The following is a 57,671-nucleotide window of genomic DNA, read 5'->3' on the forward strand; positions in this document are numbered from 1 at the left end:
TTAGTTTTCGGGCGCGAAAGTTTTGCGATCATGCGCTGAACGTTGAGGCGTGGCCGGACGCGCTAGCCAGACAGTGGTCTATGCCATGAAGATTCAAGGCGGGGAGCGCGACGGCCTTGCGGCGTGCTTCTGCCGGCGCGCGTGTCTACTCTACTTGATCACGATGTGCCAGGGGCCGTTTGCCTTGCCAGTTATCGCAGCGGCAGCTTCGATCTGCTGTTTGCCGCGATACAAGGGCGTCATCTTCAGCGGCAATCGTTACACGATACTGGACGCATTCGAGACTTCGAACGCGCCAGTGTCGCAAACTTCGAATTCCATCTGCCTGGCGCAACGAACCTGGTGACCAACGGCGGATTCGAACAGGGCGGCCGGATGGACTTTTTCAGGCGTGTTTACGCCCACCACATCGTATCGTGGCAGCGCCTAGCCGCGCGATTGGGGCGTCCAAGCACCCTCCAAAATGTCAGGATATTCAATGAAAACCATATGTATTGGGGCGAAACCGCTCGCGGCGGCGTTGGATGTCAACGGCGAGCAACATATTCCCCACCTGCTTCCCGTACCTAGTTAACGTTCATACCCTGTACCGCCACCGCCCGCCTGAGGTGATTGGTCGGAACCGGTTATCTTGTCCCAGTATCGGAGTACCCCGAGTCTCACGGCGACCCCGGACGGCGCCATCCATGCGGTTTTGCTCATCTGACCAACGGCCAATCTCCAACTTTCATACCTCCGAAAGTTGCCGAATAGCGATTGGTCAAGGCAACTCCATCACCGCACTCCTCCAGCGCCTTTCGAGTCCATGAAGCTGTCGGCCATAGCCACAGGGCAACTCAGACTTGTCATTTCTTGTGATAACTGTCCCGGCAAACTCCTGTTCGTGAAGCAAAATGCGACGGCAGTGGACTCCTCCGCAACGCATGTTATCGTATGATCCTTATACGGGATCACCGGCTTCAACGTCACTTCCACACAAACGGGTGAACCGCTCGCATTCTGGGCTGAATATCAAACAGCAACACCGACGCCGGGATGGATCAGGATGATGCAGTCATCCCTGGGAGCGGATGCAGTTCCTGGTCGCCCCGCGCCCCTATGGAGGCATCACAGACAGTAACGTACTTTGCCAACCTGAGTCTGGCTGCAGGGTCCTACGGGCCGTTGGTGTTGGGAGCGGACTGTATGCATGACCGGTGGATGTCATGTTGGCACTCTGCACCTCGCATGATTGGGGCGCGACCTGGGCGCCCTGGCCGTTACCATCTATCAATCAACTTCGGCTGGCCGTTTCTGTTCGATGATGACACGCGGTTGTTCATGCCTTTGGCGCCATTATCAATCCCAAGTGTACAAAAGTACTGGCCTCGCCCATCGGGTAACGACTGACGGCGGTGACACGTGGTCTGCCCAATTGGATCACAATATCGCGTTCCTGTCAGCGCTGGGTTGGGCGATGATTGGCCAACGCTCTGCTGCTTGCCACGCCAGGCGCTGTGGCTGATATGGCGTTCTCTCGACGCGCAGCCCGGCGAATCGCTGCTGCGCCAAACGATCTCGATTCCCACCGAATGCGCGCCCACCTTATCGTTCCTCTACCGGTATGGGCAAATCAGCACAGGCATTCCTGATCCTGGTGCTGACGGTCGCGGGCGCCACCGTTTGGACAACCAGTGAATCTGGCCGACGATTGGCGGCATGTTTGATTGACGTGACGCCATTCCGCGGGCAAACGGTCAATCTTTACCTTTCGCCGGCGATGCCGATCACGCGGCCACATGGGCAGAACCTGACGAGGTCAGTCTATCCGGCTGGCGCACCCCCATCGCTCGACGTGTCATCTCCTGGAAGAACCCTACACCCTCAAGGCGAGAATTTCGCCGATCGTATGACGGTGCAATCGGCGATGCCGCGCCTGTCGCCGCGACAGCGATTGACCAGGAACACGCAGAGGTGACGCTGCCGCAGACTTGCCTCCTGGATGTCACGACGTCACCACGACATCACCGGATGGACGCAGGCACGGCGCCTGGCCTCTGCGCACCGGGCGCCAGACCTTCGTTCCATCCGTTGTCAAGTAGATCTGTGGGTGAAAATTTGCCCCAGGCGTCACTGATTCGTATAATTCAGGCTACGTTCGCAGTGGAGACCAGGTTTGAGGGCAGGATTGGAGACGCTCCCCAGCGCTTGCCTGATTTCAGACCGGTTTCTTACGTGTTACTCAGATTCTGGAGGTCAATGGCGTGATCGAAGTCAAAGACGTAACGAAATCCTACGGTCCCATCGAAGCCCTGGCTGGCGTCAGTCTGGACATTCACCAGGGTGAGATCGTGGGCCTGCTCGGCCCCAACGGCGCGGGCAAAACGACCCTGATGAAGATTCTCACCGGCTATCTGCAGCCGGACGGCGGCACGGTGACGATTGATGGCCTGGATGGCTGACTGGCCGCGGGCCATCCAGGCTCGCATCGGCTACCTGCCCGAAAATGCACCGCTCTACCCGGAGTTGTCGGTGCAGGCCTATCTCAAGCTCATGGCCGACCTTGCGCGAGATTCCAGAGGCCGAGCAACCCCGGCGCCTGTCCGAGGCCATCGTCGCCACCAGCCTGCAGGACCGGCTGACGCAGCCGATCGGCACCCTGAGCAAAGGCTTTCGTCAGCGCGTCGGCCTGGCGCAGGCCATCCTGCACAAACCCAAGTTCCTGGTGTTCGACGAACCGACCGTGGGCCTCGACCCGACGCAGATCGTGGAAATTCGGCGCCTCATCAAGCGCCTGTCCCAGAAAGCACGATCCTCTTCTCCACGCACATCCTGTCCGAGGTCGAGGCGCTGTGCGATCGCGTGATCATCATCCTCAACGGCCAGATCAAGGCCGATCAGCGCCGGTCCACCCTGGCCGCGACCGCCGATGCGATCCTGGTCTTGCAGGACCGGCAGCGATGTGGAAGCGGCCCTGGCCGGCCTGGCCCATGTGCGCACCGTGGAGCCACTGCAGACGGCCGATGCCTTCCCGGCCTACCGCATCGTGGGCACGGATGCCAGCGACACGATCTGTGCCCGGCCATCTATGACCTGGCCCGCCAGCGCAACTGGCCCCTGCGTGAACTGCGCCGCGACGTGCGCACGTTGAAAGCGTGTTCAATCTGCTGGCAACAGGCGGATAAACAACGATGAAACAAACACTTTCGATGACGCGCAAGGAACTGAACAGCTATCCGGGTCGCCCATGGCGCTGATCTTCCTGGGCGCATTCCTGGCGGCTGCTCTCTTCTCCTTCTTTTGGGTCAACACCTTCTTTGCGCGAGGCATCGCCGATGTGCGCCCCTCTTCCAATGGATGCCGATCTTGCTGATCTTCCTCAGGTGGCCGCGCTGACGATGCGCCAGTGGAGTGAGGAGCAGCAGTCGGGCACCCTGGAGATTCTGCTCACCCCCCGGTGCGCGGCGCAGTTGGTCATCGGCAAATTCCTGGCGGTGATGGCGCTGATCGGCCCTCGCCCTGGCGCTGACCCTCTTCCTCCCCATCACCGTCAGCATGTTGGGCAACCTGGACTGGGGCCCGGTGTTCGGCGGCTACCTGGCGGCCCTGCTGATGGCGGCCGCGTACGTGGCGATTGGCCTTTTCATCTCGTCGCGCACCAACAATCAGATCGTGGCCCTCATCGTCACCGTGCTGCTGTGCGGCATCTTCTACGCGGTCGGCTCGCGCGGCGTCACCGATTTCGTGGGCGGCGCGGCGGCTGACATCCTGCGCGCCATCGGCATCGGCAGCCGCTTCGAGAGCATCGAGCGCGGCATCATTGATCTGCGCGACCTGGTCTACCTACCTCGCTGACCGCCTCTTCCTGCTGCTGAACATCGTCTCGCTCGACAGCCAGCGCTGGAGCCAGGGCGAAAACACCGCGGCCTATCGCCGCAACTGGCTGACGATGACTGGCCTGGTGGCGCTCAACCTGATCGTGCTCAACATCTGGCTCTACCCCCATCAGCAGCCTGCGCCTGGACCTGACCGCGCAGCGAGTACAGCCTGTCCGCGGCCACGTGACCTGCTCAGCAACGTGCAGGAGCCGCTGCTCATCCGCGCCTACGAGCGAAAAGCCACCCGCTGCTGGCGCCGTTGGCGCGCGCGTGCGCGACATGCTGACCGAGTATCAGATCGCCTCCCGTGGCGGGTGACGCCGAGGTGATTGATCCCTTGCAGGACGCGGACAAGGAGACCGAGGCCAATCAGACCTCGGCATCCAGCCCACGCCGCTGCAGGTGTCGGGGCGCTACGAAGCCTCGGTCATCAACGCCTACTTCGACATCCTGGTGCGCTACGGCGATCAGAATGTTACCCTCAACTGCGACCTGATCGAGGTGAACTCGCAGCGACGGCACGGTGGATGTGCGCCTGCGCAACCTGGAGTACGACCTGACCGCGCGGTCAAGAAGGTGGTCTACGGCTTCCAGGCGTGGACAGCGTGCTGCGCGGTCAAGAGCCGGTCAAGCTGACGCTGTTCGTGACGCCGAACACCCTGCCAAGCCACACTGCAGAAGGGCGGGCGCCATCGAAAAGGTGGCGCGAGGCAGACGCGTTCACCGGCAAGCTGACCTTCGAGGTGATTGACCCGATGCCCCCGCGGCCGCATTACCCGCCAGACGCTGATCAATAACTTCAAGCTGCGACCGATTCCGGTTTTCGCTCTTTGCCGCCGACACCTACTACCTCGACATGATCCTGCAGGTCGGCGACAAAGGCGCAGGTGATCTCCCGTCAGGCGACCTGAGCGAGGCCAGTGTGCGCACCGCCATCGAAGCGCGCTCGAGCGCTCGTCCAGCGGCTCTTGAAGTGGTGGCCCAGGACCCGCCGCCCGCACTGCCGGCCGACCCGCAGTTGGGGCAATACCAACTGCCGCAGTCAACCTTCACCCCTGAACCCACAGGCTCAGCCGTGACTACACCGTGCGGTCGGTGGATCCCGGGGATGGTCGGGCGCCGTCCGATGTGGATGTGCTGGTGGTGGTGGCGCCGCAGGCTCCTGGACGACAAACAGCGCTTCGCCATTGACCAGTTCCTGATGCCGGGAAGCGGTGGTCGTGGCGGCCGGCACTACATCATCTCGCCGGATCCCTATGCCGGTAGCCTGGGCATCGCGGCGATCAGCGGCGGCCTGCGGGAGATGCTGCAAAGCTACGGCATCACGGTGCACAGGCGTTGGTGATGGATCGCGGAATGAGCCGTTCCCGGTGGCGGTCAACCGCGACGTGGGCGGTATGCAGGTGCGTGAGATTCAGGCCATCAGCTATCCCTTCTTCGTGGATGTGCGTAACAGCGGCATGGACAAGAACAGCCCGGTGGTGGCGAATCTGCCGGCTGTCACCATGCACTGGGCCTCGCCGCTGACCGTGGATGCGGCCAGAACAGCGCACACCGTCGTGTCGCTGCTCAAGTCCACGGCTGAGGCATGGCTGCGCACCAACACCGACATCCAGCCCAACCTGCAGCTCTATCCAGGCTGGGTTTCCCGGTCGAAGGCGCGCGAGTCGCACATCCTGGCAGTTTCCGTGCAAGGCTCGTTCGACCTTCTTTGTCGGCAAGCCTTCGCCCCTGACCGCCACGCCGACCGATGCCACGCAGCCGGCGCCGCACTGGTCACCGCGGCCACGTCGAGTCTTCGCCCAACACCTCGCGCCTGGTTGTCATCGGCAGCGCCGAGTTCGTGGATGACCTGGTGTTCCAGGTTTCGGCCAACCTGACGCAAGATCGCTATCTGAACTCCTTGCAGTTCATGCAAAGCGCGGTAACTGGTCCGTGGAAGACCTCGACCTGCTGACCATCCGCTCCGCGGCACGCAGTGCGCGTGCTCAAGCCAATGGCCACGGGCGAGCAGTCCACCTGGGAAGTGGCTAACTACGCCCTGGCGCTGCTGGCCCCTGGCCGTTATCGGCGCGGTGTGGACCTGCGCCGGCGCAATGAAAACCGATGACGCTGGTCAGGACCGGCGAATAAAGGGAATCATGGAGCATGATGATGAGTAAACGTAATCAGATTCTGGCCGGAATTCTCCTGGCGCAAGTGCTGCTGGCCGTCTTCGTTCTGTGGCCGCGCTCAGCGCCGCGCAGGCGCGCCTCTCTTTGCCGGCTTCAAGGGCGAGCGACGTGACCAGCCTCAAGATCAGCGATCAGGACAAGAACATGGTCGAGCTCAAGAAACTGGGCAGTGATTGGGTGCTGGCCGACGCAGATAGTTTCCCCGTGGATGCCAGCAAGGTGACACCCATCCTGGACAAGATCGCGGCCATCAAGACCAACCGCCTGGTGACGCGCACCAGCGATAGCCACAAACGCTTGCAGGTGGCCGCTGACGATTTCCTGCGCAAGGTGGAGTTCACCCTGGCCAGCGGCGCCGCGCACACGCTGTTCATCGGCTCCACGCCGGGCACCTGCGCCACGCACGTGCGCGCGGACCAGCAGAGCGAGGTCTTCCTCGCCAGCGACCTGTCGAGCTACGAGGTGGGCGCGCAGGAAACCTCCTGGATCAAGACCACCTACGTCAGCATCACGCAGACCGAGATGATCGGGCTGACCGTCACCAACATCACCGGCACGCTGCAATTCTCGAAGGACGTTTCCGGCGCCTGGATGCTCGATGTCCTGCCCGCGCGCGGCGCTCGACACGGCGCGGTCACCTCGCTGGTCAGCCAGGCCGCCAATGTCACCCCTGCTCAAGCCGCTGGGCAAGCAGGCTAAGCCAGAATATGGCCTGGACAAGCCGCAGGCCATCGTCACCGCGCGTCAAGTCGGGCGATCAGCCGATCACGACCCTGACGCTGACGATCGGCGCCAAAGACGCGACCGACAACAGCTATTACGTCAAGTCGTCGGCCTCGGAGTACATCGTCAAAGGTGTCCGAATACAGCGTGCGTGATTTCGTCACCAAGACCGCGCAAGACTTCGTCCAGCCACCGACGCCCACCCGCGCCGAACACAACCCCGGCGGCTAAGGCCGCTGCAACCGTACCGCCGAATGAATTCAGGGCGAAGGGGCGTTCCGCCGCCAGGTCGGCCTGCGTCGACCGGCCTCGCGTCCACGCAGGTTCCTGGTACACGGATGAACACAGATCAACACGAATGATCGCAGGAGGGATAGATCATGACGAAGAAGGCATTGCTGATCGGACTGAACGAATACAGCGGTGATATTAGCTGGCTGAAAGGCTGCGTCAATGACGTGGTCCAGGTCAAAGGGCTGCTCGAAACGCACTACGGTTTCAGCGGCGACAACATCAGACGCTGACCGACAGCCAGGCGACCAGGGCCGGCATCCTGGCGGGCCTGGATTGGCTGACCACGGGGAGCCAGGCCGGCGACGTCCTGGTGTTCCACTACTCCGGCCACGGCAGCCAGGTGGCCGACAACGGCGATGATGAACAGGATGCCTCCGACGAAATCCTCATCCCCTACGACCATGACTGGAACAACCCCCTGCGCGACGATGATCTCAAGGCCGCCTTCGATCGCATCAGCCCTGGCGCCAGCCTGACGGTGATGATGGACTGTTGCCATTCGGGCACGGGCAATCGGCCCGCGCCCGCCGCCGATGCGGATCTGGCTACGCTGCCCATGTCGCGCTCCGTTGATCCGCCAGACGAGGTGAGAGGCGCCATCGAACTCCTCGAAGCCCTGAGAAACCTGCTCGGCTGGCGGCGCAAGAACCGCTTCAAGGTGGTCAAGACCCAGGAGAACAACGTGCTGCTGGCGGCCTGCCGCGACAATCAAACCTCGGCCGACGCCTACATCGCCAACGATTATCACGGCGCCTTCACCTGGTACCTGGCCGAGGCGCTGCAGGCGACAGGCGGCCATCTCACCTACCGTCAGTTGGCCGAACGTATCGGCAATGGCGGGCAAAGCTATGCGCAGCAGCCTCAGTTGGAATGCCAGCCCGCGTCGTTCGACCGGCAAGTCTTCGCACCGACGGCGTGACCGGTAGTCTCAGACGTAACGTAACTGCTCAGGCGGCCCCCCTGCCCCCAACCCTGGGGGGGAAAAGCATTCGGCTCCCCAGGTTGGGGGCAGAGGGCGCTCCGGGCGCTATCGAGATCATTCTCACTGCCTGGCTGAGCAGTTACCATTCTCGTCGCAACATCACCAGGCTGTCATCCAAGTCGTGTCGCAGCAGTTGCAGTCGAGGTGTGAGGGACGTCAGCCTTTCAGGCGACATGGGCGTCAGTTGGAACGGGAAAAGATTCGGGCCTTCTAGTACGTCTCGGAGTGGAGCGACGCCGTCGGCCCGCGCCCACAGCGATGATTCGACCAACCAGGCAACCAGTCTCGGATCATTCACGGGGTGAGGCGGAGCAGCACGATAGACGCCCATTGCTTCAGTTTCCTGCAGCACTCCCCAATCCAGGTAGGATCGTAGAACGTAGCGGGCGCGACGCGCCACTGTCTCTCGCTCGCCATATTGCTCTCGTATTCGGCGCTGAATCTGGGTTGCCGCAGCAGCGCCCTGGAGCTTGAGTAGACGACCCACCTGCGTGGCTACACTGGACCAAAACGGGTACACCGCCATCAGCATGCCCCAATGAACAGGCGCGTGCTCACGGGACGGAAAGCGCGTCAGCAAATCCAGACCATCAGCGTGCAGGGAGCTGATTTGAGATGGGGGATTTCCCCACACCTTTTGCAGGATGGTAATGGTTTTATTTAGCGAACCCCGAACGTTAGCGGTAGACGATCTGAATGAGCCGGCCAGGTCCTCTTGGAGCGCGGACTTGATGACAAAATGATCATTTCCGGCCAAGACGAGCGATGCAGTTCGTTCCAACCACGCCAGCCTGACCAGGCGATCCAAACCGACTTGCTGAATTCGAGACACTGCGCTGCTCATGCACTATTCCTCGTAATCTCTACTAGCGGCACGATGATTTCCTCGATCGAGGCGCCGCCGTGACACACGGTCCGCTGCTTCTCTTGGACAAACGCCTTGCGAGCCGGCGCCAGTAGGGGAAGATAGTCCTCTGGCAGCCCAATCGGCGCCCACTCCAGCGCATCTGAGAAGTGTTCTCTCATCTTACCTCTGAGGATTTGGTCAGAGTAGATCCGCACCCTTTCGCCGCGCAAGTCTGCCAGAACACCTTCTGACGGTCTTCCACATCCCTCCGCCTCGATATTCCCGTGATCCGATGTCAGAAAGACGCGGAAACCCTGATCCAGAAGCAGATCCAGGAGCGTGTGTAGATAGGCTTGCAGGGACCACTGGCGCACCTGGTTATGCATCCCGGCCGTGCCCAATTCCATGCCGTGCATGATCTTGTCAACCTTGTCAACGACCAATCCGGCGATCCTGACTTTGGGATGCGATAGCATTTCAGACACACGCTCAAGACTTCCTTCGCCGAGGCCTTTGAGGTAGATGACTTCGTTCGGCATGCACCCTTGATCGGCCCAGAACTGCAGCCACAGGGCCGGCTCTTTCTCGGTAGACTGAATGCTGCCAGGGAAGAAGATAGGAGGCTTGCCGGCAAAGATCGCTTGACGAGAAATGGACGTGAGCGATGGGATCCAGGCGAATAGCGCTTGTTCTTTGAAGCGAAACAGCGGCTGCCGCGAAACGAGCGCGCCACGAATGACGAGCCATTGATCCAGGGCAAGCCCATCCATGACAAGCAGCGCAACCCTGGCGGCGCGATCTTCGGCCACCTGACGGGACAAGAACCGGGGCAGATGGTGCAGCATCACCGGAGGAACCGGCGGTAGATTGACGAGTCCGCATAACGTTTTGCCAGCCAGGCCGTCAGTCGCTTGTCTACCTGTGCTTGCAGGTTCTTGATGCGCTGCTCGGTTTCATCAGGAAGGCTCTCTGGCGATTCGTTCGTCAAGGCAATTTGCTCCGCCCATCCGCGCGCGAAATGAAGCCAATTACCATACCGCGTATCTTCCGTGGGTAGAGATGCTGTTAGATTCTCGATGAGTTTGCTAAGCCGGTGCAGCCGATCAGCGGCGGGATCGGTGCGAATGCCGACGCTGGCCCATGTCCTGGTGAGCGTATCTGCATGTCTATGGGGCACAGCGCGCAGCCGCCCCTCCAGAAACAAGCTGTTGATGTAGACCCGAACGTCGTGGTGATCGAATGGCAGGTCCGCAGGCCCGGCCACAACAAGGCCATAAGATCGCGTGTCATCGCGCAAGCCGGCAGCCCCTTTGGCCGCCTCATGGTCGAGGAAGATCGGCCAACGCTCTTGCAGGAAGACGAAGAACGCTTCGCGATCTGAGAGAAGCGTCTCAAGCGGCCAACCGTCGAAGGTGCTGTTTTGACGTTGAAGTTGGATAAAGCGTTCATCGAGGATGCGGGGGATGCGCTGGCCTTGATAGTGACGCCGCAAGAGCACGCGCAACAGATCTGCCGGTTGTTTGGTGAGCTCTGGCGCAATTCCGAAGACGTGCCGCAGCACGAACTCCTTGGTGGCATTGTCGCCCAAAGTCCCGGGCGCGTGTTGTTTCTGAGCTTGAAACAGTGCATCCAGGTCACCGCGATCCAGGGCAGTCACGACCGGATAGCTGAGATTCGGGAATATGTCGCCGAGGCTGAAAGAGAGCTTCCGCCCGGCTTGCAGCAGGTCATAGGGCAGAGAGCCGAGATCGCTGGCCGGGGAGCGCAGTACGACCACGAGGTCTGTGTGCTCGCCCCGGTCCCAGTGGGAGCGGAACTTCGATTCGTAGGCATACCGGAACGCAATATGATCTTCGAACGGGATAAGCTCGAATCCCCGCTCCCGGATGCCTTCGAGAATCCCTTCTTCCAGCAGAAGCCCGTCCGGGTCGGCCACCAGGGTCAGTCGGGCCACCTTCGGGGTGAACTCCTTCAGCACTTGATCGCGCCAGCTACTCATGGCAGCCCTCCACTCGCAGTACGAGCAGCGGGACCATCTCAGGGTGCGCATGGTCCTTCTTGCCCAGCTGCTCATGGATTGTCTGCTCCTCCCGGGCCAGGAGGTTCAGACGGTAGGTGCGCACCTGGGCCAGGCCGATACGCCCGATCGCTCTGCGGCGGGCGGCAAAGGCGTAGTCGGCCTTCTCTCGCTCGTGCGCGAGGCGGTTCCGGTGCTCCTGCACGAGCGCGTCGTACATCGGTCTGCCGTATTCCTCCGCCGCTTTCTGCAGCCCTGTAAAGGCGGCCTGCGAGGCCTGCGGATCAAGAATAGAACGGATCAGCGGACTGACAGCCAGAAGTTGGTCCCAAATATGCCTGGCTGTCGGCACAAAGACTCTGCCGCTATCGGCCAGAAACAGCGGCATGATCCTGCGGCGGTTCCAGCCGGCCGGCTCGTCGGAGGTGGATGCCGAGGCGATGGCGATGCGCCACAGCGACCAGATGCCCTGAACCTCAGCGGAGACCCCAGGGATCGCCACGACCGGCACCGGCTGGCCGGGCGCGCAGCGCGGGATCCGCATGGCCAGACCGCGAACCCTCGGCTCTTCGAGCGTGAGATGCCGGGCGGCCGGGAGCCGTTCTGCTTCCTTGCCGGCGAAGACCACGTTCTTGAAGGTCTGGCCGTCGGGCCAGGTGAGATCCCAGCCCTGGTTTCGCCTCTCGACTTGGCCGCCGCGGGATTTCAAGTAACTCACGGTCATCCGCTCGACCCAATGTGGCAAGGGGTGGGTCAGCAGCCGCTGAGCGTCGCCGGGCTCCAGGTCCTGGGTGGCGCCGAGCACGGAGGCTGTCGAACGCGCCACGCGCGCCTGTTCCTGCAAGCGAGCGATCACGCCCTCCACGGAGTCCTCGATCTTGTCGGGGTTGAGGATCGCTTCGACATACATGTCGTCGAACAGCCGGCCGGCCTGGGCTGAGTCGAGGACGTCGCCGGTCTTGTCTATGCCAAACTCCTCGAAGATGATGGCGAGCTTCTTTTCCAGCACCTCGCGGACACGGTGCTCGACTGAGCCTTCGAAGACGAAGTTGACCGCGCGAACCGCATGGGGCTGGCCGATACGGTCTACCCGGCCGATCCGCTGCTCCAGCCGCATCGGGTTCCAGGGGATGTCGTAGTTGATCACGACATGGCAGAATTGCAGGTTCAGGCCCGCGCCGCCTGCGTCGGTGGAGATGAGAACCCGCACCTCCCGGGCGAACGCTTCCTGCACCCGCACGCGCGCGTCCATGTCCAGGGAGCCGTTCAGGCACACCACCGAGAAGCCGCGCTCGGTCAGGAATCGCCGCAGCATCTCCTGGGTGGGCACAAACTCGGTGAACACCAGCGCCTTGAGTTCCGGGTCGCCTTCCTCCGACTGGAGGCGGTAGAGCCAGTCGAGCAGCGCTTCGGCCTTGGCGTCCGGCCCTGCCTGCTCGCAGCGGGTCGCGGCTTCCAGCAGCAGCTTCACTTCCGTGCGCTCGTTCTTGAGCGCCCGCAGGTGCGTGCGCAGCAGCGCGTCGAGCTGCTCCTGACCATCCAAGTCCGCCCATTCCTCGTCGGAGGTGAGCGGGAACAAGGTCAGTTGCTCCTCGGGCGCGGCGAGCGCCTCGAGGCGCCTCTCCAGCGTGGTGCGGATGGCGCTGGTGCTGGAAACCACCAGGCGCTGCATCAGGATCATCAGGAAGCCAATATAGCTGCGTTTCTCCTGCATGGCCTGGTTGTAGCCCTCGCGCACGTACTCCGTGACTGCATCGTAGAGCGCCCTCTGCGGGCGGTGACGCGCCTCCCAACGCACAGGCCCAAGCTGCGTGCGCCGGGGCTTGAATAGCGGCTTGCCTTCGGCGTCAATCGCACGGCGCTTCTCGGTGCGGATGACATACGGTTGGATCCGCTCGCGGGTGACGCTGCCAATGTCCGGGAACTCCTGGGCGTCGAGCAGAGACACCAGCCGCTGAAAGGCGTCAGTCTTGCCCTGGTGCGGGGTGGCTGACAGCAGCAGGAGGTAGGGCGCAGCCTCGGACAGCCCCTGGCCCAGCTTGAAACGGGCCACCTGCTCGGTGCTGCCGCCGAGGCGGTGCGCTTCGTCCACGATGACCATGTCCCAGCCAGCGGAGATCAGGTCTTCGAACCGTTCGCGATTGTGCTCCCCCACCTGGGCCGCGCTCCACCGCGGCGCTTGTCCAGGGGCTTCACCGAATCCATCGGCACAACTATCTGGCTGAACATCCGCCAGGGATTGGCCGGCAGTGTCTCCGGATCGTGGCCGCTCCTCTCCTCGTGTCCTGGCGCCGCTGCGGGGGCGATCCGCTGCAATGATTTGATGTCTTCGGGGAGCACGAGCTGGAACGCTTCGCCGAAATGAAGACGCATCTCACTGACCCACTGCGTCACCAGTCCTTTCGGCGCGATGACCAGCGTCCGCTTCACCAGCCCGCGCAGCTTGAGCTCCCGCATGATGAGGCCGGCTTCGATGGTCTTGCCCAGGCCGACCTCGTCCGCCAACAGGTAACGAACCCGATCGTTGGCGATGGCGCGGGACAGTGCCCGGATCTGGTGCGGCAAGGGGATGACGGAGGATTCGATGGGCGCGAGCAGGACGTCCTGCGTCAGGGCGTCGGCTACCCGCGCGGCGGCGGCGATGTAGGCGATGGCATCAGGCGAAGCGGCGCCCGCGTCCGCCAGCGGCTTGAGCCGGGAAGCCGGGATGCGGACCACGGCATCGCTGCCGGGCAGCCAGACGCGGCAGGTCGTTTCGCCCCAGAGCGTCTGGGTTTCAATGACCTGGCAGAGCTGCCCGTGGTCCGGGCTGAAGTACCAGCCTTGATCCATCAGGGTGCTCCGGCCAACTCTTGGAGCTTGGCGCGAAAGTAGCAGAAGCTGGGCGACATATTTCGCGTGATGTTCATATGCGGTGGGATCTCTGTCGCCTGGGCCCGTCTGCCTCGGGGGCGTCGGCGTTTGTCGGGGATCGGGGGGTGTGGGTGGCCCACCTCTCTCATGTCCCTGGGAATGTGACCTACACCCTTGTAGGAATGGACAGCAAAAGTATGTCCGTTTCCGAGTATCTTTGGGACAAAATGTCTAGGGCCTTCTTGCCGGACTGATCTTCAACAAGGATCTCGAAGTGCATCAGATCACCTCGCATCCAGATAGTCGCTGTACCAGAGCCCGCCGAGAGGTAGTCCTGCTGCAACCATGTTCTTCACGATAGGGTCTTGACTCGCCCGTCTGATCTTAGCAAATCCGTCGTCACCCTTTTCAAGTACCCAGACTTCTTCTGGCTCCAGCGCGTCAACGAAATACGGCTGATGGGTCGTAATGAAGACCTGGGGTCCCCCCCTTTGGGTAATAGAATGCTCACGAAACTCCCTGGCAAGCGTCTCAAGCAGTTTGTGATAAAGACCATTCTCGGGTTCCTCTATGCACAGGAAAGGCGGCGGTGTTGGATCCTCGAGAAGCAAAAGGTAGGCGAAAACCTTGAGGGTGCCGTCAGACACTTGTTGAGCGTAGAATGGGTCTTCGAATCCCCGGTCGTTGAACCGAAGGAGGAGCCGGCCATCGGGAGTCTTTTCCGTGTCGATGCTGTTGATGCCTGGGATCTTCCCCGCGATTCGGTCCAAAATGGCGCGGAATTTCTTAGAATGTTCCCGCTCCATGAACTGAACAACGTTTCCCAGATTGTCCCCATGCACGTTCAGATGCTTTTGTGGACCAGCGAGCGGCAAGCTGCGGGCAGCATCCGGAGTAAAATAGCTCAGATACCAGCCTTCGATGAAGCGGCGAAAGGCCGAAATCCGTGGGTGTTGCTTGAGCGACCCAAGTGTGGCAATTCCAAGCTTGCGCTTGTCTTCAAGCTCCACCACCTCAGTCTCCCGACTTTCCTCCTCGCTTTCACTTCGCTTTATGGATTCGATAAGACTGTGTAGGTCGAACTGTGCGTTGCCTTCGTCAATCTGGTGACCCTTGCTTTCCCCTTTCCAAGCAATGCCTCTGCCTTCGTCCAATATCAGGAAGGAAAATGGACGACCACTAGATTGGTTCTTTCGGCGTTGGCGCAAACGTTCTCGCCTGACATAGGGCCTGCCGCCAGGGTCCATCTCGATTGCCAGTTCGTAAGTGATAGGGCGAGCCGATTCTTCCTCGCGGTAGTACACCTCGAACTCGATTGGCCCCCTTTGGCCCTGAGATCGGAGGCGTTCGAAGCCCCCGCGCCCGTGAAGGTCACAAGCCTCTTCCACACCAGACTTAAGACAGTCGGCAAGAAAACCAAATGCGTCGAAAAGCGTGCTCTTCCCGACACCGTTCTTGCCGATGACCGCCGTCATCGGAGTCAGTGGTTCGGCTTGCTGTAGACTCCAGAGCTTGCCAAGGGTCACATCGTTGAGTACCCTGAAATTGCGGATTCTGAGACCTTCTATTCTAGCCATTTTAAGTACCCCCTTGAGGACTTTGCTCTCCCCGATCGATACCCTTCCTCCACCCGCGCGGCCGCAGCGATGTAAGTAATGGCATCAGGCGAAGCGGCGCCCGCGTCCGCCAGCGGCTTGAGCCGGGAGGCCGGGATGCGGACCACGGCATCGCTGCCGGGCAGCCAGACGCGGCAGGTCGTTTCGCCCCAGAGCGTCTGGGTTTCAATGACCTGGCAGAGCTGCCCGTGGTCCGGGCTGTAGTACCAATCACCTGTTCTCATGGTTTCGATCGCGCAATCGGGTAGTCAGGCAAAGACCGATTCCACGCGGCAATGTTAAACACGGCGCAACCTGAGACCAATGGCCGGATCCACGGTTGCGCCGTAGGCCCTAGCATCGGGAGTTTACGCTTGAGATCGTCCGTCCTGGTCAGCAGTTCGACTTCCGTCAAGCTGTCAATCGCGATGAGCACCAGGTAGAGGATTGGCTTGGCTACCCCGGCCGGATGCCCACTCATACAGGAAGGAATCCCGATACTTGTATATCAGTTCCTGATCGCCCTGGCCCGCCAGGAACTCCTGGATGAACTTGTCGCGTTCTTTGGTGTGAGCGCGCGGATTCTGTGGGTCTTTGACCTCAATAAACAGGTAACGATCGGTCAGCTCCACGATGAAGTCAACCGCCTTCATACAATGCGTCAACCTGTGGTTGGCACTGTCATCAAATTTTCTTGCCTGACCAGTATCAGGTATCGTTAACAGGAGATTCCCTTCGGACAGTGTCGTCATCGTGAGAGACCTCCGAGGCTGCGCTTTACTTCACGGTCATAGAGACCAGTGAAGGTGTCAGCGATGGCATTGGGATGGATGTCGAGATACTTGTCTCCGGTTCGGCACGCGATCTCGCCGTTCTCCCCGCGGTAGAGAGCATGGAAGGCTATCTGATCGCCGTCCTTCTTTTGAAGATCGAGCTCTTTGAGGATCACATAGTTATGGGTTGCCAGGAACACCTGGACATCAAGGCGCTGGAGCTCCAGGAGGATTTCCATCATGACACCGTATAGTGCGGGGTTCAAGTTCGTCTCAGGCTCGTCCCAGAAAAGCACCGATCCTTCCAGCAAGGCGCCGTTCTGAATCAGAAGCCAGAGCAATCCCAACTTGCGCATGCCCTCCGCCAGGAGAGAGAACTCCAGATTGCCCTGTTTGTTGCGCAGAAAGAACTCTTCTTCCTTGATGGTCACTTTGCCATCAATGGCCTTCTGCAGAATGGCGAGCAGACGCTTGCGGCGGCTGTCCATCGGCCCGCGAAGTCCCGGGAGATAGGCGCGGTCCAGGATATCGGCGTAGGTCTCGTCGAAATGAATCTCTCGCTGGGAATAGAGGCCCGAAACCCGGGAGCATTGGAGAGCATTTCCTTCACGGGAATGTACACGCTCTCGATACGGCGGGCGCTCCAATCTTTCGCTCCCGTCACGGTGGCCGATTCAGGGACCGTGGAATGGTTGGAAAACGAGGTGCGCAATCTGAGGTCGTCACGATAGATCTCCACCATGCATCGCGAACTGACCTTTAGCCGTTTGGCGAGGCGTCCCAATGCTCGTCCGGAAGGCAAGAAGACGCGAATAAGCTTCTCCGCGTAGTCGAGCTTCGATTTGGTGATGTCACAAGCGGCATAGGCAACCTTCATCAGGTGTGTCTTGCCGGTGCCGTTGGCGCCCACAAGGACGTTGATACCGGGGGACAGGGCAAGATCGAGCTTGTCAAAAGCGGTGAAATTGTCGAGCTTCACTCTGGTAATCTTCATGATTCACCTCCCGCGCGTGTTACCGCCTGATCGTACCACATCAATAACTTCGGATCTTCCTGCAGCACGCTCTCCGGTATCCGCTGCGCCACCGCGATGATCGTGCCATAGTCCCGCTCCTGCCACGCCTTCTTGAACCCGGCGCGCACCGCCTCCAGGCGGAACACCTTCAGGCGCTTCTGGCTCGATGTCCGATACGCCTCGAACTCCTTGAGCAGCGCCTTCTCCCGCAGCTTCTCCAGGTCGCCAGCCTTGTTCGGATCGGGCACGTACCAGCGGTCCTTACCCTTGGCGCGCAGGCTCTCATCGTCCTTGGGCAGGTTGCGCAGCTCCCTGAAGTTGGTGGAGAGATAGCTGTGGATCTGGCTCGGCGCCTCGCCCCGGCCGTCGTAGCGCAGGAAATTCTGTTCCAGCATCTGGGACAGCTCCAGCGCTACCTCATGTTTCTGCCAGCCGCCAAGCTCCTTGAGAAACTGTGGGTGCATCTCCTGGAAGGTCTGGGGCTTCCTGAGCAACTGCTGGTTGAGCCATTGGATAGCCGACGCCTCGTCTGTGACGAAGAGTTGGAGCTGCAAGACTTCCCGGACGGTCATACGCTTCTTGTCGTACTTCGCGACCTGATCAGAGAGGAAGTACATCCCGTCACGCGCCGGGAAACGCTGCTCCAGCCCGGCGTAGAACTCGGCTGCGGACAACGGTACGGTGACGCCGCGCTGGACGTGGAAAGCGACCATGCGGTCGAAAAGTAGGTAGTTTTGCCGCTCGGCGATGACCTCGGCCTGGCCATCCTTGGAGACGAAGACCGGAAGCTGCCTCAAGTGCGTACGGATGAAATCCCAAACGCCATCTTCTGTTCCGGCCTCCAACCTGAAGCGCTCCTCAAGTCCGCCGTTAGGCTTGTAGGCGGATATGACAAGGTCCTGCTGAACGGCACCCGCTCTATTGACCACATTGAATGTTCCCTGTTTTTTGTCCAATACACGCACATCTGCGACGGTGAAACCAGCTCTCCACAGAGCTTCTTGTATCGCCATCCAGACGCTGTTTTGGTAGTTGTGGAACTCGACTGTGATCCACCTGCCAGGCTTCAGTACCCTACAAGCCTCAGTGAATGCCGCGATCATTAGAGCTTGGTAAAAAGGCAGATACTTCTCATGAACATAGTTCAATACGCAGTCGTCTTTCAGTTGCGTATGCACCTTTAGCCAAGCCTCGTGAAAGAAGTTGAGTTCCGCATACTGCAATGATTCGCCAAAAGGCGGATCGGTGAAGATGTAGTCAACTGAGTCGTTCGGGACATTGGGCAGACTGGCATGAGACTGACAAGTTACCACGGCCTCTTTTGCTGAAGTGTTCAACCAAAGGGTCACAAATGCTTTCTGCTTTCTCTCTATCACGTCGAATGCATTCTTTTCGATCTGAAGAGAAGGAACGTATAGTGTGCCAGATTGTGCTCCCTTGCCAGTCCCACCTCTGTATCGTTCACGTTTCGAAACCAATGTCAATACGGCGGACAGAAGAAAAGTTGCTTCATCCTGCATTCACGAAACCCCTCGGAGCGAATCAACTCCCACGCTCGGCTCACAATAGCCAACGCACGCACGGAAAACATCTGCGGAATTGTCGAAATGCCAGAAACCGGATTTCACTTTGCGAGTTTGTCGGCCGTGGGGAAACTCCTCAGATGGCGCCCACGCCGACAAGTGTCGGCCAACCTGCCTCAAGTTGCTCCCGCTCATACTTCGTCGGCGCATATCTACGAGTCTTGTTCCCAAACGCGCAGAAACCTCAACAAGTTCGCATTTGGCCTCTTTTTTCGAATCATCGCTGGCGACAAACCGAGGTCGTCCATACCTTGTCCAGACAGTCTTTCGACAGATCAGCATTGCACGACGGGCACGGGAAAGCCTCTCTGAGGTCGTAGGTGCGTGAATCAACTGCAAGAGCAAACAAGGGGGCTGAAAAGGCACAATGGGGGCAGGCGAAAACCTCAGACCACACATAGAATTGCGCTACACCATAGGAGTTCGAGTTCGGGTCCTTGGTAATGTAGTAATTGCCAAATTCCGACTTCAGCGTATCGATCAGCTTCTTGAATGCGACGGTGGAATACACTGAGGGCCGGAAGTCACCATATCGAGCAGCCACAAATGAAGCGATTGGCGACAGATCACAAAGCACAGTGTGCCGAACACCGATCTTGCTAGTTCGCTCACCTCTCGCATCGAGAACGACTCCGTCTGTTTGCACCTTGAGACCGAGACTCCACGGGTTCCCATCTCGAGCACATCTGGGCAGCCACACCTGTCATTCCAGTCCCAAAGAATCCATCAAAGACCACATTTCCAGGCTCAGTGTAATGGAGGATGTAGCGCATGATGGCCTTGTGCGGCACCTTGGTGTGGTAGGAGTGGGCGTTGTAGATCGGGTCGTTCTTGCCTTCACTCACATCTGCGGCGAACGGTTTGCGCTATACGGCGTGCTCGGATCGTAAGGTTTGCCGTGGAGCTTGATGAAATCCGCGATGAACGGATTGGGACACGCGGTGTAGTACGGCGGGTCGGACAGCGCCAGGATGTCCTCGTCCAAGCCGATGGGAAAACCCTCGATCTTGCGAAACTCCGGATCCTTCAGCCTCTCGCGAAGGATGTTTAGGAAATGCTCTCGTCGCGCGTTGTCGTCGGGGAAAGTCAGACCCAAGCACTCCACAGGTCCCGATGACTTGGGGCTAGGCTCGTCAGGAAACAGCGATGGGCTGTCGTCGCGTTTTTTCATTTTGGTCCTTTTTTCGAGTCAACATGTTCAGTGACCAAGTTAGCGCCCAGAGAGCAGACTTGAGCAGTGCATAAGTTCATCATCTGGCTGACCGATCCCCTTGTACACGGATCTCGTCTGCTTGCTAACCTCTGCTGGTGATGCCAGATTACCACGAAGCTAGGAGCCCAAGGCCAGAGTCGGTCACGACATAGGCCTGTTCCGGGTGATTGGGTTCTTCGGGATGCGTCATACGCACGAGGTTAGCTTGAATCCATGGCTCCAAGTGCTTGCGTCTGAAGAAGGTTCGGTGCGACAGTCCTAATTCCTGCATAAGATCCGCTTGCTTTCGGGGAACTTCGCAAAGCTGGATAATTTTGCGTTGGGTGTCGGTCAGCTTGGTCAGTCTCGGAGTGACCAAGCTGACTGAGGATGAACCAGGTTGATCAGTGACCAAGTCCGCTATCGGGACAGCCCCTTTGTCACTTGAAACGAAGCGGCCTTGGAGATGAGGCGCCAGCCCCCAGTTCCACTCAAACTTGCTGAGTCGGACAATCAGTTCATCCTGGTTCATCTAGTTGCTCCAATATGATCCGGGACCTTCGCCGGCTCCTTGCCCTTGGTGAGCCCGCTTGAGCCGCAAAATGGAGAGAATGTCCGTATTCTGGTAACTGCTCACCCTGCAGGCCGATTTGGACAAGATGAACAGGATGTACAGGATTCTTGCTCTGTGGTGTGCAAAACTATCGGCACGAGAGTTCGAATATCTTGTCAATCCTGTGAATCCTGTCTGAATTCCAGGCAGACCCAGCAGTTACGCATTCTGACTCTGGCCTCGACTCTGGCCTCGACTCTGGCCTCGACTCTGGCCTCGACTCTGGCCTCGACTCTGGCCTCGACTCTGGCCTCGACTCTGGCCTCGACTCTGGCCTCGACTCTAGCCTCGACTCTAGCCTCGACTCTGGCCTCGACTCTGGCCTCGACTCTGGCCTGGCTGCGAGGCCAGAGTCAGGAGTGATCTCGCTCCAAGCCTAACGAACGCGCGGGCGCTCGATCAGTTCTTCTTTGGTCATGCCATTACTCCAACACGATCCGTACTTTTCCAGGCTCCTTGCCCTTGGTAAGTCGGTCCAGGTACTCTTCGAACCGCTTCTTCATCTCCGCCGGGGTAACTGGGGAGCCGCCCGCGAGCAGCGCGGCGCGCAGGTCCGCCGTCTTGACCGAGACCTTCGTGAGTCCGGAGAGCACCTCCTGCATGGCGCCGATGAAGTCGTGGCTCAGGTCCTCCGGCAGGGCACGTTGCTCGATGAAGCCATCTACCAGCCTGCGCGGTTCAGGCCTGAGCAAGGCCAGGTTGCCCACGATGGTTGGGTCTTCCAGATCGGCCAGCAGCGTCTGCGTCCAATTTTCCATCAGGGTATCGAGCTCGCTATCCAGGGCATCGAGCCGCCGCCGCGGGCCACAGCCGGTTCCACGGCCGGTTTGTAGCTGCAGTGCGGGCAAATCGGCGAAGCCTCCATGTCCTGCTCGGTCAGCGCGAAGCAGCTTCTCAGGCCAGCGAGTCGGTTCTGGAAGTCGGCCAGATGTTGGCGTGGCATCAGAGCGATGGTGGACAGCCACTGCAGATCCCGGAGTCGTTCATCACCGGTGAGCTGTGCCTTGCGCTTGTCCTCATTCACGCCGAGGCGCGCCCTGGCATGCAGGCCCAGATACGCGGTCAGATAGGCTTTTTTCAGGTCGCTGAGCCGGCGTTGGGTCTGTTGGCGGAAGGCCGGCGCACCCCGCAGCGTCGGATCGGTGATTTGGGCGAGTACGTCGCCTTGCGCAGCCTTCATGCTGTCGGCCCAGGCGTGATCGCTGGGTAGGACCGCTTCGGCGGTGGAAAGGTAGGCTGCCGGGGCGCCCAGGTCATCCACCAGTCCCTGGAGCGCCTCGAATTCCCTCAACGCCTTCGAGCCTTCTTCATGGCCTTGCACCTCTGGCGCTATGGCGGAAGTTCTTGAGCTTGCCGGGCGCGTCGTAGGCCTGCAGCGATTCGAGGAAGTTCTTGGTGTTGGTTAGTTTGGCCCGCAGCCTCTGCGTCTCATCCTCGGCTAACAGGCTGCGACCCCAGAAGATCAACCCGGTCTGCAGGCTTTGCTGCGCCCGCACCAGCCGCTCCACCGCAGCCGCGATGGCTGACTGCAGTTGCTTGACCGGCTCCTCCTTGCCCTGGGTGACCAGTTGGCCCATGCCTGGCGTAAGTCCTACCAGCTCGAAAAGAGCCTTGAGCGCCGGCAGGTTCCAGTCCTTGGGCCGCTCGATGTGCTTGAACTGCGCCAGTTCATCAACGCCAGTCCCAGCCAGCAACTGCAGCCCCGTGGCATCGAACTTCTTGCCAGGGATGGCCAACACTAACTCACCGGCGTAGACCAACGCAGCAAGCACGACCGCGGTCCACTCTGGTTCGAGGCGCAGCGTCTGCGGGGCCAGGTACTCTACGCTGTAGACGTCCTGGATCAGCTCGGCGCGGTTGACGACCTGGCCTGGCCCTTTCTTCTTCGCGACCTCCAGGAGGTAGTTGGCATACTTCGATCGGTAGGGATCGAGCCGCTCGCCGTCAAGCAACTCCAGCGCGTCGAGCACCGCGACCGCCTGCTTGGTGCGGTTCTGGCCGGCGATCGCGCGCAGGGCATCCTGTGCAGCCTGCGCCCGATTTGCCCCGGTGATGAGCACCGAGAAGAACGGATACTCAGGCGCCTGATCCTGGAAATAGGCGCCAAGACAGATGCCGGCAATCGTGTTCACCAGATCGCGGAAGTTGACGCGTTCGGCAGCGCTCCCGCCGGAAAGCTCGCGGATCGGCCTGCCCTTGGCCCACTCGGTCAGAGGTTTGGTGCGTCCCTGGTAGGTCGCCTCGAAAGCTGTCGTCATGCTCTTCTGCAACCACTGCACAAGCCCGCGCAAGAAGGTGGAGGCTTTCGACTCGTAGGTCGCTTTGGCGTGCCCTGAGGCGGTCGAGGCCAGGTCCAGCGCCGCAGCATAGCCCTTGAGCGCCGTCCGGAACTCATCGTCCATCTTCGCCAGACGTAAGAATAGCTCGTCCGGCTTCTTTTCGTCCTTGAAATGCGGCGCGTCGAAAGGTTGGACGAAGTACAGGTAGAAATCCCGCGGGGGCACCGCGGTGGAGCGCTCGTTGGGCGCACCAAAAAAGAGATACCCCTGCCGCGCCGCTTTGTGCTCGAGCCATTCAAGCTCATGCTGCCAGATCCTGTAGCCAGTGACGTAGGTCTGGTCCGTGCATTCCATGACCCGCTTCAGAGCCTCGTAGTAGTAGCGGTCCAGTTGCGATGAATCGAGACTTTCAGCGCGCTTCTCGATCAAGGCGTCGAAGTCGTCGGTCTTCTTGAGGTCCAGGTAGTACTGGCGGTTATCCGGGTTGGCGGAGATGAACTGTCCGCTGACCGTTCGATGGATCTCGCGCAGTACGGTTTCTACTTGGGAGAGCAGATCGTCGGCAGGCACCCCGCCCAACTCCTCGATGCCGGGCTGGTAGAGACACAGGCCGTCACGCAGTTCCTCTGCCGTCGCACCCAGGGGCGCATAGATGTCGCCGGTGGTGAGCCGGTGGACGGAAAGCGCGTGAATCAGCCGCAATGCCATGGGCCTGTAGGCCGGACGGGTGAAGGCCTGTTGGATACGGGATTCGAGCACCTGGCTGCAATCAATGACCGCCCTGATATCCGGCACTGCACGGAATGATGGATTCTCGCGCAGGGTGGCCCAGTAGCCATCGTAGGCGATCACGCCGGGGCGATCAACCGGGACGTCTTGTCCAAGCAGCCTTTTCATGGCCAGCGACAGGGTCTTGAGCACCTCGCGCTTCTCCACCGCAGTGACCCGCTCGAAGGTGTCAATGTAGTCGGGATGCACTGGAAAGAGACGCACGAACTCATCCATCTGTTCGTTCATGCGGCCGTAGAACTTGGCGAACGGGGTGAGGTACTCCCGAATTTTCACTTGCTGCTCGGCGGTTTTCTTGAGCAGCCGCTCGGCAACTACGAACTTCACATCCTTACGTGCGATGAGGATCTGCTCGAAGCGATCCTTCACCCTGCGAACGCTATCGGCTACGAACGAGAAAGCGCGGGCTGTCGAAGATCGCCTCCTGGACGCCGGCGATGAAACGGAATCGTAGATCCCTGCAGACCTCGCCGATCTCACGCAGGAAGTTGAGGTCGAGGATGAGTTCTTGATCCTTGCGACTGCGCAGATAATCGAGCAGTTCGTCCACCACCAGAAGCAGGCCGTGATCGGGATACTCCTGGTGAAACGCCGCCATCAGTTCCTCGAAGGCGCGTTTATTGTTAGAAACCTTGTCCGCGGGCGGGAAGGAATAGGACACACCCATCGCGGCCAGATGCTCCTCGAGTTCAGCCACAAGGATGTCGCGCAGCGACATGGTGGTGGCGCCAATCTCGGTGCGTACGACCTTGAAGCGGCCGCCGATCTTGCCCGCGGCACTCGCCACGCCCTTGTCGTTCAAGAAAGACGCCAGGTCACCGTTCTCAGCCAGCGCAGAGATCACGGACATCAAGTGCGACTTACCGGTGCCGTAATTGCCGACGACCAGCAGTCCCTTGTTGTCCAGAGGCTGATCGAACTGCAACTGAGGGAACACCCCATTGTCGGTCTGAACCACACGGCCATCTTGTTGCCTGACTATTCCGGTCAGTTTTTCGGCCATCTCCTGGGAGATAACGTAGGTCTGAACAAGCTGCCGGGCGGCCGCGGCCTCGTCGGCGTCGCGCAGTTGAACCACGGACTCGATAGGCTCGAATTGGATCAAGTCTCCGTATTTCATTGCGTCCGCCTCCCTACCCCGATGCTTGTCTTCATGCAATGGCCTCCGGTGTCACGGCCAGGAAATCGCGTGTGGAGTATCGCCTGTACTCAGGGTGATCAGGCGTCGCGTACGCCAGGTATTCATGGTCAATAGAACCATTCCATGCGGCAACTACCGTCTTGTTACGCGCGAGTCCCTGCAATAACCGCAGGGGATCTTGCTTGAGCGCGACATCGAACAACACTTCGATATTATCGAGCAGGTTTACGTCAGCCTGGGCCGCATTGACAATCTCCGCCAGTAAACGGGGCAATTGCAGCACTCGCTGACGTTCCGTCAGGTCGAGCATACGGCGAGACAACTCAAGATTCAAGTTCAGCATTGGCAAGCCGGCGCGGTCACGGACTTCCTGCAAGGCTGTCGTTTTTCCCCTGCCAGCCTGCGCAACAACCAAGACGAGTCGGTAATATAGCCCGCTCGCATGATGTATCTGGCGCATGATGCGGTCAGCCAGAGGTTCTGTCATGTCGCCACTCCTTGTACTTCAGCATGTGGGATTCATGTCCGATAGAAGATTGAGTGAATTATACCGAGATGGCGGTGTTTTCGCAATTTGCTGGACAAGCCGCCCGCCGCCCGCCGCCCGGCGTTGAGACGACGCGGCTTAGCGTACGCGCAGGATGCGGATGGTGGGGCCGGGGCGGCGCCAGGGGTCGGGCTTCAACTCGATGACCAGGGGCAGTTCGCGCCAAAAGCGTTCGTAGTGTGTATCAGACCGTGAATTCGTTCACGGGGTGCATCAGACCGTGAATTCGTTCATGGGTGGGGTTGGCCGGACGGCGTTGGCGCACCGAATGCCCCACTGATACGTCAAACCCGCTCAAGCGGGTTGCGCTGGTGGAAACCGGTCTTGTCAGATTCTGGTGGTTGAGACCGTCAATTCGCTCTCCGCGAGTTTTGCGAATTCAGCCGTCATACCCAACACCAACCTGCTTCAGCAGGTTTCGGTGTATCAGACCGTGAATTCATTCACGGCCTGCGCAAGGGGGGCTGGGTGGCCGTAGAAAAAAATTTCGGCCTTCGGCGGCATCGCATTCGAGCCCTCGTCCCCTCGTTGGCTGACACTGACCTTCTTGTCACCCACATCCTTGCCGCCCCTTCCGACCCGGTTCAGAGTTCCAGAGGCCAGAGGGTCAGAGGCCAGAGTCATCATGGGGACACCACCACCCGAAAACCGTATCGTTGAACCAGTAACTCGGGTAGTGCCCGAAGCGCCGGGCGCACCGAACGTGGGTTCTATTGACATAATACGCCCCTCCTCGCAAGACCCGCGAATCAGAAGACCCCGCCGCCAGGTTCTCGCGCTTGTCCCGCTCTGCGCCGCTCATGGGATACGGATACTTCCCATACAGCGACCGCGTCCATTCCCACACGTTGCCGCTCAGCTCCTCCACCCCGTACACACTCGCGCCGCCCAGGAAACAGCCCACCGCGCTCGTCGTCCCGATCCCGCTCTCGTCGCAGTTTGCCCGGTTGGCGTCTGGATCGTTCCCCCACGGATAACGACGACGGTCCTGCGGATTGACCGCGTCCGCGGCGTTCCCTCGCCGGTCAGCCCCACGGCGGCCGACCGCATCAACTTCTGCGCCGGTATCTCCACCCCGCCCCGCGCCGCCTTCTCCCACTCCGGCTCGTTCGGCAGTTGCACTCTCCACCCCGCCGGTATCTGCCCTGCCAGCCGTTCTTCCAGCCAACGCGTGTACGCCAGCGCCTCGTACCAGCTCACCCCAACGACCGGGTGGTTCGGAAGATTGCGCGGCTCCCCAAGATCGCGCGGCTTCTGACGCGGCTCATCGTCTCGCCAGCCCTTGAACCCGTCCGAATTCCAATACCCGGCCGCCTCAGCCTCGCCCCAGTAACGCGCCTCGCGGTAGCCGCCCGCAGCCGTGAACTCCCCGAACTGCGCATTCGTCACCGGGTAGCGGCCGATCCAGTAGCCGTAGGGCATCTCCAGCTTCTCCTGCGGCTGCTCGTTGTCCTCCGCATCCGGATCGTCCTGGCTCCCCATCCAGAAGGGGCCTGCCGGAACATAGCAGAATTCCATCGCCGCGCTGGTCAGCACTTCCAGCCGCGGGTCGCCCAGCCGCGCCAGGACCACCCCGGCCTCCACGCGCACAGGTGGTTTGACGCGGGCATGATCCCGCATGGTGGCGAGCAGAGCGTTCAACACGGCAGTGTGACAAGTCGCGGTAACGCCGCCGGGCCAGGCATCGGTCACAGCTTCACCGGCCAGAATGACGGCTTCTCCGGGCTGACCAGGCGCCTGGCGTAGCAAAGTATCCAGGACGGCCGTTGCAGCCTCCTCACGCTGCTGCACAATACCCAGGTAGCCGACGGTCAGGCGACTCACCTCGCGCCAGTTGGCGTCGCCCACATGGGCCGCCAGTGCGTCCACCACGGGGCCAATGCCCTGTTGACCGCGCTGCGCAAGCGCGACGCCCGCCAGGTATTCTTGAAAAGTCAAATGAATGAAGCCGTATTCGCCCAGCCCTCGTTCCACAAGAAGCCCGGCATCGCCGCGCACACCGCCCAAGAAATCCTCGGCCTGGTGTTCGGGGTCGGCGGCGCCGCGCTCGGCAAAGAGGCTCGCCAGCCGGCGTTTGACCTCTTCTCGCTTGACCAGGCCCTTACCTTGACTGGTCTCGTGCATCCACAGGGCTAATGGCGCCAACACGCGCAGGGTTTCGATCAGGTCCAGGTCGCGGGTGAGCGGGCGGCCCAGGCTGCGGGCCAGGTTCCAATGCTTGAGCAGGGTTTCGACGTAGCGTTGATACAGTTCCACGCGGCGTTCGGGCAGGGTCACGCCCTGGCGTTTCATGAGTGCAAGGATGGTCAAGAGCAGCGGATTGGCGGCCAGTTGGCGCACGCCGGGGTTGCGGCGCAGGGCGGCCAGCAGCTCGGCTCGTTCACGCGCGGCCTCGGCGACGGCCACGGGGGTGTCGCCGCGCGCCGCGCGCTCGATGGCGCTGGTCCATTTGTCTACGAACTGCTCGATCTCTTCGTCGTCGAAATCCCACAGGGTGCATTCGATCAAACCTTCGATGGTCGCGGTGGAGCGCACTTCGTGATAGCCCACGACGCGGCTGGTCAGCACGAACTTGTTGCCGCGCGCCCGGTAGAAAGCACAGAAGCTCAGCACGCGCTGCAGAACCTGGTGGCGTTGCGCCACGGAACGCACTTCATCCAGGCCATCCAGGAGCACCAGGGCGTGTCCTTCTGTCAGGGCCTGATGAAAGACGGGCGCCAGCGGCAGCTCGACATCCTGGCTGCGATAGTAATCGGGAATGAACTGCTTCAGCGGCAGGTCCTCACGCGTGGCCAGGGCATTGGCATAGGCCGACAGCGGCAACAGCAGCGGCACGTAGCCGGTAAGGCCCAATGCTTCAGCCTGTCCTGCAGCCAGAGCAACCGCCAGGTACTTGAGAAACGTGGTCTTTCCCGCGCCGGGATCGCCCAGGATGATGAGGCCCTGGTGTTTTTGCAGGAGATCGAGCAGCGCCAGTGGGCCGCTCATACGCTCGCCTGTAGCTGCCACTTCTTCGGCGGTGGCGCGGCGGCCGGCCAGACGCAAGGCGCTCGCCCAGGTGTCACCTTCCGGCATCTCGATGCGCGCCTTGAGCGGCACATACATCTCGCTGAGGGGCAGGCGCAAGGCCAGGCGATCGTTGGCGCCCATGCCCTTGAACTCCAGGAAACGGTAGCGGTCCAGCAGATAGCGCAGGTAGCGTGCCGTGGCATCGAGCAGATCGGCCGGCGCCGTTTTCTGCGGCAGCCAGTGCTGCCACAGAGCGTCGGCCGAGGCTCCGGCCAGCACGATCAGGTTATCATCGCCCAACACGGCCAGGCCCGTGAGCTGACCGATGGCGGGCCTGCCGCCGCTGGCAGCGGTGTTCCATGACCCCTGCGCCAGCGCGCCGCTGCCCTCCTGCGCGGCCCGGTAGGTGTCGCCGGGTGGAATCGTCCAGGGCGGCGGCGTAGGCGCATCTTTTGATTCGTCGTCAGCTTCCTGGTCAGAAAAAGGTCTGACCGGCGCCTCGCGCCGCCAGCCGAGACCGCGCAGCAAAACCAGCGCGCCGGCCGCAATCCAGAGCAGCAGCTGCACCAGGTCGGCCAGTCCCTGGATCAGGTCGGTGTTGAGCTGTACGAAGCGGGCCAGGAAAGGCACCCAGCGGCCCGCGGTCAGCGCCAGGCCGGCCAGGATCAGGATCACGAGAAGGGTAATCGCCCAAGATTGCTTACGCATGGTGATGGTTCTCCAGGGTGAGATGCGGCTAACGCCGGCGCAGGTTTACTTTCAGCACGGCCTTGCGCAGGCAATCATACCGCATCTGTAAGCCGCGGTCAATCCCGCGCCCCGGATTATGCCACGAATTGCACGAATGGACACGAATGGAGCCTTCACCCCACGCGTCATTTGGCAAGCGTGCTGGACTTTGGTATAATCGGCCTGTCTGTTGAAACGCTCAGCCCGCAGCATGAAGCTTGGGCGTGAACGGCTCAACGACAGGTCGCTGCCATCCTAGCTCAATCGGTAGAGCAAGCGCTTCGTAAGCGCTAGGTTGTCGGTTCGATTCCGACGGATGGCTCTCGAAAAAGAGCAGGGCCCACACGGCCCTGCTCTTTTTTGTGAAAAGATTTGCGCCGTAGGATTTTTCCGCATGTCATTCGATCGCAAAATCGTATCGGGTATTTTCTGGGTCTTCCTCTCGACGCTGGCCTCCCGCGTCCTTTCGTTTCTGTCCAAGATCATCCTGCTCAAGCTGCTCATCCCGGAAGACTTCGGCATTGCCCAGACCGCGTTCCTGGCCCTGGAATCGCTGCAGCTCCTGCGCGAGTTCGGCTTCAGCTCCGCGCTCATCTACCGCAAGCAGGACATCGCCGAAGCCGCTGATGTCACCTTTTGGATCACCAACCTGACCTCGCTGGTCTACGCGGCCATTGCCTATTTCGGCGCACCCCTCATCGCCGTCTTCTTCAATGACCCGCGCATCACGCCGGTGGTGCAGGTGCTGGCCTTCACCTTGCTCATTCGTTCACCTGGCACCGTCCATTTTGTGCTCCTGGCTAAAGAACTCGACTTCAAGCGCAAAGTCCTGCCCGATGTCATTCCCACCGTCGGTTACGGCATCCTGGCGATCGTCCTCGGCGTGCTCGGTTTCGGCGTGTGGGCGTTGGTCTGGGGCAAAATCCTGGAGGCAATCCTGGGCGTCATCCTGGTCTGGCTGGTGGTGCCCTATCGCCCGGCCTTTCGTTTCAATACACGCATCGCCCGCGAGATGTTCAATTACGGCATGCACCTCGTGGTCAGCCAGATCCTCATCTTCGCCATCACCAATGTGGACGATGCCTTTGTCGGGCGCATGGCCGGCATGGCGGCGCTTGGCGTCTATGGCATCGCCTATCTGCTCTCCAACATTCCCGCCACCCAAATCACCGCGCTGGTCAACCAGGTCATGTTCCCGGCCTTCGCCCGCCTGCAGGATGATCTGCCCTATTTCCGTCTGACCTTCTTCCGCACCGTGCGCTTCGTTTCGCTGCTGTCGGTGCCCGTGGCTATCCTGACCATCTTCTTCGCGGCCGATTTCATTCATGTCCTCGACCCCGTGAAGTGGGGCGACGCGGTCCTGCCGATCCAGCTCCTGGCCGTCTACGGCCTGTGCCGTTCGGTGGCCGCCAACATGGGCAACGTCTTCAAGGGCGGCGGCAAGCCTCAATGGCTGACCTACATCGCGCTCTGGCGGCTCGTCACCATGCTCATCTTCCTGTATCCGGCCGTCTATTACTGGGGGGTGGTGGGGGTCAGCGCGCTGTCGGCTATCGTCGCGGTGGTTGACTGGTTCATCTCCGCCTGGCTGTGCAACAAGGTGATTGGCGCGTCTCTGCGCATGTACGGCCGCCTGCTGCTGCCCGCGCTGGCCTTTGCCATCCTCAGCGCGGCCATCACCTTTGGCCTGCGCACCCTGCTCTTTGGCGAAGCCAGCCTGCTCTCCCTGCTCTTCAGCGGCGCCGTCGCCATGACCCTGTACGCCGGCCTGACCCTGGCCGCGGACAGCGAACTGCGCAGCCTGGCGCAGCGGGGTCTCGTCCAGGCCCAGGGCCTGTGGAACCAACGACGCCCCGCCTGACATGGCTCGTAGTCGCGGCTTCAGCCGCCAATGAGGTAATGCGTGCGCGTCCTGCTCGTCTCGAACGTCCAACTCAACCCCTACGTGCGTCTGCTGGCTGACGGTCTGCGGGCGCAGGGGGCCGACGCGGCCCTGGTCAGCGGCCTCTCCCCGCTCGGCCTGCTGGCCCAGCGTCGCCGCGGGCTGGATGTCATTCACCTGCATTGGCTCGAACTGCTCTACGCCGCGCCGCGGCCCTGGCTCAGCGCCTGGCGCCTGTTCATCCTGCTGCTCACCCTGGCCCTGGCCCGGCTGTGGGGCGTGACCGTCGTCTACACGGTACACAACCTGGCGCACCACGAGCGCCGCGCCCCACGGCTCAACGCCTGGGGCAATCGCACCCTCTTTCGCCTGGTCAGCGCCCTGCACGCGCACGACGCGGTCAGCGCGCAGGCCCTGGCGCCCTGGGCCGCCAAGGTCTACAGCGCCCCGCACGGCAGCTACCTCGGCGCCTATCCTGACACCGTCACCCGGCCGCAGGCGCGTGAACGCCTGGGCCTGAGCGACGCCGGCCCCGTCTATCTCTTCCTCGGCGGCGTGCGCCCGTACAAAGGCCTGGAACTGCTGCTCGACGCCTTCCGCACGCTGGATGATCCGCAGGCGCGACTGCTCGTGGCCGGTCATGCCCATCAGCCCGCCTATGCCGCAGCCATCGCCGACCTGGCCGGCCGCGACCCGCGCGTGCGCTTGCTCTTGCGCCATGTGCCTGATGACGAACTGCAGGTCCTCTTTCACGCCAGCGATGCCTGCATCCTGCCTTACCGGGCCGTCACCACCTCTGGCGCCGCCCTGCTCGCCCTCTCCTTTGGCTGTCCCATCGTCGCGCCGCGCCTGGGGCCATTCCCCGAACTAGCCGCGGACGGCCGCGGCATCCTGTTCCAGCCGGAGAACGCGGCCGATCTGGCGCAGGCCCTGCGCACCGTGCGCCAACTCGACCAGGCGACGGCGCAGGCCGCCTGTCTCACCTACGCGCAGACGCTGGCCTGGCCCGTGGTGGCGCAAATGCACCTGGCTGCCTATCAGAAAGCCCGGCGAGGTGCGCCATGCTGAGCGACCAGACCTTCGTTTGTCTGACGCCGGAGCGCTGGAACGGGCTGTGGCGCAATCGTCATCAGTTGCTCACGCGCTTTGCCCGCCACAACCGCGTGCTGTGGGTGGAGCCGCGGCCCTATCTGAGCGAAGCCCTGCATAGCATGCGTGCGCGGCGCTTGGAGGCGGATCACACCCTGGCCTGGCCGCGGCCGCAGCACGTGCAGGACGGCCTGTTCGTCTACCGCGACCCCCTCTGGCTGCCGTTGAGCGGCCGGCCGCCCCTGCGCCAGATCACCGCCTGGGGCCGCGGCCTTGCCCTGCGCGCCGCGGTGCGTCAAATCGGCGGCGGGCAGGCGCCCATCCTCTGGCTCTTCCGGCCCGACCAGGGCGATGTCATCGGGCAGTGCGGCGAGCAGATGGTCATCTACCACGCGGTGGATGAGTATGCAGCCTACGAAATGGAGTTCCAGGCCGATCAGGCCGCCAATCGCCCCGGCCGCGTGCAGGCGCTGGAGCAGATCATCCTGCGCCGCGCGGACCTGGTGCTGGTCACGTCCGCGCCCTTGCTGGCGGCCAAGCAGGCCTGGCAGCCCAACACGCACCTGGTGCCCAACGGCGTGGATTTCGCCGAATTTGCCGCCGCGCTGGCGCATCCGCAGGAACCGGCCGCGCTGGCGGCCGTGCCCCATCCTCGCCTGGGCTTCGTGGGCGCCATCAACGAAAAGGTGGACCTGCGCCTGCTCAGCGCGCTGGCCGCCGCCAACCGCGCCTGGCAGATCGTGTTGGTCGGCCCGGTGACGTTGCGCTACAATCTGGATGATCTGGCTGAGCTGCGTGCTCAGCCCAACGTGCATTTCGTTGGCGCGCTGCCGGTGACGCAGGTGCCTCATGCCATCGCCGCGTGCGATGTCTGCCTGATGCCGTACCGGATCAACGCGTGGACGCACCACATCAGCCCCCTCAAGCTGTACGAATATCTCGCCATCGGCCGGCCCATCGTCAGCACTGCCATCCCCGCGGTGGCGGACATGGCCCCGCTGGTCGGCATGGCGCCTGACGCAGCGGCTTTCCCCGGCCAGGTCGAGCTGGCCCTGCGCCAGGCCCCTGATGAAGCCGCGGCCGCGGCCCGGCGTCAGTTTGCAGCCGGGCAAACCTGGGATGCCCGCGTCGAGCGCATCTCCGATCTGATCGTGGCAACCCTGACCGGACGGCCGGTCAATGAAAAGGGCGATTGAAACCGCGCCTGATGGGCGCACCCTGCAGGCCGATTTGGACGGAGCCAATCTTGCTCTGTGGGTGCAACTATGGCACGAGTTCGAATATCCTGTCAATCCTGTGAATCCTAATGCTCACCCTCGGGGGGGGAACCTGTCATCCGACTATAACTGCTCACCCTGCAGGCCGATTTGGACGGAAGCAGGGCGGCAGGATTCTTGCTCTGTGGTGTGCAAAACTATCGGCCGAGGTTCGAATATCCGTCAACCGTGATCCTGTCTGAATCGCGCCCAGTAGTTAAGCGGCTGGAAAGGTTTGAATTGGCATGTTGACCTGGGAAGAACAAAATCTCATCGAGCAGGCGGTTTACCCTGCATACACCGAGGCCGCGTATGGCGAGATGCGGCGGCGATTGGCCGCGGCCCTGACCCCCGGCGCGCTGGTGCTGGACGCGGGCAGCGGGCCGGGCACCTGGCTCCTGCGCCGCCACCGCGCCGACATCGAAGTGGTCGGCCTGGACCTCTTTCGCCCCGACCCCCTGCCGTCGCATCAGTACGCCATCGGCTCGCTTGACGCCATCCCCTACCGGGACGCGCTGTTCGATCTGGTGCTCTGCTACGATGTCATCGAACACCTGGCGCGGCCGGCACAGACCTTTGCCGAATTCTGGCGCGTGCTCAAGCCCGGCGGCCTGCTGGTGGTCAAAACGCCCAACCTGGCCGGCCCTTCGACGCTGGCCGCGGCCGTGCTGCCGCACGCGGCGCATGTGGCGGTTCATCGAGGCCTGGGCACGCGTGAGGGTAGCGTCTTCCCCACCCTGTTCCGCTGCAACACGCGGGCCGCTTTGGCCGCCAGGATGATGGCCGCCGGCTTTGTGAGCGAGGCGCTTTACACCGTGGATGAGACCGCCGGTTATTTCGCGTTTGTGCCCTGGAGTTACGCCCTGGCCCTGCGCTACAGCCGCCTGCTGGCGCGGCCGGCGTTGGCCGGTCTGCGCAGTGGTCTCATCGGATTCTTCCGCAAACCGGCTTTGGCGCCCTCGCCTAACGATGGTACAATGAAAAGGCCCTTTGGATCATAAGACTAGCCCCGGAGGAAGTACCGTCAATGGATATCCGATTTGGAACCGATGGCTGGCGCGCCGTCATCAGCGACACCTTCACCTTTGCCAATGTGCGCCTGGTGGCGCAGGCCATTGCTGACGTCGTCTGCCAGCAGTACCCCGATGTTGCCCCTGTGCGCATGGTGGTTGGTTTCGACACGCGTTTTTTGTCCGACCGCTACGCGCGCGAGGTGGCCTGTGTCCTGGCTGCGAACGGCATCCAGGTTGACCTGACTCATGCAGACACGCCCACGCCGGTGATTTCGCACGCCATTGTGCTGCACCGGGCGCAAGGCGGCGTCATGATCACGGCCAGCCACAACCCGCCGCGTTACAACGGCATCAAATTCAAGGCGGCGTATGGCGGCTCAGCCTCGCCGGCCGACTGCAAGCGGGTGGAGGCGCGTCTGCTGCAAAACGAGCAGGAAGGCCGCAAACCGCTGATTCTGGATTTCGACGAGGCCCATGCACAGGGCCTGATCCGGCGCTTCGACCCGCGCCCGGCCTATCGCGATCACCTGGCGACCCTGGTGGATTTCGAGACGATTGGGCGCGGCGGGCTGCGTGTGGTGGTAGACGCCATGTACGGCGCCGGCCGCGGCTATCTGGCCGAGTTCCTGCGCGATGCGGGCGCTGAGGTGGTTGAACTGCGCGGGGAGATGAACCCCGGCTTCAACGGCATTCATCCCGAACCGATCGAGCGCTACTTGCAGCCGTTGGCCGAAGCCCTGAGCGGCGGCGACTGGCATCTGGGCCTGGCGACCGACGGCGACGCTGACCGCATCGGCGCGATGGCGCCGGATGGCCGCTTCATTGACCCGCATGTCATCATGTCGCTCAGCCTGCGCTACCTGATCGAGCAGCGCCAACAGCGCGGCATGGTGGTCAAGACCGTTTCCACCACCCAGATGCTCAATCGCCTGGCGGCCCGCTATGGCCTGGAGCTGCGCGAGACGCCGGTGGGCTTCAACCACATCAGCGACCTGATGATGAATCATGATGTCTTGATCGGCGGCGAAGAGTCGGGCGGCATCAGCATCAAGGGCCACATCCCGGAGGGCGACGGCGTGCTGATGGGGATGCTGTTAGCCGAAATCCTGGCCGCGCACGGCGGCGATTGCCAGGCGCTGTTGAACGACCTGGTGCAGGAGGTAGGCGCGTTCTACTACGCGCGCAACGACTTTCAACTGCGCACCATCAACGGCCAGCCGCCCTTCACCAAGAGTGAAATGGTGCAGCGGCTGATGCAGTCTCCACCTGCCACATTGGCCGGAATGCCGGTCGCCCGCGTGCTGGCCAACGACGGCGTCAAGTACATGCTGCAGGACGACAGTTGGCTGCTCATTCGCCCATCCGGCACCGAACCGGTGCTGCGCATGTACGCCGAAGCACGCAGCGCCATCATGGTGACATCGCTGCTGCAGGCTGGCGAGACCCTGGTGCCGCCGCCGGGAAAGCTAAACGGGAGCCATTAGCCCGACCGCGGCGCATGCCGCGGCCGCCAACAGCCTGAACAACGAAGGCCGCATCTGTGTGATGCGGCCTTCGTTGTTCAGACGTTCTTGGTCGTCTCCTGGCGCAAGCGTGCCAGTAAGCGTTCACGAAACCCGCGCGGGGGTGTAACGGAATCATGACCGGCCATGGCTTGATGCGTCCAGGTCAGGCTGGAACGGCAACGCAGGCAGACCGCCAGGTGGTCATGGATCAGTCGAATTTCGTCGCGGGTGGCAAGGTTATCGAGGAAAGTCGCGTAGAGAGATTCCAATTGCTCGCAGGTCACCAGTCGCCTCATTTTGATTATTTCACGCTTCGCTGCATTAGCCGTCTCATGGTTGCGTTGATTCGTTCTAGTGCTGTAGACGGGAAAATAACAAAATTGTCACACGATCGCGTCGGCCCGGCATGATTGCTGCGACGTTGCGGATGGTTGACGCTAGTCTGAATCGGCTTTATAATGTACCTGGCCGAGGCGTTCATGAAACGATCATCTGGAGCAACCAATGTCACCGCACAAATCGCAACCGCCGCGCAGGCGTACCATCGAGCATGGGAAGGAGAGGGGGAAAAGCATGGCAAGCGCACTCAATTTGCTGATTGCTGGCATCATTGGATTCATTGTGGGGCTGGTACTTGAACTGGTGCTGGAAATCTGGTATTTTCGGCGCTGGCGCAAGCAGGTGCGCGATGAACGGGTAGAGCAGTTGCAGGCGACCGTGCGCGCGAAAGACAGCCGCATCGGCGACCTGGACGGCCGTTTGGAACGGGCACAGACGCGCATGAACGCCCTGCAAGGGGAAGTGGCGCAGCGTACACAAGAGGTGGAGCGGATGCAGGCCGAACGCCTGGCTCGCCTGGCCGCCGTGGTCAGCGACGCGGAGCCGCTGGAGACCGCTGAGCTTGAGGCGCCCACCGTCGCCCTACCGACCTTCGAAGCGCCCGCGGTCGAACTTGGCGCATTCGAGACGCCACGCGGGCCCGCCGTCGAACTGCCGACCTTCGAGACGCCTGCGGTCGAACTAAGCGCATTCGAGACGCCCCGGCCCGCCGTCGAACTGCCGACCTTCGAGACGCCTGCGGTCGAACTAAGCGCATTCGAGAGACGCGCCCGCCATCGAACTGCCGACCTTCGAAGCGCCCGCGGTCGAACTAGGCGCATTCGAGACGCCCACGCTGGAACTGCCCGCGGTCGAACTGCCAACCTTCGAGACGCCCGCGGTCGAACTGGGCGCATTCGAGACGCCCACGCTGGAAGCGCCCGCCGTCGAACTGCCCACCTTCGAGGCGCCTGCGGCCGAACTGGGCGCATTCGAGACGCCCACGCTGGAACTGCCGGCCTTCGAGACGCCCGCGGTCGAACTGGCGCTTCGAACGCCCGCCGTCGAACTGCCGACCTTCGAGACGCCCGCGGTCGAACTGGGCGCATTCGAGACGCCCACGCTGGAAGCGCCCGCCGTCGAACTGCCGACCTTCGAGACGCCCGCGGTCGAACTTGGCGCGGTCGAGATGCCTACGCTGGAAGCGCCTGCGGTCGAATTTGGCGCATTCGAGATGCCCACGCTGGAAGCGCCTGCGGTCGAACTGCCGACCTTTGAAGCGCCCGCGGTCGAACTTGGCGCATTCGAGACGCCCACGCTGGAAGCGCCCGCGGTCGAACTGCCGACCTTCGAAGCGCCTGCGGTCGAACTTGGCGCATTCGAGACGCCCACTGGCTCGACTGCCAACCTGGAAGCGCCTGCGGTCGAACTTGGCGCATTCGAGACGCCCGCGCTGGAACTGCCCGCCATCGAACTGCCAACCTTCGAGACGCCCGCGGTCGAACTAGGCGCATTCGAGAAGCCCACGCGAGAACTGCCCGCCATCGAACTGCCGACCTTCGAGACGCCCGCGGTCGAACTAGGCGCATTCGAGACGCCCGGAACGCGCCGGGTCGACGGCGCGGCGCCGCGGGCCCCGTGAACTGCCAACCTTCGAAGCGCCCGCGGTCGAACTTGGCGCATTCGAGACGCCCGCCATCGAACTGCCGACCTTCGAAGCGCCCGCGGTCGAACTGGGCGCATTCGAGACGCCCGCGCTGGAACTGCCCGCAATCGAACTGCCGACCTTCGAAGCGCCCGCGGTCGAACTTGGCGCATTCGAGACGCCCACGCTGGAAGCGCCCGCCGTTGAACTGCCAACCTTCGAGAGCCCGAGGCGCGTCGAACGCCCGCGTCGCGCGCGGGGGGTCGAACTGGCGCATTGCCCACGCTGGAACTGCCCGCCGTCGAACTGCCGACCTTCGAAGCGCCCGCGGTCGAACTTGGCGCATTCGAGACGCCCGCCGTCGAACTGCCAACCTTCGAGACGCCCGCGGTCGAACTGGGCGCATTCGAGACGCCCGCGCTGGAACTGCCCGCCGTCGAACTGCCACGCCGCGGTCGACGGCGCTTCGAGCGCCCGCCGTCGAACTGCCGACCTTCGAGACGCCCGCGGTCGAACTTGGCGCATTCGAGACGCCCACGCTGGAAGCGCCCGCCGTCGAACTGCCGACCTTCGAGACGCCCGCGGTCGAACTTGGCGCATTCGAGACGCCCGCCGGTCGAACTGCCGACCTTCGAGACGCCCGCGGTCGAACTAGGCGCATTCGAGACGCCCGCGCTGGAACTGCCCGCGGTCGAACTTGGCGTATTCGAGACGCCCGCGCTGGAACTGCCCGCGGTCGAACTTGGCGCATTCGAGACGCCCACGCTGGCAAGCGCCTGCCGTCGAACTGCCCACCTTCGAGACGCCTGCGGTCGAACTTGGCGCATTCGAGACGCCCACGCTGGAAGCGCCCGCCGTCGAACTGCCCACCTTCGAGACGCCCCGGTCGAACGGCGCGAGACGCCTGCGGTCGAACTGCCGACCTTCGAAGCGCCCGCGGTCGAACTTGGCGCATTCGAGACGCCCACGCTGGAACTGCCCGCCGTCGAACTGCCGACCTTCGAGACGCCCGCGGTCGAACTGGGCGCATTCGAGACGCCCGCCGTTGAACTGCCAACCTTCGAAGCGCCCGCGGTCGAACTTGGCGCATTCGAGACGCCCACGCTGGAACTGCCAACCTTCGAAGCGCCCGCGGTCGAGATGCCCGCGTTCGCCATGGGGGCTGTCGGCATGGCGGTCAGTGGCCTGCCAACACGCGGCCCCGCAGCGATCACCCTGGGCGATGACCCCTTGATTGATATTGACGGCATCGGCCCAGCCTATGACCAGCGGCTGCGCGCGGCCGGCATCACCACCTTTGCCGGCCTGGCTGCACTGTCCGTCGAACAAGTGGCCGCCATCATCAAGGCGCCGGCCTGGCGCAAGACCAATTATGCAGACTGGCTCAGGCAGGCAAGGCTGGCAGCCGAGCAGGGCGCGGCGGCGCTGCAGGCACAACCGTCGCTGCGCGCGCTGCAGCCTGATAACCTGACGCTGCTGGCGCAGGTGGGCGAAAAGACAGCCGATGCGCTGGCCGCGGCCGGTTTCTACAGCTTTGCCGGTCTCGCCGCGGCCACGCCGGCCGAACTGGCTGCCGCTGTGGAAGACGCCGGTTTGCCCGCCGGTAACTACGCAGCCTGGATTCAGGAAGCGGCCGAGCGCAGCACCGGCGCGGACGGCCGCCGGCGCAGTGTCAAACCGTTGGAGTAGACGCTCAGGGAGAAGCCGATGCAACCACAACGCCCACCATTCTGGGAATGGCCGCTGGATCGCCTGAATGTGCTCCTGCTCACCGGCGCACTCATCGTGCTGCTGCTGTTGAGCGTGTTCAACTTCGCGATTCAGCGTCGCGCATCCGACCTGGCCCTGGCAACGCCCACGCCTCTCGGCCCCCCTGTCCCCCCTGTCGTTCAAACAGTGATCACGATCGCGCCGCCGGCAGCACCCGAGACAACGCCGGCGGTCACCCGTACAATCACACCTACCACTCCGGCCGACGTCACACCGCTCGCGATTGTGACCCCGCGCCACGGGTCACGATTCCCCACGCCCCTGGCGCACGTCGCGGGCACCGCGCCTGCCGGCGCCACCGTCCAGGTTTTTGACAACAATCGCCGCCTCGGGCAGACGGTGGCCGGCGCTGACGGCACGTGGGCGCTTGATCTGAGCATCCCGCTGGCCGAAGGCGATCACCTGTTGCGCGCGCAGGCCAGTGACGCGCAACAGCGGCCCCTCGGACGCTCGGCGCCGGTGTTGGTGACTATTCTGGCGCCCGAGCCGCCCAAGGTGCTGGCGCCCACTGCCAGCACGCGGCTGAACGCGCGCAGCGCGCCAACGATTAGCGGCTCTGCCATGCCCGATAGCCGGATTCGCGTGTTGGTGGATCAGCAGGCGCTGGGCGAGGCAAACTCGAACGCCAGCGGCGCGTGGCAACTCAAACTGACCAAGCCGTTGGCACGCGGTCAACACCGTCTGCGTGCGGATCTGATTAGTCCCAATGGCAATGTCCTCGTCAGCAGCGCAGAGGTGATGATCACGGTGGCCCCGTGACTTTTTCATCCATCGGGCGTGCTGGCCGCATACTCTTTCAACACCTCTGAAAATTGACAGACCCTGACCGCCACTCCCAGCCGGCGAACGTAACACGTTGGGGACATGGATCGGCTGGGAGTGCGGGCGAGACGCCTGCACTCCCAGCCGGCTATTGTTGAAGCAGGGCGTGTCATGGTATAATTTGCCCGTCAGGGTCTTATACCCCTTCTTGTCATTCTCGGTGTTTTGCACCCGCAAGACAAATACCGACTGGAGGAAAGCATGTCGAGTGCAGCGGTTATGTCTGAATCCATGAGCAGCAGCGGCGCGGTTGCTGTAGATAACCCCGTGGTTGAGCCGCAGGGCAAGGATATTTTTGCCAAGTGTCATGGCGCCTTCATGGAAGCCCGTCAGGCCATGGCCCAGGGCTATTATCCGTACTTTTTGCCCTTGTCGGAAAATGACGGGACCGAAGTCGAGTACCACGGTCACCGCTTGATCATGGCCGGCTCCAACAACTACCTGGGATTGACGACCGATGCGCGGGTCAAAGAGGCGGCGCTTGAAGCCATCAGGCGCTTTGGCACGAGTTGCACGGGGTCACGCTTCCTGAATGGCAGCCTGGATATGCACGAACAACTGGAGCGTGAGCTGGCCGAGTTTGTGGGCAAAGAAGCAGCTCTGGTCTTCAGCACCGGTTTTCAGGTCAACCTGGGCACTATCTCTGCTCTCGTGGGGCGGGATGATTATGTGGTGATTGATCGCGACGACCATGCCAGCATCGTGGATGGCTGCCGGCTGGCCCTGGGTGAGATGAAACGCTTCAAGCACAACGATGCGCGCGATCTGGCGCGCGTGCTGGCCGGTCTGCCCGCCGGTCGTGGTAAACTGGTGGTGGTGGACGGCGTCTTCAGCATGGGTGGCGACATCGCACCGCTGCCGGAGTACATCCCCATTTGCCAACGCTATGGCGCGCGCCTGATGGTAGACGATGCCCACTCCGTCGGTATCCTGGCCGGAGGCCGGGGCACCGCAGCCCATTTTGGCGTGACCCAGGACGTTGACCTGATTATGTGTACCTTCAGCAAAGCCTTCGCCTCGCTCGGCGGCTTCATCGCCGGCGCTGAAGAAATCATTTTTTACATCAAACACGCGGCGCGCTCGTTCATCTTCAGCGCTTCGATGCCGCCGTCCAACACGGCCGCCGCGCTGGCCGCGCTCAAAATCATGCGCGAGGAGCCGGACCGTTGTGATCGTGTCATCCGCAACGCGGCCCGCGTGCGCGACGGACTCACCAGCCTCGGCTTCAACACCGGCCACAGCGAAACGCCCATCGTGCCGGTCATCATCGGCGACGATATGCTGACCCTCCATGTCTGGAAAGCTCTATTCGAAGCCGGCGTGTTCGTCAACCCTGTCCTGCCCCCGGCCGCGCCGCTCAACCTTTCGCTCCTGCGCACCAGCTACATGGCAACCCACAACAATGCACAACTGGACCGGGTGATCGAGACGTTTGCGAAGGTGGGGAAGGAGATGGGGTTGATTTAGGGAATGATGAAATTGGCGTTGGTGACGGGGGCGACTGGTTTTGTGGGCGCGAACCTGGTGGCCGCGTTGACGCAGACGGGCTGGCGGGTGCGTGTTCTGCACCGCTCCTCATCCCGGCTGCACGCGCTGGATGGGCTGACCTTCGAACCAGCGCTGGGCGATGTGCTCGACCGTGACTCTGTCCAACGAGCGCTGGAAGGCTGCCAGGTGGTGTACCACGCTGCGGGTGTGGCCGACTATTGGCGCAGCAGCCGTGAGCGCATGTTCCAGGTCAACGTGGAGGGGACGCGTCACGTGATGGCGGCTGCGTTGGCGGGCGGCGTGCCGCGAGTCGTACACACCTCATCGGCGGCCGCGCTGGGTATCCCGCCGGCGGGGCGCCCAGCCACGGAGGCGCAAACCTGGAATGTCTCCCCCAACCGTTTCCCCTATGGCCACAGCAAACATTTGGCCGAGCTGGTCGTGCAGGACTATGTGGCGCAGGGCCTGCCCGCGGTCATCGTCAATCCTACGGTCATCCTGGGGCCGCGCGATGTCAACCTCGGCTCGGACAGCCTGATCGTGGGTGTCTATAAACGCCAGTTGCCCTTTGTGCTGCCGGGCGGCGTCAATGTGATTGGCGTGGCCGATGTGGCCGCAGGGCATTTGCTGGCCGCAGCGCACGGTCGCGTGGGCGAGCGCTATCTGCTGGGCGGCCAGAATGTGAGCGTGCCCGCGTTTGCCCGCCTGATCGGCGAGGTGATCGGTGTGCCTGCGCCAACCCTGGTGCTGCCCCGTGTCAGTGTGGCGCCGTTGGCCGCGCTGACCGGCCTGGCAAGCCGGGTGTCGCCCTGGCCGCTGCCGGTGACCGCCGACCTGATCCGCCTGGGCGCCGAGCCTTTTTACTTCGACCCGTCGAAGGCCATCCGTGAGTTGGGCCTGCCTCAAACGCCGCTGCGCCAGGTTGTTCAAGAAGCGTTCGACTGGCTGGTCATCCAGGGATATTTACACTAATTATTGGAGACAGAATCTTGGAACCTGAGATGCTGCGGGTAATCCCGCTGGGCGGTGTGGGCGAGATTGGCAAGAACATGCTGGTCATCGAATACGACAAAAACATCCTGGTCATTGATGCCGGGCTGATGTTCCCCGAAAGCGAAATGCTCGGCGTAGATGTGGTGATTCCCGACATCGAATACCTGGTCGAGCGCAAGGAGTGGGTGCGCGCCATCATCCTGACCCACGGGCATGAGGATCATATCGGCGCGCTGCCCTATATCCTGCCGGAACTGCCGGTGCCCGTCTATGCCACGCCCCTGACGCGGGGCCTGGTGGAGGTCAAGCTCAGGGAGGCGCGCATCACCGGGACGCAGATGCATACCGTGAGCACCAAGGACGTGCTGGAGTTAGGCCCGTTCAAGGTGGAGTTCTTCCATGTCTGCCACAGCATCCCGGACGCTGTAGGCCTGGCGATTACGACGCCGGTGGGCCTGGTGGTGCATGTGACCGATTATAAGTTCGACGCGCACCCGGTGGACGGCAAGCTGACCGATTTTGCCAAGCTGAGCGAGCTGGGCGATCGGGGCGTGCTGTTGTTGCTGAGCGATTCGACCAACGCGGAACGCCCTGGCTTCACCCCCTCAGAACGGGAAGTGGGCCTGGCGTTCGACCGCCTCTTCGGCCTGGCGGCCGGTCGCGTGATCGTGGCAACCTTTGCGTCCAACATCTCACGCGTGCAGCAGGTGATCACCACCGCGCGGCGCTATAACCGCCGCGTGGGCACGGTGGGGCGCAGCATGGTGAACAATGTGAAGATGGCGACGCAACTGGGCTACCTGGACGCAACCGCCGATGAGCTGTTGAGCACGGACCAGATCAACAATCTGCCGGCGAACCAGGTGGCGGTTGTCTGCACCGGCAGCCAGGGCGAGCCAACGTCGGCCCTGGTGCGCATGGCAATGGGGGAACACCGCAATCTCAAGATTCGCCCCGGCGACATGGTCATCATCTCCGCGACGCCCATTCCCGGCAATGAGGTCCTGGTCAATCGGACGATCAACAACCTGTTCCGCCTGGGTGCGGATGTACACTATTCGGGCCTGGGGGATGTGCATGTGTCGGGTCATGGCAGCCAGGAGGATTATAAGCTCCTCTTCAGCCTGACGCGGCCGCGCTTCTTTGTACCCATTCACGGCGAGTACCGTCACCTGGTGCTGCACGCCCGCCTGGCCCTGGAAATGGGCATGGCCGCGGAGAACGTACAGATCATCGAAAGCGGTCAGGTACTGCAGGTGCAGACGACCGGCCTGACGATCGGTGAGCGCGTGACCGAAGGGCATGTGCTCGTAGACGGCGTGACGGTAGGCGAGATCAGCGAAGTCGTGCTGCGTGACCGCCATCATCTGTCGCAGGATGGTTTCGTGGTCGCCATCGTCACCATGGACTCCACAGGTGAGGTAGTGGCCGCGCCCGAAATTTTGACGCGTGGCTTTGTCAACGTCAACGAGAGCGACGACCTGCTCAACCAGGCGCGTGACCGTGTGTGGGCGGCCGTGGCGCACAGCGCGCCGCACGGTAGCCTTTCCAACCGCATCAAACAGGTGCTGGCCGATTTCCTCTATCAGCAGACGCGGCGCCGCCCGATGATTTTGCCGCTGGTGGTTGAAGTATAATTTGCACTTTGCACTTTGCACTTTGCACTTTGCACTTTGCATTCAGGATGACACGGCATGGCTAAGGCAGTGAGCAAGAAGGGCGGGGGCAGCCAGAAGGACACCCGCAAACCGAGGGCGGCGAGCGCCGGCAAGCCACGGGCGCCGCGTGGCGGCGCGGGAACGCGCGGGCGCGCCGCCACGGAGGAACCGCCTGGCATCAACCTGGGCGAGCAGGTGGATCGCTTCCTCGAATTCATGGTGCGCGACGATACGCTGGGCGTCATTCTTCTGGCCGTGGCCGTCATCACCTTCTTCAGCCTGATTTCGCCGCGCGGCACCTTGACCGAAGGCTGGATCCAGGTCCTGCGCCGGGGCTTCGGCGTCGGCGTCTGGCTGACGCCGGTCTTGTTTGGCAGCGTGGGCATCTGGTTGCTGTTGCGCAAAGTGGCCAGCCACCGCGCACCGGCCCTGCCGCGCCTGGTGGGCCTGGGAGTGCTCTTTGTCGTGTTCGAGGCGCTGGCGCACTGGCTGGCGAATTCGGCCGATCCCGAACTGCTGGCCGAGCAAGGCGGCGGCGGCGGGCGCCTCGGTTTCAGTCTGACCGACCTGCTGGTCAGGGGCATTGGCCCGGCTGGCATGGCCATCGTGCTCCTGCTGTTGGCTGGGGTGGGGCTGTTGACGCTGATCGGGCTGACACGCACACGCCGCGCCATCGCTTATCTGCGCGGCGAGCCGCTGCCGGCGGCCGAAGTCGGGCCGGATGGGCTGCCGCTGCTCATCAACCCGCCTTTTATTACCGACATCGCCGCTGCGCTGCCGCCCACGATCTGGCAACGCGCGCGCACCTGGCTGGGTCACTGGCGCGAGCCGACCGGCGCTGACCGCGTCGAGGTGGTGGAGCCGCGCGTCATCGGCAGCCTGCCGGCCGGCGCTGCGTCTGCCTATCGCCTGGGCGGCTCCACACCCACAGCGCCCGGCGCCGCGCCATTACGGGCGGGCGAGACGCGCCTGCCGCCCATCAGCGCCGGCGCGATGGGAGAAAATCGCCCTCCCACCGGCGTGTTCGCAGAGAATCGCCCGTCCTGGCAACTGCCCTTCATCGAGGACATGCTGGATGAGGCCATAGATCAGGAGCTTAGCGTGGAGGACCTGGCGCGCCGCGCACGCCTGATCGAAGATACGCTGCGCGCCTTTGGTGTGCCGGTGACGGTGGTCGAGGTCAATCGCGGCCCCGCCGTCACCCAGTTTGGCCTGCGCCCTGACTTCGTCAAGAAGCGTTACCGCAAGAGCGAGACCGAAATGCAGCAGGAGGCCCTGCAGCGTCTGCGCAGCCTGCCGCGGGGCGAGCGTTTGCAGTGGGAGGCGGAGGCGCGGGCGCGCTTGGCGCGCTTGGGCCAGGAGCAGCCTGCGCCCGATCAACTGGAAACACAGATGGTCGAGCTGCTCATGGCGACATTGGACAAGACCATCGAAAAGGATGTCAAGATCAAAGTGGCGCGCATTCAGGCCCTGTCCAACGACCTGGCGCTGGCATTGGAAGCGTCGCCCATCCGCATCGAAGCGCCGGTGCCGGGGCGCTCTATCGTGGGCCTGGAGGTGCCGAACCGCCAGACGGCTCTCGTCACCCTGCGCAGCGTCATGGAGTCGGAAGTCTATCTGAACATCAAGTCGCGCCTCAAACTGCCCCTGGGGCAGGATGTTTCCGGTCAACCGGCCGTCGGCGACCTGGCCCGGATGCCGCACCTGCTCATCGCCGGCGCCACCGGCTCCGGTAAGTCGGTCTGCGTCAACACGATCATTGCCAGCCTGCTGTTCAATCACACGCCAGACACCCTGCGCCTGCTGATGGTGGACCCCAAGAGGGTAGAGTTGACCACCTACAACGGCATTCCGCACCTGATTGCGCCGGTGGTCACCGAGGTGGATCGGGTGGTGCCGATCCTGGCCTGGGCCACGCGTGAGATGGATCGCCGCTACAAGATGTTCAGCCAGCTCGGCGCGCGCAACATCGAGAGCTTCAACGAAAAGATAGCGGCCAAAGGCCAGACCGCGTTACCCTTCATCGTCATCATTATTGACGAATTGGCCGATCTCATGATGGCCGCGCCAGATGAAGTCGAGCGTTACATCTGTCGCCTGGCGCAGATGGCCCGCGCCACCGGCATCCACCTGATCCTGGCGACGCAGCGGCCCAGCGTGGATGTGGTCACCGGCCTCATCAAGGCCAACTTCCCGGCCCGCATCGCCTTTGCCGTCACCAGCCAGATTGATTCACGCGTCATCCTGGATCAGCCGGGCGCGGAACGCCTGCTGGGCCGCGGTGACATGCTCTTCATGGACCCCACCTCGCCCAACCTGGTGCGTCTGCAGGGCTGTTTCGTCGCGGACCGCGAGCTACATCGCCTGGTGGAGCATTGGCAAAACCAGCAGCCTGCCGGCGCCGCGGCTGTCTCGATGCCCGTGGAAGCGCAGATGCCCGCCGGCGCACCCGCAGAAAATCGCCCCCCCGCCGGCGCCTCCGCGTCCGGTGTGACGTGGCACAGCCCGGCCGGTTTCGACGCCCCGGCGCCGACCAGCCGTCCGCTGACCCCGTCCGCGCCCGCGGGGCTGCGCATGCCGCCCGCACCCGGCTTTTCTTCCTCGGCGCAGCCCGCGGTGAATTGGCCGCAGCCGGCCACACCAGGCCAGGCGCCGGTCACCGCGCCGCCGTCCGCAGCGGCCACCGAAGAACTGCTGAAGACCACCCTGCCCCCGCCCGGCGCCGTCATTCAAGCGCCGCTGTTCGACGAAATGTTCGCCGGTCAGGCTGGCGCGCAACCGACCCGCGACGCCCTCTTCGACGAAGCGGTCAACGTCGTGCGCGAAGCCGGCCGCGCCTCGGTTTCCCTCCTCCAGCGCCGCCTGCGCATCGGCTACACCCGCGCCGCCCGCCTCATCGAACTGATGGAGCAAGAAGGCATCGTCGGCCCGGACCCCGGCGGCTCACACGGCCGCGAAGTCGCGCCGGCGGATAGCCCGCAGGACGGGGCGGGTGACGTAGAAGCGTAAATCCCAAGCAAGACCAAGTCTGAGCAGGGCAATTTGGCAGGTGGTGTATAATCTGTCATTGGAAATCGTATAGGGTAAGGAGGGTTCTAATGACAGCCCTAAGTGTAGGTGCAACGGCACGGATAGCCGAAGTTCTCGATGTTGCTGAGCGTTTGACCTTGACAGAACGATTGCTCCTGGCGCGCTTTCTGCTCGATAGCGTTTTGACGAAAGAAATCGACGAAGAAGCCGATTGGCGCCACTTGAGCCTGTCAGCGTTCGAAAAGGAATGGGACAACGAGGAAGACGCTGTCTATGATGACTGGAGGGCGATCTATGGCGTTCCAACGCGGTGATAATGTAATGGTAGACTTGGACGGGATTCGCAACCTGGTGTGTGGAACTACAAATGCAACCTAATTGAGCCTGACGCCCCCATGAATCATTCCCCTCCTCGTCCCGTAGGGACGCCTGAATTTAGACGCCCCCATGAATCATTCCCCCCCTCGTCCCGTAGGGACGCCCGAATTTAGACGCCCCCATGAATCATTCCCCCCCCCTCGTCCCGTAGGGACGCCTGAATCGAGAGACCCAAAAATGGCCAACACCTACACATGCCTCTTCTACCACATCGTCTTCAGCACCAAGAATCGCGTGCCCTACATCAGGGCAGAGATCGAGCAACGGGTATGGGAATACATGGGCGGCGTCGCGCGCCATCACGACGTGACCGCCGTGCAGATCGGCGGCATTGACGATCATATTCATGCCTTGACCATGTCGCCTCCCACCATCGCGCCAAGCCAGATCGCACAACACATCAAGGGCGACACCTCCAAATGGATTCACGAGACCTTCCCGGAATTGCGCGCCTTCGCGTGGCAGGAAGGCTACGGCGCCTTCACCGTAAGTAAATCAGGCGTAGCGGCAGTGGTGCGTTACATCCAAAATCAACGCGTCCACCACCAAAAACGAAGCTATCAAGCGGAGTACCTTGAATTACTACGGAGACATGAGATTGAATACGACGAACGCTATTTGTGGGGATAAATTCAACCGTCCCTACGGGACGATGACGCGTTGTGTGTGCGTACGTTGCTAAAGTCAGGTGTCCCTACGGGACACAACGCCCTTTTCCGCCGCGTCCCGTAGTCCCGTAGTCCCGTAGGGACGCCCGAACTTAGCAAATCAAAACCCATCGCGTCGCGTCCCGTAGGGACGCCTGAACTTAGCCATCGCGTCGCGTCCCGTAGGGAACGCATGAATTGCGCATCATGACGAATCTCGCCCCGCGTCTACGGGACGCCCAAATTGAGGATGCTGGTGACGAGCGTTCACCCGGCATCGGAATTCCTGGACGATTTGAGGCCGTGACTGAGTAACTATAGGTGAAACCCATGCAACCTGGTGACCCGCAGGGCAGTGTGCCCCTAACTTTGAACCCATGCTCAAAGGTGGAGAGGGTATTGAGAGGGCAGTGACATGGAAACCCGCTTCTTCGAGCAACCGATTCTGAACTCACCGTATGCCTATCCCGCGCGCCACTGGGAGCTTGACAGCCAAGGTCAGCCGACGCAGCGGATCATCGAGAATCGTCGCCGGGCTGAATTCATCACCCCGGTGCCCAAGCCGAGAAAACGCAAGGGATCGGGCCAGCAGCAGCAGTTCATCTTCGACGAGGGCGCCGGTCTCTCGACTCAACAGCAGCAGTACGATCCCACACCGATCATCAATGCCCTGCGGCAGCGCGTGGACCAGTGGCGCGCGATTCCGAATGCGGCCCATTGGGGCGTGACCCCGGAAACAGCGCGGCTGCTCGAACACTGGCGCCACCATCCTTTCAACAACGCCCGGCCGTTTTTCTGCCAAATCGAGGCGGTCGAGACCGCCATCTGGCTGACCGAAGTGGCGCCTAACGACAGAACCGGCAAGGTTTTTCTGGAGCACCTCGCCAACGCCAACCACGACGCCAACCCGGAGTTGCTACGCCTGGCGCTCAAACTGGCTACGGGCGCGGGCAAGACGACCGTCATGGCGATGATCATCGCCTGGCAGACGGTCAACGCCGTGCGCCGACCCAATAGCAAGAAGTTTACGCGTGGTTTCTTGATCGTGACCCCCGGCCTGACGATCCGCGACCGGCTGCGCGTCCTGCTGCCCAACGATCCGGACAGCTACTACCAGGACCGCGAACTCGTGCCCAACGACATGCTCGGCGACCTTGATCGCGCCAAGATCGTCATCACCAACTACCATGCCTTCCTGCGGCGTGAACGTCTGGAGCTTTCGAGGGGCGGCCGCGCCCTGCTGCAGGGCCGCGGCGCCGCGCTCGATACGCTGGAAACCGAGGGCCAGATGATCCAGCGCGTGATGCCCGACCTGATGGGGATGAAGAACATCCTGGCGCTGAATGACGAGGGGCATCACTGCTACCGCGAGAAGCCAACCCACGAGGACGAGGGGGACCTGGCGGGCGACGACCGCGACGAAGCGCAGAAAAACAACGAGGCGGCCCGCGTCTGGATCTCAGGCCTCGAAGCTGTGAATCGTCAACTTGGCCTCGCCCGGGTCATGGATCTGTCGGCGACTCCCTTCTTCTTGCGCGGCTCAGGTTACGCCGAGGGCACGCTCTTCCCCTGGACCATGAGCGACTTCTCGCTGATGGACGCCATTGAGTGCGGCATCGTCAAGCTGCCGCGCGTGCCTGTAGCCGACAACATCCCCGGTGAGGAGATGCCCCGCTTCCGCAACCTCTGGGAGCACATTCGCACCCGCATGCCCAAGAAGGGCCGCGGCAAGGCCAAGACGCTCGATCCCCTGAGCCTGCCGGTGGAGCTGCAGACCGCGCTCGAAGCGCTCTACGGCCATTATCAGAAGACTTTCGACCTCTGGCAGGAGAACGGCATCCGCGTGCCGCCCTGTTTCATCGTCGTCTGCAACAACACCTCCACCTCCAAGCTGGTTTACGACTACATCTCAGGCTTCCAGCGCGTGAACGAGGACGGTTCCACCACGTTGGAGAACGGCCGCCTGGCGCTGTTTCGCAACTTCGATGAGCACGGCAACCCACTCGCCCGCCCCAACACACTGTTGATTGACAGCGAACAACTCGAATCCGGCGAGGCGCTGGATGACAACTTCCGTGCAATGGCCGCCGACGAGATCGAGCGTTTCCGGCGGGAGATCATCGAGCGCACCGGCGACATCCGCCAGGCAGAAAATCTCACGGATCAGGCCCTGCTGCGCGAGGTGATGAACACCGTGGGCAAGCCGGGGCGGCTCGGCGAGGCGATCCGCTGTGTGGTCTCAGTGTCCATGCTGACTGAAGGGTGGGATGCCAACACGGTGACGCACGTGCTGGGCGTGCGCGCGTTCGGCACCCAGCTCTTGTGCGAGCAGGTGATCGGCCGGGCGCTGCGTCGCCAATCCTATGACCTCAACGAAGACGGACTGTTCGACGCCGAATACGCCGACGTGTTGGGCATCCCGTTCGACTTCACGGCCAAGCCGGTCGTGGCGCCGCCGCAGCCGCCGCGCGAAACGATTCACGTGCAGGCCGTGCGCCCGGATCGCGACGCCCTGGAAATCTGCTTCCCGCGCGTCGTCGGTTACCGCGTCGAGCTGCCCGAAGAGCGGCTGACCGCCCAATTCAACGCCGACTCGGTCCTGGAGCTGACGCCGGATCTCGTCGGCCCCTCGATCACCCGCAACGCCGGCATCATCGGGCAGGAGGTTGACCTGAGCCTGGAGCACCTGAAGGACATGCGGCCCTCGACCCTGCTCTTTCATGTCACCAAGCGCCTGCTCTACACCAAGTGGCGCGACCCCGGCGAAGAACCCAAGCTGCATCTGTTCGGCCAACTCAAGCGCATCACCAAAGAGTGGCTCGACACCTGCCTGGTCTGCAAAGGCGGCACGTATCCGGCCCAACTGATGTACCAGGAGCTGGCCGACATGGCCTGCAAGCGCATCACGGCCGCCATCACACGCGCGTTCCAGGGCGAGCGGCCCATCAAGGCGGTGCTCGATTCGTACAATCCCACCGGCTCCACCCTCCACGTCAATTTCAACACGTCGAAGATGAACCGCTGGCAGACCGACCCCCGGCGCTGCCACGTCAACTGGGTGATTCTCGACAGCGATTGGGAGGCCGAGTTCTGCCGCGTGGCCGAATCGCACCCACGCGTGCGGGCCTACGTCAAGAACCACAACCTGGGCCTGGAAGTGCCCTACCGCTACGGCTCGGAGACACGGCGCTACATCCCGGACTTCATCGTATTGGTGGATGACAGCCGCGGCGACGATGACCTGCTGCACCTGATCGTGGAAATCAAAGGCTACCGCCGCGAGGACGCCAAAGAGAAGAAGTCCACCATGGAGACCTACTGGGCGCCCGGCGTGAATCACCTGGGCGTCTATGGCCGTTGGGCCTTCGCCGAGTTTACCGAGGTCTATCAGATCCAGGCCGACTTCGCGGCCAAGATCGAAAACGAGTTCAACAAGATGCTCGTACCCTTCGCAGTCCCGTAGGGACGCCTGAATGTAGCATCATGTACCACCCCCGTCCCGTAGGGACGCCTGAATGTAGATGGATAGCATTCATGTACCACCCCCGTCCCGTAGGGACGCCTGAATGTAGATGGATAGCATTCATGTACCACCCCCGTCCCGTAGGGACGCCTGAATTTATGGAGAACCAACAATGGCCAACACCTACACATCGCTCTATTATCACATCGTGTTCAGCACCAAGAATCGCGTGCCCTACATCAGGGCAGAGATCGAGCAACGGGTATGGGAATACATGGGCGGCGTGGCGCGCCATCACAACCTGACCGCTCTGCAGATCGGCGGGATTGACGACCACATCCACGCCCTGACCATGGCGCCGCCGACGCTTGCGCCGAGCCAGATCGCGCAATACCTGAAGGGTGACTCGTCCAAGTGGATTCACGAGACCTTCCCAGAGTTACGCGCCTTTGCCTGGCAAGAAGGCTACGGCGCCTTCACGGTCAGCAAGTCCGGGTTGCCGGCGGTGGTGCGTTACATCCAAAATCAACGCGCCCACCACCAAAAGCAAGGTTTTCAAGCGGAGTATCTGGATTTCTTGCAAAGGCACGAGGTTGAATACGATGAACGCTATTTGTGGGGATAATAAATTCAACCGTCCCTACGGGACGATCGCGTATCGCACGACACGAATACCCGGCCATGAATACCCGGCCATGAATGACCGGGCTAAGGTCAGGTGTCCCTACGGGACAAGACGCGCGACCATATCCCGTCCCGTAGGGACGTATGAATTTAGATGACACACCCGCCCGACACCCGTCCCGTAGGGACGTATGAATTTGGACGACGACACACCGGCCCGACATCCGCCCCGTAAGGACGCATGAATTTGGACGACGCCCGCCCGGACGTCCCGAGGACACATGAATTTGGACGACGACGCCCGCCCGGCACGTCCCGTAGGGACACATGAATTTGGACGACGACACACCCGCCCGACACCCGTCCCGTAGGGACGTATGAATTTGGACGACGACACACCGGCCCGACATCCGCCCCGTAAGGACGCATGAATTTGGACGACGACGCCCGCCCGGCACGTCCCGTAAGGACACATGAATTTGGACGACGACGCCCGCCCGGCACGTCCCGTAGGGACACATGAATTTGGACGACGACACACCGGCCCGACACCCGTCCCGTAGGGACGCATGAATTTACGGAGATCACAGGATGGCCCAAATCACCACCGCCAAATCCGTCGAAACCCTCAAGCACGACGAGGCCACGCGCCGCAACATCCCCACGGCCGAATACCAATCGGTGCTGAAGCAGGAGGAGCAATCTCCCCTGCACGTCGCGTACGAGCGCCGCAACCGCGACCTGGACCCGCAGCTCGTCTGGCGCGGCAAGGACATGCGGGATTGGAGCGATCTGGTCGTGCTCGCGCCGCCTCTCTACATCCAGGAGAAGGTCCACCCCAAGGTGCTGGTGGATGACCTGGTGCGGCAGACCGCGCGCAGCCGGACGCAGCCGCCCGCAGCGCAGCTCGACCTCTTCGCCGATTTCAACGGCCTGCCCAGCGAAGAGGCCAAGACCGAGTTCTACCGGCACGACCAGAACTGGTCGAACCGCATGATCCTGGGCGATTCCCTGCAGGTGATGGCCAGCCTGGCCGAGCGCGAGGGGCTGCGCGGCAAGGTGCAGTGCATCTACCTCGACCCGCCCTACGGCATCAAGTTCAACAGCAACTTCCAGTGGAGCACCACCAGCCGCGACGTCAAGGACGGCAACCCGGAGCACATCACCCGCGAGCCGGAGCAGGTCAAAGCCTTCCGCGACACCTGGCGCGACGGCATCCACAGCTACCTCACCTACCTGCGCGACCGGCTCACCGTGGCGCGGGATCTACTCACCGATTCCGGCTCCATCTTCGTGCAGATCGGCGACGAAAATGTCCACCGCATCCGGGCGCTGATGGATGAAGTATTCGGAGAGGATAATCTGATTGCGGTAATCGCTTTCAAGAAGTCGGGTGCGTTTGACACCAATTACTTGCAGTCGAATTATGACCATATCGTGTGGTTTGCGAAGTCCCAAGCGAGTCTCAAATTCCGCTCAGTTCCGGATGTTAAGGAGTTTGGAGAGAAGGATTTGCTTTTCTTCGATACACTTGAGGTAGCACCTTTTGACAGACACCCGATTGCCGGTCTTGGCGTATCTGACCCCACGCAGATTCCGAACCTCGGCGAACCAATCTCAAGAAACCCATTAAACTCGGACGGGTGGGTTGACTCTCTCGGCTACGACTTCGAATACCAGGGGCAAGCTACTCAGTGCCGAAGAACCGACACTGGACTACAACCTTTACTAACATGACGCGTCTTGGTAAAGCGAACCGATTAATCACCAAGGGAAACACGCTTCGATTCGCTCGTTACTGGAAAGACTATGCGACGCAGAAGAGGAACAATGTTTGGCTTGACACGGCTGGCGGAGGTTTTGTAGGTGATGTTCGCATCTATGTCGTTCAGACAGATGCCAAGGTCATTCAGCGCTGCATCCTCATGGCCACCGACCCCGGCGACCTCGTGCTCGACCCGACGTGCGGCTCCGGCACCACCGCCTATGTCGCCGAGCACTGGGGCCGGCGCTGGATCACGATTGATACCTCGCGCGTCGCGCTGGCGTTGGCGCGCGCCCGCATCATGGGCGCGCGCTATGCCTACTACCTGTTGGCCGATTCGCGCGACGGCCAGCTCAAGGAAGCCGAAGTCACCCGCACTGCACCCTCCACGCAGCCGGTGCATGGCAACCTCCGTCACGGCTTCGTCTACGAGCGCGTGCCGCACATCACCCTCAAATCCATCGCCAACAACGCCGAGATTGACGTGATCTGGGAGAAGTGGCAGGAGACCCTGGAGTCGCTGCGCGAGAAACTCAACGCCAGTCTGGGCAAGGCCTGGCAGGAGTGGGAGGTTCCCCGCGCGGCCGAAGACCCCTGGCCCGCGGCGACCGCGCAGCTTTTCGACAGACTCAAGGCCGAGCAGGCCCGCGGCGACGAAGGCAACGCCCGCAAGATGGCGGAGTGGCTGCAAGCGATCAACCACAGCCTGGGCCGCAGCTACACCCTGGCCGACCTGCCGGAGCGCGCCGCCGACCCGTGGCCCGCGCCGGACCAACAGATCCACGCCGATTGGTGGCAGGCGCGCAGCGCGCGCCAGCGGGAGATTGACGCCTCCATCGCGGCCAAAGCCGAGTTCGAATTCCTCTACGACAAGCCCTACGAGGACAAGAAGCGGGTGCGCGTGGCCGGGCCGTTCACGGTCGAGAGCCTCTCGCCGCACCGCGTGCTGGGCGTGGACGAGGACGACGAGCTGATTGATACGCTCAAGGAGGGCGGCGCGGCCGAAGGCCAGGACTTCGCCTCGATGATCCTGGAGAATCTCAAGATCGCCGGCGTGCAGCAGGCGCACAAGGACGACCGGATCGTCTTTACCAGCCTCACCGCGTGGCCGGGATATTACCTGTGCGCCGAGGGCCGCTACCTGGAGGGTGAGACGGAGAAGCGCGCGGGCATTTTCATCGGCCCGGAATTCGGCACCGTGAACAAGCCCGACCTGGTGGCCGCGGCCAAGGAGTGCGGTGAGGCGGGATTCGACGTGCTCATCGCCTGCGCGTTCAACTACGAGGCGCACACCACGGAGTTCAGCAAGCTCGGCCGCATCCCCGTGCTCAAGGCGCGCATGAACGCCGACCTGCACATGGCCGGCGAGCTCAAGAACACCGGCAAGGGCAATCTCTTCGTCATCTTCGGCGAGCCGGATATCACGTTGCTGCCCGCTGAAAGGCGGCCAGGTGCGTGTCAAGATCAACGGCGTGGACGTCTTCCATCCCAACACCGGCGAGGTGCGCAGCGACGGCCCCGAAGGCATCGCCTGCTGGTTCATTGACACCGACTACAACGAAGAAAGCTTCTTCGTGCGCCACGTCTACTTCCTGGGCGCCAACGATCCCTACAGCGCGCTCAAGACCACCCTGAAGGCCGAGATCAACGAAGAGGCCTGGGCCACCCTCAACAGCGACACCTCCCGGCCCTTCGCCAAACCAACCTCGGGCCGCATCGCAGTGAAGGTCATCAATCACCTGGGCGATGAGGTGATGAAGGTGTTCAAGGTGAGCTGATGTACAATGCCAACTCTTTGGCGGTATCGAAAATCATGGCGCCGCAGATCGGAAATGAAAGGACGCACAGATGATCACCAGGTTGACGCTTCACAATTTCAAGAGCATCGGTACACAGACTTACGAGTTCACTCAGTTCGATCTTCTGGTTGGGCGCAATAATAGCGGAAAGAGCACAGTGCTCCAAGCACTGGCCATCTGGCAGTTCTGCGTGGACGAATTTCATCGCTCAAAGCGCACCGGCTCCAAGGGGATTCAGGTCGTGTTGCCTAACTTCACCGCGCTACCGGTGCCGGAGTTCAACCTGTTGTGGAAGGACAAAACCGATCGGCACTGGCCCCTGGTCAATGGCGCCAAGAAGCAGGAATACATCCTGATCGGGATTCGTGTCGAATGGCGGCGGGCGACCGGCGAGACCGATTCGTTTGGTGTGCAATTACGCTATCACTCGCCACAGGCGATCTACGCGATTCCTGGCGATGGTTGGGCGAAATTCCGTACGCTTGAGCAGCAGGGCGATCTGCCGACAATCGCCTATGTGCCGCCATTTTCTGGCCTGGAGACTGCGGAGAAGCGGGTGGACATTGCTCCTTTTCGCCAACAGGTAGGCAAAGGCCAACCTGGCAGTGTGCTCCGCAATTTGCTCCTGGGTGTGCCCCGCCTCCGGGGGAGGACGGGGCGGGCTGCCAAAGGCTATACACCGCCTGCGGACTGGCAAGAGGTGGCTGACGTTATCAAGCGTTGGTTCTCTGTCACGATTCATGAGCCACAATACGACTTAGTCAAGGATGTCAACATCACCGTCCAGTACCAACAAAACGGCAAGGACTACGACATCATCGCCCAGGGCAGCGGCTTCCATCAGACCTTGACATTGTTGGCGTTTCTGTACGGCTACCATCCGACAACTATCCTGCTCGACGAACCGGATGCTCACCTGCACGTCAATCTACAACGCGAGATTCTGGATTACTTCAAGCGGAAATCTCTTGAGCGCAACATTCAGTTCTTGATCGCCACACACGCAGAGGAGTTCGTACGTGGTGTAGACCCCAGCCAGATCGTTTCCCTGCTAAATCAAGTGCCCACCCGTCCTCAATCCGCGCCGAATGTGCTGCGGGCAATGGCGGAAGTGTCCAATGAAGAGATCATGCGCCTGATGACATCGCCTTACATTCTCTATGTTGAAGGAGAAAGCGATGAGCGCATTCTGCGCGCGTGGGCATCGCAATGTGGCGCGCAGGATGCTGTGGGAAAAGTCTGTTTCAAAGCGATGAGTGGTGGCAGCAAGAAGGACATGAAAGTCAAGGCGGACGAGCATTTCGCCGCACTGCAGCAGATCATTCCAGGGGTTGCAAGGCTGATGCTCTTCGACTATGACAGCAGCGAGAATGCTTTCCACCCTGATCCGAACAACCCCGCGTTGGCTGAGTGGAAGCGCAAGAACATCGAGAACTACCTGTTGGTTTGATGCCGGAGCGCCGCACTGAAGCAACTGAATATCGGTGAGGGTGAGCTCTTTGCGCTGCCGGTGC

At 62.0% G+C, this 57,671-nt stretch carries 43 protein-coding genes, 1 tRNA gene and 7 pseudogenes (1 of these 51 running past the window's edge); 33 read left to right on the forward strand and 18 right to left on the reverse strand.

All coding sequences use genetic code 11. The features are described 5' to 3' along the window. Positions 1-2,243 precede the first annotated feature (2,243 nt). The 14 genes and pseudogenes from IPF85_RS16955 to IPF85_RS17020 all read left to right on the forward strand — a co-directional run bounded on the left by IPF85_RS16955 (position 2,244) and on the right by IPF85_RS17020 (position 7,967). Positions 2,244-2,441 carry an ATP-binding cassette domain-containing protein gene (locus IPF85_RS16955; protein ID WP_343409255.1) on the forward strand — a complete coding sequence of 66 codons (198 nt, stop codon included), beginning with the start codon at positions 2,244-2,246 and terminating at the stop codon, positions 2,439-2,441. A 101-nt stretch (positions 2,442-2,542) separates the two neighbouring features. Next, positions 2,543-2,845, forward strand: coding sequence for an ATP-binding cassette domain-containing protein (locus IPF85_RS16960; protein WP_343409256.1), 303 nt, complete (start codon positions 2,543-2,545; stop codon positions 2,843-2,845). A gap of 63 nt (positions 2,846-2,908) precedes the next feature. Continuing rightward, positions 2,909-3,130 (forward strand): hypothetical protein, encoded by a 222-nt coding sequence (locus tag IPF85_RS16965; RefSeq protein WP_343409257.1) that lies wholly within the window; start codon positions 2,909-2,911, stop codon positions 3,128-3,130. A gap of 404 nt (positions 3,131-3,534) precedes the next feature. Continuing rightward, positions 3,535-3,834, forward strand: a complete 300-nt coding sequence (locus IPF85_RS16970) for a hypothetical protein (RefSeq protein ID WP_343409258.1) — start codon at positions 3,535-3,537, stop codon at positions 3,832-3,834. Beyond that, positions 3,800-4,186, forward strand: coding sequence for a hypothetical protein (locus IPF85_RS16975; RefSeq protein WP_343409259.1), 387 nt, complete (start codon positions 3,800-3,802; stop codon positions 4,184-4,186). The genes IPF85_RS16970 and IPF85_RS16975 overlap by 35 nt, the downstream gene beginning before the upstream one ends. Positions 4,187-4,259: 73 nt before the next feature. Next, the gene (locus tag IPF85_RS16980; RefSeq protein WP_343409260.1) at positions 4,260-4,493 is read left to right on the forward strand and encodes a hypothetical protein; all 234 of its coding nucleotides are present in this window, start codon (positions 4,260-4,262) and stop codon (positions 4,491-4,493) included. Further along, entirely contained in the window at positions 4,463-4,654 is a 192-nt protein-coding gene (locus IPF85_RS16985) for a hypothetical protein (protein ID WP_343409261.1), read from the forward strand. Before IPF85_RS16980 ends, IPF85_RS16985 begins: the two co-directional genes overlap by 31 nt. 59 nt (positions 4,655-4,713) lie before the next feature. Further along, a complete protein-coding gene (locus IPF85_RS16990; protein WP_343409262.1) occupies positions 4,714-5,202 on the forward strand; it encodes a hypothetical protein in 489 nt (162 codons plus the stop codon). A 25-nt stretch (positions 5,203-5,227) separates the two neighbouring features. Continuing rightward, positions 5,228-5,737, forward strand: a complete 510-nt coding sequence (locus IPF85_RS16995) for a hypothetical protein (RefSeq protein ID WP_343409263.1) — start codon at positions 5,228-5,230, stop codon at positions 5,735-5,737. A gap of 104 nt (positions 5,738-5,841) precedes the next feature. Then, on the forward strand, positions 5,842-5,967 hold the full coding sequence (locus tag IPF85_RS17000) for a hypothetical protein (protein ID WP_343409264.1): 126 nt from the start codon (positions 5,842-5,844) through the stop codon (positions 5,965-5,967). A gap of 44 nt (positions 5,968-6,011) precedes the next feature. Next, positions 6,012-6,143: a hypothetical protein gene (locus tag IPF85_RS17005; RefSeq protein ID WP_343409265.1), complete on the forward strand. Its 132-nt coding sequence runs from the start codon at positions 6,012-6,014 to the stop codon at positions 6,141-6,143. After that, positions 6,140-6,730 (forward strand): DUF4340 domain-containing protein, encoded by a 591-nt coding sequence (locus tag IPF85_RS17010; protein WP_343409266.1) that lies wholly within the window; start codon positions 6,140-6,142, stop codon positions 6,728-6,730. The genes IPF85_RS17005 and IPF85_RS17010 overlap by 4 nt, the downstream gene beginning before the upstream one ends. Before the next feature lie 8 nt (positions 6,731-6,738). Further along, a complete protein-coding gene (locus IPF85_RS17015) occupies positions 6,739-6,909 on the forward strand; it encodes a hypothetical protein (protein ID WP_343409267.1) in 171 nt (56 codons plus the stop codon). Between the two features lie 225 nt (positions 6,910-7,134). After that, positions 7,135-7,967, forward strand: a pseudogene (locus IPF85_RS17020) (caspase family protein). Positions 7,968-8,109: 142 nt separating this feature from the next. Here the strand turns inward: IPF85_RS17020 and IPF85_RS17025 are convergent. The 16 genes and pseudogenes from IPF85_RS17025 to IPF85_RS17100 form a co-directional block, all read right to left on the reverse strand. Continuing rightward, a complete protein-coding gene (locus IPF85_RS17025; RefSeq protein WP_343409268.1) occupies positions 8,110-8,874 on the reverse strand; it encodes a hypothetical protein in 765 nt (254 codons plus the stop codon). Then, positions 8,871-10,876, reverse strand: a pseudogene (gene pglZ / locus IPF85_RS17030) (BREX-3 system phosphatase PglZ). The gene IPF85_RS17025 and the pseudogene pglZ overlap by 4 nt, the downstream one beginning before the upstream one ends. After that, a pseudogene (locus tag IPF85_RS17035) lies at positions 10,869-13,726 on the reverse strand (helicase-related protein). Before IPF85_RS17035 ends, pglZ begins: the two co-directional pseudogenes overlap by 8 nt. Positions 13,727-14,031: 305 nt before the next feature. Next, entirely contained in the window at positions 14,032-15,324 is a 1,293-nt protein-coding gene (locus IPF85_RS17040) for an AAA family ATPase (protein WP_343409269.1), read from the reverse strand. Further along, positions 15,312-15,587: a hypothetical protein gene (locus IPF85_RS17045; protein WP_343409270.1), complete on the reverse strand. Its 276-nt coding sequence runs from the start codon at positions 15,585-15,587 to the stop codon at positions 15,312-15,314. Before IPF85_RS17045 ends, IPF85_RS17040 begins: the two co-directional genes overlap by 13 nt. A gap of 174 nt (positions 15,588-15,761) precedes the next feature. Then, positions 15,762-16,094 carry a hypothetical protein gene (locus tag IPF85_RS17050; RefSeq protein WP_343409271.1) on the reverse strand — a complete coding sequence of 111 codons (333 nt, stop codon included), beginning with the start codon at positions 16,092-16,094 and terminating at the stop codon, positions 15,762-15,764. After that, on the reverse strand, positions 16,091-16,603 hold the full coding sequence (locus tag IPF85_RS17055) for an AAA family ATPase (RefSeq protein ID WP_343409272.1): 513 nt from the start codon (positions 16,601-16,603) through the stop codon (positions 16,091-16,093). Before IPF85_RS17055 ends, IPF85_RS17050 begins: the two co-directional genes overlap by 4 nt. Beyond that, positions 16,543-17,109 (reverse strand): AAA family ATPase, encoded by a 567-nt coding sequence (locus IPF85_RS17060; protein WP_343409273.1) that lies wholly within the window; start codon positions 17,107-17,109, stop codon positions 16,543-16,545. Before IPF85_RS17060 ends, IPF85_RS17055 begins: the two co-directional genes overlap by 61 nt. Further along, positions 17,106-18,407, reverse strand: a pseudogene (locus IPF85_RS17065) (DNA methylase); the annotation flags it as partial. The gene IPF85_RS17060 and the pseudogene IPF85_RS17065, both read right to left, overlap by 4 nt. Positions 18,408-19,321: 914 nt before the next feature. Further along, positions 19,322-19,486 (reverse strand): DNA methyltransferase, encoded by a 165-nt coding sequence (locus tag IPF85_RS17070; protein WP_343409334.1) that lies wholly within the window; start codon positions 19,484-19,486, stop codon positions 19,322-19,324. Positions 19,487-19,554: 68 nt separating this feature from the next. After that, positions 19,555-19,884: a hypothetical protein gene (locus IPF85_RS17075; RefSeq protein ID WP_343409274.1), complete on the reverse strand. Its 330-nt coding sequence runs from the start codon at positions 19,882-19,884 to the stop codon at positions 19,555-19,557. A gap of 148 nt (positions 19,885-20,032) precedes the next feature. After that, complete coding sequence (locus IPF85_RS17080) at positions 20,033-20,437, reverse strand: Fic family protein (protein ID WP_343409275.1); 405 nt, start codon at positions 20,435-20,437, stop codon at positions 20,033-20,035. 503 nt (positions 20,438-20,940) lie between these two features. Continuing rightward, positions 20,941-24,706: pseudogene (locus IPF85_RS17085) on the reverse strand (DUF6079 family protein). Between the two features lie 31 nt (positions 24,707-24,737). After that, positions 24,738-25,214, reverse strand: a complete 477-nt coding sequence (gene brxF / locus IPF85_RS17090) for a BREX-3 system P-loop-containing protein BrxF (protein WP_343409276.1) — start codon at positions 25,212-25,214, stop codon at positions 24,738-24,740. Between the two features lie 486 nt (positions 25,215-25,700). After that, positions 25,701-25,901 carry a hypothetical protein gene (locus tag IPF85_RS17095; protein WP_343409277.1) on the reverse strand — a complete coding sequence of 67 codons (201 nt, stop codon included), beginning with the start codon at positions 25,899-25,901 and terminating at the stop codon, positions 25,701-25,703. A 228-nt stretch (positions 25,902-26,129) separates the two neighbouring features. Continuing rightward, the gene (locus tag IPF85_RS17100; RefSeq protein WP_343409278.1) at positions 26,130-28,991 is read right to left on the reverse strand and encodes an SUMF1/EgtB/PvdO family nonheme iron enzyme; all 2,862 of its coding nucleotides are present in this window, start codon (positions 28,989-28,991) and stop codon (positions 26,130-26,132) included. 270 nt (positions 28,992-29,261) lie between these two features. On the opposite strand from IPF85_RS17100, the gene IPF85_RS17105 reads away from it, so the two are divergent. The 6 genes from IPF85_RS17105 (at position 29,262) to IPF85_RS17130 (ending at position 35,736) form a co-directional block, all read left to right on the forward strand. Beyond that, positions 29,262-29,334 (forward strand) — tRNA-Thr (locus IPF85_RS17105). A 72-nt stretch (positions 29,335-29,406) separates the two neighbouring features. Then, positions 29,407-30,873, forward strand: a complete 1,467-nt coding sequence (locus IPF85_RS17110; protein WP_343409279.1) for a lipopolysaccharide biosynthesis protein — start codon at positions 29,407-29,409, stop codon at positions 30,871-30,873. Between the two features lie 42 nt (positions 30,874-30,915). After that, entirely contained in the window at positions 30,916-31,962 is a 1,047-nt protein-coding gene (locus tag IPF85_RS17115; RefSeq protein ID WP_343409280.1) for a glycosyltransferase, read from the forward strand. Continuing rightward, complete coding sequence (locus IPF85_RS17120) at positions 31,956-33,179, forward strand: glycosyltransferase (RefSeq protein ID WP_343409281.1); 1,224 nt, start codon at positions 31,956-31,958, stop codon at positions 33,177-33,179. The genes IPF85_RS17115 and IPF85_RS17120 overlap by 7 nt, the downstream gene beginning before the upstream one ends. A 305-nt stretch (positions 33,180-33,484) precedes the next feature. Then, the gene (locus tag IPF85_RS17125; RefSeq protein ID WP_343409282.1) at positions 33,485-34,240 is read left to right on the forward strand and encodes a class I SAM-dependent methyltransferase; all 756 of its coding nucleotides are present in this window, start codon (positions 33,485-33,487) and stop codon (positions 34,238-34,240) included. A 26-nt stretch (positions 34,241-34,266) separates the two neighbouring features. Further along, a complete protein-coding gene (locus tag IPF85_RS17130; RefSeq protein WP_343409283.1) occupies positions 34,267-35,736 on the forward strand; it encodes a phosphoglucomutase/phosphomannomutase family protein in 1,470 nt (489 codons plus the stop codon). 77 nt (positions 35,737-35,813) lie between these two features. Here the strand turns inward: IPF85_RS17130 and IPF85_RS17135 are convergent, their stop codons facing one another. Then, on the reverse strand, positions 35,814-36,041 hold the full coding sequence (locus IPF85_RS17135) for a hypothetical protein (RefSeq protein ID WP_343409284.1): 228 nt from the start codon (positions 36,039-36,041) through the stop codon (positions 35,814-35,816). An 802-nt stretch (positions 36,042-36,843) separates the two neighbouring features. Further along, a complete protein-coding gene (locus tag IPF85_RS17140; RefSeq protein WP_343409285.1) occupies positions 36,844-37,317 on the reverse strand; it encodes a hypothetical protein in 474 nt (157 codons plus the stop codon). Between IPF85_RS17140 and IPF85_RS17145 the strand changes: the two genes are divergently transcribed. The 13 genes and pseudogenes from IPF85_RS17145 to IPF85_RS17205 form a co-directional block, all read left to right on the forward strand. After that, complete coding sequence (locus tag IPF85_RS17145) at positions 37,310-37,717, forward strand: hypothetical protein (protein ID WP_343409286.1); 408 nt, start codon at positions 37,310-37,312, stop codon at positions 37,715-37,717. The genes IPF85_RS17140 and IPF85_RS17145 overlap by 8 nt on opposite strands. Positions 37,718-37,996: 279 nt before the next feature. Next, positions 37,997-39,409, forward strand: coding sequence for a helix-hairpin-helix domain-containing protein (locus tag IPF85_RS17150; RefSeq protein ID WP_343409287.1), 1,413 nt, complete (start codon positions 37,997-37,999; stop codon positions 39,407-39,409). Positions 39,410-39,427: 18 nt separating this feature from the next. After that, complete coding sequence (locus IPF85_RS17155) at positions 39,428-40,249, forward strand: Ig-like domain-containing protein (RefSeq protein ID WP_343409288.1); 822 nt, start codon at positions 39,428-39,430, stop codon at positions 40,247-40,249. Positions 40,250-40,531: 282 nt separating this feature from the next. Next, on the forward strand, positions 40,532-41,779 hold the full coding sequence (locus IPF85_RS17160; RefSeq protein ID WP_343409289.1) for an aminotransferase class I/II-fold pyridoxal phosphate-dependent enzyme: 1,248 nt from the start codon (positions 40,532-40,534) through the stop codon (positions 41,777-41,779). 3 nt (positions 41,780-41,782) lie between these two features. Continuing rightward, positions 41,783-42,772, forward strand: a complete 990-nt coding sequence (locus tag IPF85_RS17165; RefSeq protein ID WP_343409290.1) for an SDR family NAD(P)-dependent oxidoreductase — start codon at positions 41,783-41,785, stop codon at positions 42,770-42,772. 29 nt (positions 42,773-42,801) lie between these two features. After that, a complete protein-coding gene (locus IPF85_RS17170; RefSeq protein WP_343409335.1) occupies positions 42,802-44,430 on the forward strand; it encodes a ribonuclease J in 1,629 nt (542 codons plus the stop codon). A gap of 57 nt (positions 44,431-44,487) precedes the next feature. Then, positions 44,488-47,460, forward strand: a complete 2,973-nt coding sequence (locus IPF85_RS17175) for a DNA translocase FtsK 4TM domain-containing protein (RefSeq protein ID WP_343409291.1) — start codon at positions 44,488-44,490, stop codon at positions 47,458-47,460. Positions 47,461-47,549: 89 nt separating this feature from the next. Then, on the forward strand, positions 47,550-47,795 hold the full coding sequence (locus tag IPF85_RS17180; RefSeq protein WP_343409292.1) for a hypothetical protein: 246 nt from the start codon (positions 47,550-47,552) through the stop codon (positions 47,793-47,795). A gap of 241 nt (positions 47,796-48,036) precedes the next feature. Further along, positions 48,037-48,489: an IS200/IS605 family transposase gene (tnpA, locus tag IPF85_RS17185; protein ID WP_343409293.1), complete on the forward strand. Its 453-nt coding sequence runs from the start codon at positions 48,037-48,039 to the stop codon at positions 48,487-48,489. A 432-nt stretch (positions 48,490-48,921) separates the two neighbouring features. Beyond that, entirely contained in the window at positions 48,922-51,969 is a 3,048-nt protein-coding gene (locus tag IPF85_RS17190; protein WP_343409294.1) for a DEAD/DEAH box helicase family protein, read from the forward strand. Between the two features lie 172 nt (positions 51,970-52,141). Next, a complete protein-coding gene (gene tnpA, locus IPF85_RS17195; protein ID WP_343409295.1) occupies positions 52,142-52,594 on the forward strand; it encodes an IS200/IS605 family transposase in 453 nt (150 codons plus the stop codon). A 590-nt stretch (positions 52,595-53,184) separates the two neighbouring features. Continuing rightward, positions 53,185-56,136, forward strand: a pseudogene (locus tag IPF85_RS17200) (site-specific DNA-methyltransferase). 70 nt (positions 56,137-56,206) lie between these two features. Continuing rightward, positions 56,207-57,671, forward strand: a pseudogene (locus IPF85_RS17205) (AAA family ATPase) (it continues 248 nt past the right edge of the window).

The organism is Candidatus Amarolinea dominans (assembly GCF_016704685.1).
Lineage (GTDB): Bacteria > Chloroflexota > Anaerolineae > SSC4 > Amarolineaceae > Amarolinea > Amarolinea dominans.

Excerpts from the sequence above, each read along its gene's own strand:
- IPF85_RS16965 (WP_343409257.1), top strand. The coding sequence starts at position 2,909 with ATGCGATCCTGGTCTTGCAGGACCGGCAGCGATGTGGAAGCGGCCCTG.
- IPF85_RS16970 (WP_343409258.1), top strand. The coding sequence starts at position 3,535 with ATGTTGGGCAACCTGGACTGGGGCCCGGTGTTCGGCGGCTACCTGGCG.
- IPF85_RS16990 (WP_343409262.1), top strand. The coding sequence starts at position 4,714 with ATGATCCTGCAGGTCGGCGACAAAGGCGCAGGTGATCTCCCGTCAGGC.
- IPF85_RS17005 (WP_343409265.1), top strand. The coding sequence starts at position 6,012 with ATGAGTAAACGTAATCAGATTCTGGCCGGAATTCTCCTGGCGCAAGTG.
- IPF85_RS17015 (WP_343409267.1), top strand. The coding sequence starts at position 6,739 with ATGGCCTGGACAAGCCGCAGGCCATCGTCACCGCGCGTCAAGTCGGGC.
- IPF85_RS17025 (WP_343409268.1), bottom strand. The coding sequence starts at position 8,874 with ATGAGCAGCGCAGTGTCTCGAATTCAGCAAGTCGGTTTGGATCGCCTG.
- IPF85_RS17040 (WP_343409269.1), bottom strand. The coding sequence starts at position 15,324 with ATGGCTAGAATAGAAGGTCTCAGAATCCGCAATTTCAGGGTACTCAAC.
- IPF85_RS17045 (WP_343409270.1), bottom strand. The coding sequence starts at position 15,587 with ATGAGAACAGGTGATTGGTACTACAGCCCGGACCACGGGCAGCTCTGC.
- IPF85_RS17050 (WP_343409271.1), bottom strand. The coding sequence starts at position 16,094 with ATGACGACACTGTCCGAAGGGAATCTCCTGTTAACGATACCTGATACT.
- IPF85_RS17055 (WP_343409272.1), bottom strand. The coding sequence starts at position 16,603 with ATGGACAGCCGCCGCAAGCGTCTGCTCGCCATTCTGCAGAAGGCCATT.
- IPF85_RS17060 (WP_343409273.1), bottom strand. The coding sequence starts at position 17,109 with ATGAAGATTACCAGAGTGAAGCTCGACAATTTCACCGCTTTTGACAAG.
- IPF85_RS17070 (WP_343409334.1), bottom strand. The coding sequence starts at position 19,486 with ATGCGCTACATCCTCCATTACACTGAGCCTGGAAATGTGGTCTTTGAT.
- IPF85_RS17075 (WP_343409274.1), bottom strand. The coding sequence starts at position 19,884 with ATGAAAAAACGCGACGACAGCCCATCGCTGTTTCCTGACGAGCCTAGC.
- IPF85_RS17080 (WP_343409275.1), bottom strand. The coding sequence starts at position 20,437 with ATGAACCAGGATGAACTGATTGTCCGACTCAGCAAGTTTGAGTGGAAC.
- brxF (WP_343409276.1), bottom strand. The coding sequence starts at position 25,214 with ATGACAGAACCTCTGGCTGACCGCATCATGCGCCAGATACATCATGCG.
- IPF85_RS17095 (WP_343409277.1), bottom strand. The coding sequence starts at position 25,901 with ATGATGACTCTGGCCTCTGACCCTCTGGCCTCTGGAACTCTGAACCGG.
- IPF85_RS17100 (WP_343409278.1), bottom strand. The coding sequence starts at position 28,991 with ATGCGTAAGCAATCTTGGGCGATTACCCTTCTCGTGATCCTGATCCTG.
- IPF85_RS17110 (WP_343409279.1), top strand. The coding sequence starts at position 29,407 with ATGTCATTCGATCGCAAAATCGTATCGGGTATTTTCTGGGTCTTCCTC.
- IPF85_RS17120 (WP_343409281.1), top strand. The coding sequence starts at position 31,956 with ATGCTGAGCGACCAGACCTTCGTTTGTCTGACGCCGGAGCGCTGGAAC.
- IPF85_RS17125 (WP_343409282.1), top strand. The coding sequence starts at position 33,485 with ATGTTGACCTGGGAAGAACAAAATCTCATCGAGCAGGCGGTTTACCCT.
- IPF85_RS17130 (WP_343409283.1), top strand. The coding sequence starts at position 34,267 with ATGGATATCCGATTTGGAACCGATGGCTGGCGCGCCGTCATCAGCGAC.
- IPF85_RS17145 (WP_343409286.1), top strand. The coding sequence starts at position 37,310 with ATGCCCACGCTGGAAGCGCCTGCGGTCGAACTGCCGACCTTTGAAGCG.
- IPF85_RS17155 (WP_343409288.1), top strand. The coding sequence starts at position 39,428 with ATGCAACCACAACGCCCACCATTCTGGGAATGGCCGCTGGATCGCCTG.
- IPF85_RS17160 (WP_343409289.1), top strand. The coding sequence starts at position 40,532 with ATGTCTGAATCCATGAGCAGCAGCGGCGCGGTTGCTGTAGATAACCCC.
- IPF85_RS17165 (WP_343409290.1), top strand. The coding sequence starts at position 41,783 with ATGATGAAATTGGCGTTGGTGACGGGGGCGACTGGTTTTGTGGGCGCG.
- IPF85_RS17170 (WP_343409335.1), top strand. The coding sequence starts at position 42,802 with ATGCTGCGGGTAATCCCGCTGGGCGGTGTGGGCGAGATTGGCAAGAAC.
- IPF85_RS17175 (WP_343409291.1), top strand. The coding sequence starts at position 44,488 with ATGGCTAAGGCAGTGAGCAAGAAGGGCGGGGGCAGCCAGAAGGACACC.
- IPF85_RS17180 (WP_343409292.1), top strand. The coding sequence starts at position 47,550 with ATGACAGCCCTAAGTGTAGGTGCAACGGCACGGATAGCCGAAGTTCTC.
- tnpA (WP_343409293.1), top strand. The coding sequence starts at position 48,037 with ATGGCCAACACCTACACATGCCTCTTCTACCACATCGTCTTCAGCACC.
- IPF85_RS17190 (WP_343409294.1), top strand. The coding sequence starts at position 48,922 with ATGGAAACCCGCTTCTTCGAGCAACCGATTCTGAACTCACCGTATGCC.
- tnpA (WP_343409295.1), top strand. The coding sequence starts at position 52,142 with ATGGCCAACACCTACACATCGCTCTATTATCACATCGTGTTCAGCACC.